We start from the raw sequence: 50,279 nt of genomic DNA, 5'->3' as shown, positions 1-50,279 counted from the left end.
GTAGTCCTATGTGACTGGGGCTAGGAGCGCAGTCAACAAAGCTGCGGCTTCAAGGACGACGTGTATTTACCCTAAGTAATTGGAGTTGCAGCAAGGCGACAAGTGAACTAGACCCCAGGAGCATAGTAGTCCTATGTGACTGGGGCTAGGAGCGCAGTCAACAAAGCTGCGGCTTCAAGGACGACGGGTATTTTAGCTATTCATCCATTGCTGTACCGCCGACACCAACTCATCAGGATGGAACTTGGCAATAAACTGATCAGCACCCACCTTTTTCACCATGGCTTCGTTAAAAACACCACTTAAAGAGGAGTGCAGAATAATATGCACATGACGTAAATGCTCGTTGGCTTTTACTTCAGCTGTTAAGGTATAACCATCCATTTCCGGCATTTCGATATCAGAAATAATGAGTGGTACTCTGCTGGAGATATCGCCGCCCAACTCCTGGGCTTTTGCTTCGAGCCAATTCAGCGCCAGACGGCCATCATTCACAGTTTCAACATTAATACCTATGGTAGATAAAGCACGTTTCACCTGATTACGGGCTACTGCTGAGTCGTCAGCCACTAAGACAGTTAAATCTTTAAAGTCTGCGTTTTTCGCTTTGTCTTTCACCGCTTCACTGACAGTTTCATCTACCGGAGATATTTCGGAAAATACTTTTTCCACATCAATAATTTGCACCAGTTTTTTATCAACTTCAGTCACAGCAGTTAAATAATGTGAACGGCCTGCGCCATGAGGCGGAGGTAAAATTTGCTCCCAGTTGACGTTGACAATACGGTCTACCCCACCGACTAAAAAGCCTTGGGTATTACGGTTGTATTCAGTCACCAGAATAAAAGCATTGGACAAATCGGAAATTGGTTTACCGCCAGTGGCCTGACTTAAATCAATCACTGTCACAGGCACACCACGTAAATGCGCTATACCACGCACATGAGGATTGGCGCCTGGCAATTCGCTAAGTTCAGGGCAACGTATCACTTCACGCACCTTAAATACGTTAATGCCATAAGGCTGAGGCCCATGCAGACGAAACATCAGAAGTTCGAGGCGATTTTGACCGACAATATTGGTGCGTTGGTCAACTGAATTCATCAAACTGGTCATAAGGTACACCTCTTCTTACTAAAATTTTGTCGCCCAGACAGGCTTTATGGCACCAACACAGAGTAGTACTGACTTAGCTAATCGACTAAATATCAGATTTACTTAACTTTTATTTTAACCCAGGCTCGATTTATTATACAGACAGCTTTTGGTCACACTCTTGATCTGTATCATAGCTTATCGCCTCAAAATGAAAAATACGATAAAAACTAAAATTTAGCAACAGTGTACAAACAGAGCTGACACTACAAAACAGAAAAAATGCGAATGAGTTAATAGCATAGCTGGCATACAACAGATAAACAGCGGAAAAAATAAACTTTATATTAATAAAGTGAGGGTCTCAGGCTGTGGCAAGGGGAATGAAACCAGACAAAAACCAATCCACTTAACCAAACTCACATTTCTGTTTTATCGGCAGCTTTAACATCACAGACGTCTCCTTGCTGTCTGACAACCAACTCACCTCTGCACCAATAGCTTTAGCCCGGTGTAATTGACTGGCAAGCCCCCTGCCACCGCTTTGAATGGCATCATTCAATTCAAAGCCACAGCCATTGTCAGTCACAGTAACAAGCACATGCTCAGCATCCAGGCTGGTACTCAGTGTTACTTCCGTGGCTTTGGTGTGTTTGATGATATTGGTAAAGGCTTCCTGCAAAATCCGTAAAACGTGTAGAGAACTTCTGGGATCGAGCCAGTCCAGCGGCGGGATCTGCGCTACCTTCCACTGCAAACGAATGCCGGTATTTTCAAGCCTGGCCCCCAGACGAAACCTCAAAGTGGCCAGCAGCAGCAATAAATCGTCATCGACAGGCTCTATAGAATCAATAGCCAGTTTCAAATCGTCAATACAGTCTTTCAGTACACCAGCCAATTCACCCGACTGCATTTTGCCATTTTCAACCACTCGTAAAGCACTGACCAGAGACGAACCTAAACCGTCATGCATTTCCTGCATCAGCCTTTGTCGTTCCTGCTCCAGTGTCTGAGATTTTTCAATAGCACGCAATTTTGCATTACTGCTGGCCAGTTCAAAGGTCATGGTAATAGCGGACAATGTTGTTTTAGTGCTGTTCAACAGCTGGCCCAGCAAGGCCAAAAAGTACAAAAAACCCGCCATAGCCAAGGAATGGTAAATAATGTCTTCCATAAACCAGAGCTTAGAAATGATACCTGTGACTTGCGGCAAGGCAAAAGCAAGATAAAACAGCGGAACAGGCGACAAGGTTGCCAGACTCCCCCCTAACATGCCGGCAAAAACCCCCATCACTAAAATGCCTTCAACGTCACTGACATTACTAAGCACCAGCCAGCTCAGCAGCCCCCAGATGCAACCGTCAACCAGATGCAGTACGGTATATATCATGGCTTTACGCCGGACTTTCACCTCAAGCCTTGTGCGGTTCAGACAATACCAGCTGTAAAGTTGCAGCAGCAGGTTGGACGAAACAGCCCCAGCCGCCCACCAGTGCAGGTAGGGCGTATTGACTTCATTCCAAAGTGTCCACCATACCAACAAACAAATGGGAATAATCACCAGAGTGCTGCGAAAGTGCCGCATGACCAGAGTGAGTTGTTGCTGTAAGATCTGTGGTTCTGCCAGACGAAACGGGTTATACATATTCAGGCTCAACTCAGTACAGAGTAAGTTTCACTCTTGGGATTAAAAACAACAGCTTATTTGTCCAGTAACCCCTGGATCCTCGCTTCATAAATAGCTTCGGTTTTAGAATTTACTTTCAGTTTGGCGTAAATACGCCTGATGAACGTCAGTACAGTGTGATGAGAGACGGAAATTAAAGCCGCAATTTCATTGGAGGTAAAACCTTTGGTGATTAACTCCAATACCTCTTGTTCTCTGGCTGAAAGAGTAACACAGCTCTCATCCGCCTTCACAGGAGCTTTAGTCAATGCCTGCTCTGGCCGGAACCGCATCAGTATTTTACGGGCGATCAGCGGACTAATAGGGCTGCCCCCCGAATGCAAACTACGGAGTTCACTGATTAAATTCTGTTGGCTGCTGTCTTTTAATAAATAGCCAGTAGCACCGGCCTCAAGCGACTTCATCACATTGGATTCATCGGCAAAGGTGGTACTGACCATAATGTTGCAGGTAGGCCATTGCTGATAAGCCTGTTGCACCAGGTTGATACCTGAACCATCAGGCAAACCCAAATCGACAATTAATATATCCACTGGCGGCGCTTTGAGTAGTTTTAAGCCTGCTGCCAGAGTTCCGCTGACGGAGACTAAAGCCATATCTGGCGCCAACTTCAGCGCTTCTGCAACAGCCCTTTGAAAACCTGTGTCGTCATCCACTAAGGCAACTCGCACAACGGACGGATTAATTTGCTGCGGCATAGGCGAAAACTACCTCAAAAGACGGAAAGGCTATCCTTGTTTATCACTTTATCGGCGTAAAGGAAAAACACTCTGTTTTTCACTGTCGTTGCCAAATGCTGCCAAGCAGTGCTGTTGGGTAGTGCCCCAAACAGATCGTCGAGTATAGCCTAACTAAATTGTTGTTTAGCCTTCAATTTGTCACTAGTTCTAGTGACAGACTGACTCCTGACTGAGCGCCTATGATGAATGCCAGTCCAGATGACAAAACAACAAAAAAACGCCACAAGGTAAAACACAAAGTCACTCAACGACCCAATGTATATATCAGGCAACAGGAGCTGTACCCATGCTAAAACGAGGTCCGTTTCCGCCGAGACAGCTGTATCCCATTGCAGTCTCACTGGCGGTTTGTAGCTTAGTGGCCTGTACAGCCAACACCACTCCTTTTGGTCAATCCGGCCACCTGAGTGCTGGAGCCGTTGCCAGCCAACGTTACCTGCAAAAACCAACAGGCCCGGTCCAACAAAATTTGACTGAAGGTATAGCGGCTCTAACCCAGGGCAATGCAACAAAAGCAAATCAGGCCTTTAATACGGCTATTTCTTTGGATATGCACAATGCAGCTTTACATACAGCCAATGCATTGGCCTATCAAATTCGCAGCCGCCATGGTGAGCGGGATTTATTTGAACTGGCTGAAACAGGTTTCCTGATCGCACTGGAACAACAACACGACTCACAAAACGCCGTGTTACAGCTGGCTCATTTGTACCTTGAAAATAAACAATATAAACAAGCTCAGCTTGCTGCGGCCTACGCCCTGAAGCTGGATGCCGCTGATCCGGAATCCTTGCAGTTGCTGGCCAGCGCTTCTTATTATCTGGGGGAAACTGAGCTGGCGTTATGGGCAATACAACGACTGCAAAACATAGCGCCTCTGGATGCAACCACAAGCCGTATCGCCCCTCTTATTTATAGTTCAGCCGGATTAACGGCTGACGCCATGAAGCTTTATCAGAGCGCACAGCAGAACCTCAATGCACAAGACCAGCAAAAACTCAGTCAACGTCTGACGCAGTGGCAAAACTCGTATCAATTAAATGATACAAACCAGTTGCCCCATGAAAAGAGCAACATAGTGTCTCTCCTTCAGCCTGCAGCCTCAGTAAAAACCGCCGATGCATCAGGCCCGTTGATGTATGCCTGGTCTGACTGCGTACAACGGCTTACACCAGTTGCAGAAACATCAGAAACAGATTCAGGTTCAGACGATTCAACGACTCAAGGTGTGGCTGTGGATGAAACCAAAGTATTGCCGAGCCTGCCCTCACCTTGTTTAGGACGGCCCTTGCCACAAATGGCCGTCATTGATGTGGTGATTTTGCGAAACAACCAGTTGAATACGTCCAGCACAGGGTTAAATTTGCTGGATAATCTGGCTGTCAGCATTCAGAACACCACCAATAAAATAACCACGACCACCTCAGGTGAGCCTGGCGTCACCAACACCACCTTAACCAGAGATATAGGTTTGGGTACTTCAGCAGGCGGGGCTATTGCCTATTCGCTGAATATTGCCAATGTGACAGAACAAACCACCGAAGTGGTGGCCCGCCCCAGCTTATTGGTGCTGGACAGGCAGTCTGCACAGTTTTTCTCGGGTTCAAATATTGCGGTGGGGCTGGCTGGCAGCGATGGTGGCTCAAGTTCATTTAATCAAATCAATGTAGGGGTCAGTCTGTCAGTTACCCCCACTTTTATTGACGATGAACATATGCTGTTGAACGTCAAAGCCGCCCGCACCTTTTTTGAACCTATTACCGGCTCTTCCACCTTCTCGCAATCCGTGCAAACTTCAAGAAATACGGTGTCCGCCGCCAGCAGTGTCAAAGTCAATGAAACCCTGATTTTATCCGGCCTGGTGGAAAGTGAAGTCATTTCCGGCAGCTCAGGTGTGCCTTTGATTAAAGATATTCCGGGTGTAAAAAACCTGTTTTCAAGAAATACCCAACAGTCCTATAAAAAATCTGTACTGATCCTGATCACCCCACGAAGGGTTCCAAGCTACGACAGAACACTTCAAGGCGCCGAAACCGCAGAGATACAAGCTGAAGAGCCCGCAGAGACTATTAAAGAGTTGCGCCAGTTTGCCCACAAAGAACTAGGCGAAAAATGGCCTGATCTGATGGCCCGCACTCAGCCTATGTCGCGCAAAGTTCGTGCTTTTAACGCCAGAACCAACGATATCCAACTGGATGACTGGTTTGCCCTGCCACGGATGCAAAACATTTTACAAGAGGTGACTGAACCTTAAATCAGACTGTTTAACCCATAGATTTTATTGCGCGTTAACTGGACAGGTCGCGCCCATCAGATCACTCAAACCTGATGGTCATCCTGACCCACAACAACCGGAGCTACCTAATGACGAACCTGAAAAAACATTTCACTTTATCTATTGCTGCAACAGCAGTGCTTTTATTAACTGCAGGCCAGGCTCATGCTCAGTCAGGCTCACGCCTCTGTGGTTTTATTTCAACAGATACACCGGGTAAAGTAGGCCTGTTATACGAAGCCAGAACCAAAGATGCGTCATACAAAAAGCAATGTGATGAAGCCATCAGCAAAATGAAGAAAAAAATTGAAACTACTGCTGAGCTCAAAGCCAAAAACTGGCAGGAAGTAAAACGCTGGAAATGTGAAGACGTAGGTAACAAAGGCTTTGTCAATCCAGGTGAAAGTGCTGACATTTGCGAAAAAATGGAAGCCAAAGTAGGTTACAAAGTCGTCAAAAAAGGCCCTGCAGCAGCCGAATACACAAAACAATAATTGTTTTGTCTGAAGCCCTGTAGGGAACAGATTTAACCTTTGATATTCAGCGGGTTGCGTATTTCTCCAGCAACCCGTTTGTTGTTCTATATGCCGCACTCTGTTCAGCCCTTGCCCCTGACTTGCACTATCACCCTGACTTTAATTTTTATATGGCCTGAGCTTAATTTGTTTTAAGCTGTGATCGACAGAACAAAAACCATGGAACTCATATGAAATTCAAAGCATTAAGCCTGCTGACTTTATTGGTTTGCTCCAGCCCGGTTTGGGCGGATGAACAATATTCTTACACTATTCTGGTCGACAACGGCGTAAAAGCCGGCGAGCAGATAGTGAAGATCAGTGACAGCGGAGAAATCAGCGTTCGTTATATTTTCAAAGACAATGGCCGTGGCCCTGAACTGGATGAAAAAATCAGCTTAAACAAAGAAGGCTTTATTCAGCAGTATCAGGCCAAAGGCAATACCACCTTTGGCTCTGTCATTAATGAAAGCTTTAAAGTTGAAGGCAATAACGCCAGTTGGAGCACAGGCCAGCAACAACACCAGGTTTCCTACTCAACCAATGCCCTGTATTTACCTGTCGATGGCTCGCCTTATCTGGCTTCTGTTGCCATAGCTGCTATGGCAAAGAGTGGCAAAAACTCTTTACCTTTATTGCCCAGCGGCACTTTAACCCAGCAAGTGGTCAGCGAATTGATGGTGGATAACGGCGGCGAAAAACAACAGATTCAATTACTGGTGCAAACAGGAGTAGGTTTTGAACCCAATTTTGTCTGGGCCACCAAAGGCGATACACCGCGACTTTTTGCTTATTTAGCTTCTGGTTATCTGACATTGATTGAAGATGGCTGGCAACACAATGCTAAAGCTATGCTGGAGATGCAGCAAAAAGCAGAAATTGTATTGCTGGAAAAACTGGCTGGCTTACCCAAAAAGTTAACCGGCCTGACTGTAGTGCGTAATGCCCGTATTTTTGACAGCCAAAGTCTGAAACTAAGCGCAAGCAGCGACATTTACCTGCTGCGTGGCAAAATCACCAGCATAGTGCCAGCCGGAACCTTACAAAGCCCGGTCGCTCATGAAATTGATGCAGCCAACCGTATTGTGTTACCAGGCTTGTTTGATATGCATGGCCACCTTTCTCGTTGGGAAGGCCCGCTGCATTTAGCAGCCGGAGTCACCACCTTACGGGATATGGGCAATGACAACGCCACTTTGCAGCAGATGATGGATGAAATCAGTGCTGATAAGTTGTTGGCCCCGACTATAGTTCCAACAGGCTTTTTAGAAGGCGAAAGCGCCTATTCTGCCCGCAATGGTTTTGTGATTAAAGACTTAGCAGAAGCCAAAAATGCCATCGACTGGTATGCAGCCCATGGTTATCCGCAGCTGAAAATTTATAACTCGTTTCCAAAAGAAATTCTTAAAGAAACTGTAACTTACGCTCATAGCCGTGGTTTGCGGGTCAGCGGTCATGTACCTGCTTTTCTCAAAGCTGAAGACGCCATAGCAGCTGGTTTTGATGAAATTCAGCATATTAACCAGCTGATGCTGAATTTTTTAGTCAAACCCGACACAGATACCCGCACCTTAGACCGTTTTTACCTGCCTGCCAAACAAGTGGCTAATCTGGATTTGCAGGGCAAAGCAGTGCAGGATTTTATCCGGCTGTTAAAAACCAATAACGTGACAGTGGACCCTACACTGGCTACTTTTGATTTCCTGAAAAAAACCGATGGCACTGTAGGCGAGCCGTGGCGCGCCATAGTTAGCCATCTACCGCCTGATATTCAGCGCTCTTACTCCAGAGCAGAACTGGATATACCTGATCAGGCCTCAGCCGAGCTTTATGCCAAATCCTACGCCAAAATGGTCGAATTTGTTGGTTTGATGTACAAAGCTGGCATTCCGGTGGTGGCAGGCACAGACGAGCTGGCTGGCTTTACTTTACAGGGTGAACTGGAGTTATTAGTGAAAGCCGGACTGACAGCAGCCGAAGCTTTGCAGGTTGCTACGTTAAACGGTGCACGCTACAGCAAAGTGGAGCAGCACAAAGGCCAGATTAAAGTGGGTTTTGACGCCGACTTATTGCTGGTAGATGGCGACCCAACCCAAAATATTGCCGATATCCGCAAACTGGCCCTGGTGATCACCCAGGGCAAAGCTATGGTTCCAACTGACTTATACCGCAAGCTGGGCGTTGAACCTTTTGTCAAAGGACAGGTGAAAATCCGCGACTTTGCGACAGAAACAGCACAAGGTGGCGGCAAAACCCGGCAAGGACACCGGCATTTGCATTAATTTAAATTTTTCAAAGCATAAAGCCTCAGGCCTATACTGAGGCTTAGTTGCTCAGACAGCGCTCAGGTTTCTGTATTTTTAAAATAAGGAACAAGCCGATCAATAAAAGTTCGCAGCGCCAATGACTGATGTTTTCTGGAGCGATAGACCGCATAAATCCCCAGTGAAACGGGTTCGTAGTTTGGTAATACATGTACAAGTTTGTTCTCATTGATAAGTGCCTGTACCGCATGCCGGGGCTGTAAAGAAATACCCCGGTTTTTTAATACAGCATGCAGTAACAACGAAGATTCATTTGCGCTGTAGTTGCCAGACACTGCAGCAACCAGAGGCTGTTCATCCTTAGTGAAATGCCACAGGCTTTTACCAAAATTGGAATACATTAAAAAGTTATGTGCGGCTAAATCATCAGGGTACACCGGATAACCATGCTGTTTCAGATAACTTTGAGTTGCACATAACACAGAGCGGCAAACCCCAAGCGAACGGGCAATCAGATTCGGGTCCAATTCGTTGGTAATACGGATAGCCAAATCGATGCGGTCCTCCACCAAATGCGTCACCTGATTACTGACATGCACGTCAATACGCACTTTGGGGTAGTCATCCAAAAAGGCATCAACGACCCGGGGCAATAAATCCTCAGCAATAAATTGTGAGCAGGAAACACGGATAGTGCCTTCTGGTAAGGCCACTGCATTGTGCTCTAAAGGTGTCGATACTTCTTTGGCTAAATCCAACAAAGCTCGACAATTACTGAAGGCTTTTTCACCTGCTGCTGTCAAAGTCAGTTTGCGGGTGGATCTGTGAACCAACTGAGCACTGGCCCATTGCTCCATTTCAGCCAGGTAGCGGGTCACCATGGAACGTGACATATCCAGCGACTGAGCAGCGCCGACTAAACTGCCCTGCTCTACAATACTTACAAAAACTTCAGCCGCTTTAATTCTGTCCATTCTTTTCACTATATGTTCGATTTATGCAATTAACTATTGCCAGATCTATGGTTTATTGCAAGCCATTTGCAACATACACTTTTCTTCCAGTCGTGAATTGACTAAAACGCAACCGAATAATACGGCTTGCCACTGCTACCCCTTAAAACGGACCACAACTTCAGAGGTGATTATGCAATTTTTATCCAGATTAGTTCAGGCGGGCGCTTTGTTAGGCATGATGTCTATAGCAGCCAACGCATTCAGTGCGCCACTGCAAACCACAGTCTTTAACCCTCAGCAAAAAAGCACTTTTCCTGTCAGCTCAGTTTTAATTACAGGTAAAACTGAAGCTATTTTAGTGGACGCCCAATTTCAACGGAATGATGCCTTGTCTGTCGTCGAACTGATTAAACAATCAGGTAAAAAACTGACGACTATTTATATCAGCCATGGCGATCCGGATTTTTACTTTGGTCTGGATCTGATCACTGCGGCTTATCCGGATGCCAAAGTGCTGGCCTCTGCCCAAACGCAAAATTACATCAAAAAATCTATGGATGCGAAAAATGCCTATTGGGGACCGATACTGAAAGAAAATGCACCACAGAAACTGGTGGTGCCAGAAGTGATGACAAGTGACACTTTATTGGTTGACGGCGAACAGGTCAAAATTGTTGGACTGAAAGGCCATGACCCTAAACACACATTTGTCTGGATCCCTTCCAGTAAAACTGTTTTGGGTGGTGTTGTGGTCTTTGGCAATATGCACGTGTTTTTAGCCGACACACAAAGCGTTGAATCACGCCAGAACTGGTATCAAACCCTGAATGTGATTGAACAATTAAAACCAGAGACTGTGATCCCAGGCCACGTGTTGGGTGACAAGCCTATGACGGTGCAGGCTGTGACTTTTACCCGCAACTACATACAAGACTTTGAAGCCGCAGCCAGCACTTCAGCCAATTCAGCTGAGTTAATAGCAGCAATGAAAAAGAACTACCCTGCTATTGGCGGTGACAGCATTTTAGGTTTAAGCGCTAAAGTCATTAAGGGCGAAATGAAGTGGGGTCAATAGCCTGCCCCTCTGCTGAAGTAACACTTTTTTGGCAAAAGTCAGCTTAAAGAGCAAAGTTCAAAGAGGGTAACAAAATGTGCCAGAACATCCGACTGATGTTCTGGCTTTAGAGGAGCTTTTTAGAAGTAGTAATTCAGGCCAACAGACAGATTGCTGGACTTAGCTTTTATCTCATAAGGCCCTTCAGTGAAGGTTTCATCCGGCAGTTGAATGTATTCCAGATTCACAGCAAAATTGTTGGCAAATTTAACTTCAGCGCCCAGGCCTAAAGCGATACCATTGACCGTATCTGTTTCTGAGAACGAATACGAAGAACCTGTCTCTTTGTAGCCAAAATCAGTTTTGCTGTAGCCTGCAACAGCAAAAACTGAAAAAGCATCAGACAAACTGTAGTTGGCTCTGGCTAACAACATAGTTTGCAGATCGACGCCAAACTTTTCGCTGTAGTCGCCGTCGCGGTCAGATTCATCTTTTACACCAGTTCCTAAACGGGCTTCTACTGCAAAATAGTCATTGAATGAATAACCTGCCAATGCCGTCAGGCTGCCAAAATCCACAGAAGCATCACCACCGCTGGCTTTTAAAGTAGTTTTGTTGTACTGACCACCAAAGTAAAAGTTCTGCATATCAGCCTGAACTGCAAAACTACCTGCTAAAGCACCAACCAACACCATTTTTTTAAACAACATAAAACGTCCTATTTTATTTAGTGAAATAATTGCGGCGGTTTTATATCTGAAATAAGTTTGTTAGTAAATAGTAACGGCTAAATAACATCATCAGTGGGGGTGCGGACGATATAACTAAAGAAGCAATAAAAGAGGGGCAAAGTGTGGGCATAGTCCTGACCATGCCCCACTTCGTTTGATTTATTGCGACAGGCCTGCTGTTATTGGCTGTACATCCAGGCCATAACCTAACCAAACCGCACCAATCAGCACCACAGAAGATGCGATCAGCAGTTTCACCATCAGTGGCCAACAAAAACGAAACCAGTGGCCGTAAGGCACACCGGCTATACCTATAATACCCATCAGCACCGCATTGGTTGGAATAATCATATTGGAAAAACCATCGCCAAATTGGTAGGCCAATACAGCCACTTGCCGTGGGATCTCTAATAAATCACTCAGCGGCACCATCAGCGGCATGGTGACATAAGCCTGACCACTGCCCGAGGGGATAAAAAAGTTCAGGAAGGTTTGGATCAATAACATACCAACAACCGCAATTTCAGCGCCAACGTAAGACAACGGCAACGACAAACCATGCACCAGCGTATGCAAAATCTGACCATCTTCCATCACTAAAGAAATTCCCCGCGCCACACCAATTAACATGGCTGTGGTGGTGAGTTCCATTGCACCTTCGATAAATTTCTGTGCAGCAGTGTCCGCTGAAAGCCGGCCAATCACTGTGGTAAACAAACCCCAGGCAATAAAGCAGGCGCTTAATTCATACAAATACCAACCGTGCGCCCGGATGCCATAAGCCACCACACCAATGGTGCTGACAAAACTCAGCAGGATCAGCCGGTGCCGCCAGTTCAGCTCCGGGTAACCTGGTGTCGCTTTGTCGCCCAGTGGACAAGGCAAACCGGCCACCATCGACTGTGATGGATCCGCCAGAACTTTTTTGGCATAGCTCCAGACATGGTGAAAACCAATCAGCACAAAAGGCAGGAAAATAGCCAACCGCAACGCCATGCCAGACAACACCGGCAGATCAGCAATTTGCTGGGCAATCACTACGGTAAAAGGGTTGATCGCTGACACACCATAACCAATACCATAACCGGCCACCGTCATACCCACTGCGGTCATCGCATCCAGTCGCATCGCTTTACACAGCGCCACCAAAATAAGCACAAAGGGAATATATTCACCGGCAGTACCTATAGCGCTGGACGCCATGGCAAAACAAAACACCACCATCAGGATCAGCATTTGTGGCCGTTCGCCGTAGCGGCGCAATAAGCGGCCGATCAGCGCATCCACTGTGCCGGTGGCGCGGGCAATGGCCAACACACCGCCTAAAATCAGCACAAAGAAAATGACATCCTGGGCACTGGCGAATGCCCTGGGTATAGCTGTTAATAACTGCCAGGGACTCAGATAGTGCCGCTCTTCCACCAGCGCAAAAGTGCCTGGCACCACAGCAGCACGGCCATTGGCAAGCGTTTGAGTTTCAAAAAAACCCTGCGGCACAATCCAGGTGGCGATCATTGCCAGCACCATCATGCCAAAAAGTAGCGTCAGGGTATGAGGAACCTTGATAAATTTCTGCATTATAAATATTTCTTTTTCAGTTCGGAGCTAAGCGCGCCAGTATACAAGAAAAATTCCGCACCAACACCCGCAACCTGAAGTTAACAGGAGACATCACCTAAGCTGCACTTTTGCAACATCAGCTCAAGTGTCAGAGCGGCGACGCCACAGAGGTTGAGGGATGATGACCGAGGACAAGGGCTCGCCAAATAAGGGGATGAAGACTGATAAGTTTTCTGAGTTTTAATGTCTTGATGCCAAAGCTCTGCCTTAGCCACTAGACGGGAGGTACAATTGAGTGATGCCCATGCGTTATATCACTGGGTGTGATTGCAAATGGATCAGTCTGAGGAATGTGGCGCACTGCTGCTTTGCAGCGAGTGCAGCCCTGAACATCGGGATAACTGAATAAAGCTAAATCAACGCGACTTCAATATCATCCTGGTCAAAACCAAAGACGCTACCATCAAAGTCTACCGACAAACGGCAGCTGTTTCCCGGTGAAGATATCCGGACTATATGCCCAACCTGACCATAACATTCGCTGGTTGAGTCAATAACTATTACATCAAGACCCACAGTCCACAGTGGTTTTGTCATCAGTTTCTCCAAAATTGACGCCTGATTAATACAACAGGTATTAATCATTAGCCAGGCAGTGTACGCGAATTGACCTTTTAAAGCGAGATAAGCTTGCAACTGCTTTACCAGCATGCTAGGGAAGCAGCATGTTATCGGTATGTGTAATAAAGCCAGAGCCGTATAAAGATGGTGCTGTCCTATGCAGCTAAAACCACCAGATATGAACGGCCTGGAGTTACAGCTGCATTTTTAATACATTGCATATCAAAGCACACAGATTATTTGTCAGGTTACTTTTTGAGCTTTCACCGAATAAATCAACGGAACCTGCTGACCTTTATGCAGCAACTGATAACCAAAGTTGGGCACATAGTCTAAGCCGTTAAAGCAGTTGTAGGGGCTATATTTATACTCAGAGAACCCTTGAATGATGAGTCCTGCTCCAATCAGCGCTGTAATGACTTCGCTTAGTTAGACAACACACTTGTTAGACCAAGGCCTTTAGCTAAACCACAATAACCAGTGCCAAACCACCAGAGCAAGCTTAATGTCTGGAGCTTGTGTTGCGTTAAATACGGCTGATCGCAGGCCACGACTTTTGATTCCCCCAGGCCCGGAGTATTAGGGTAAATGTTGTGTTTATCCAACAGTTTATTACAAACAACTGGCTTCAGTGGCTGCCGGCCAAATCACAACGACAGCCCCCCGCTTCCTGCCTGTATCGCTATGTCGATGCGCATCTGGCAAGCGGTCTGACGGATAAATCCGCTCTGTCACTGCATGGATCTGTCCCTGAACAGCCAGTTGCAATAAGTGAGTTAAATCTTCACTGCGTTCATCCGATGGGCCACTGATACAAATTTTTCCGTCTTTTTGTCTGGCCATCAGATCCGGTAATCCGCCAGCTACAGCGACGTACCTGCCTTTCGCTTTTAGCAGTGGTAAACATTCACGAAAGCTTCGAGCTGCAACAGCATCAATAATCACGTCAAACTCTGATTGAGTGGGTAAGGACTCAGCACTGTCGTACGCCAGCGCTTCGTCGGCCCCAAGCTCGCGCATCAGTGCCTGATTACGTTGACTGGTTAAGGTGGTGACTCTTATCCCCTGAAGTCGGGCAAGTTGCACCAGGGCGACACCAACAGCACCAGATGCGCCTATAACCAAAAGATGCTCTCCTGCCTTCAATGCTGCTTTTTTTAAAAAATGCATAGCGGTTAAACCACCAAACGGCAGCGCCACGGCTTCGGTAAAGCTCAATGTCGCTGGTTTCAGCACAGTGCAGTGGCTGGCGGAAACTACACAATATTCAGCATGCGCTCCTTGCCTGAACCCAGTCATAGCAACCACATGATCACCAGGCCTGAAATCAGTGACTTTAGTTCCGACTTGCTTTACAACCCCGGCTACATCAACTCCCAGCACCTGCTGACGAGGACGACGTAAACCAAATATCAGCCGGCCAATCAACCCCATACCTGATGGAAATCTGGAGCTGCGGATCCTTACGTCACCCGATGACACAGTACTGGCGCACACCTGCACTAAAATGTCGCCTGCGCCAACTACAGGTAAAGGGCGATACTGCAATTGCAATACATCTGCACCGCCATAGCCTGTACAAATCCAGGCTTGCATCAGAGAGGGTAATAATAGTGACATCCGGGCTCCTTAACTTACACTGTAAGTTGAATAGAGCTAGCCTAGTGCTTACACTGTAAGTACGTCAAGTTAAACTTTGTATTTTTGTAAGAGTGTGATGCTAAAGGAAAAACCTGCACTATCAGTGCAACGTATAGTAGAAAGCGCTATGACCATTGCAGATCAGGCCGGATTGGACGCATTAAGCATGCGGAAAATAGCCAAAAGTCTGAATGTCGAAGCTATGTCGCTTTACAACTATTTGCAAAATAAAGAGCTATTGCTTGATGCAATGGTCGAAGCTGTAGTGGCTAAAATTGATCTGCCGGATCCAGCCTTACCATGGAAGATGGAGATGATGAACAGATGCAGCTCCGCCTATCAGGTGCTGAAAACCCATCCCTGGGCGGCCCATTTACTAATGGCGCGACTAAACGTTGGCCCTGCCATGTTGCGTTACGTCGATGCCAGCCATGGTTGTTTATTGCTGGCAGGATTCAGTCACAAAGATGCCGATCTTGCCCGTAATCTGCTGGACAGTTATATCTATGGCTTTACCCTGCAAGAGCTGACGTTTCCCATCGAGCCTGACGACTATGCCAGTACTGCTGCAGAATTTCAGCCACAGCTGGACAGCAGTGTTTATCCGCATTTAACAGCGCTTGCAACCGAGGTAGCTTCAGGCCGGTATCATGGCAAATTGCAACTGGAGTTTGGGCTGGAGTTATTGCTTGGAGCACTGGAGTCAAAGCTGAAGTCTTGACACCCTGTAATTTGACGATGAAGCTCACTCAGTGTGGTTCAGCGCAAAGTGCCGAAACCGCACTTTTCAGTATCAGCACTCTGTGTTGTAGCTCTTGGTTGTAGTTCCTGCCGCCGGGTTCAGGCCAGGAACTACTAAAGCGCTTTGATTTATTCAGTGCCTTAAAAAACAAAAACGCCACCTGAAAAGGCAGCGTTTGTGTTTTAGAATTTGGTGCGTCCTAGTGGACTCGAACCACCGACCCCTACCATGTCAAGGTAGTGCTCTAACCAACTGAGCTAAGGACGCATATGTTGCAACGTTCGCGTCACAACGGGCGCTATGTTATGCAGCGGATGCTTTGCTTGCAAGCACTTTTTTTAAAAGACGGTGTGTTTGCTGTTATTTTAAACGTATGAGTGCACAGAGCAGCCTGTAACCTCTGTCTCTGCTCTTAGAATGCTGATTTCAGTGATATATTCTGCGTCATTGTCCAAGTCGTGGAGCTGTTATGTTTACCCCTGCCCATACCCTTGAATTTGCCGAACTGGCAAAACAAAAAGTTGCTGAATTTAATGCCTTGCACTGGGATGCGACCAAAAGGCAACAGTTAGGATTAAAGCTGGAAGATAATAAAGGCCACTTAATAGCCGCATTGGCTGGCCGCACTTTTGGGCATTGGTTTTATCTGGAGTCTTTGTGGCTGGACGAAAAAGTTCGGGGAAAAGGCGTAGGATCAAAGCTGCTTATTGAGGCTGAAAATCTAGCTAAAGCAAGAGGTTGCAGCTTTGTTATCCTCGACACTCTGGATTTTCAGGCAAAACCTTTTTACGAGCGCCATGGTTATCAACTGGAGTGGACGCAGAAGAACTACCCTTTCACCGGCTGCAAACACTTTATGACCAAGAGGCTTTAATTTTGCTTTTGGTCAGCCTGATACACAGACTGAACCCAGTCAGCATTGCCATCATTGGGCGCAGGCTGGATACCTAAAATGCGGCACATCAGGTTATACAATTCGATATTGGAAAAAGCCGGTATTTGACTGCCAGCAGCAAAAGCCGGACCATGCCCGACAAAAATAGCCTGCATAGCCGGACTATTATTGTCATAACCATGGCTTCCTGTGACAACACTACGGCCTGGTTTTTCCAGCCATTCTTTTTGTTTATGTTTTTGCATCAAACGCCAGCCTGCTTCCGGCACCACCAAAATGGGGGCTATACGTTTGCTGTTCTGATAAAACCAACGCTCCGGTAAATCTGCTTTTTTATACACTTTGGCCTGAGGTGGCAGTGAGTGTTTTAGCTGATGGTAAATGGCTTCTAACTCGTTTTTTTTCGGAAAAATGGAAACAATCTCCGGGGTCCATAACACCAAAGCCGCTTTTTTCTGATCAAACAGCTGGTCCAGCGCAATCACCTGCTGCTGTGGCACTTTGGCCATGCCATGGTCGGATACCAGCATCAGGTTGATGCTATGCTGCAGTCCTCTTTGTTTCATCCCCTTCACCAACACACCCAGCGCATGATCCACATCAGCAATAGCGTCAGCCACCTGTTTTGATTCAGGACCATAGGCATGGCCAGCGTCATCCACAGAGCTAAAATACAATGTCAGAAATTGTGGGCGCTTTTCCATAGGTAAATCCAACCAGGCCAATACAGAGTTCACTCTGTCGATATTACTGATTGAGCCATCGTAAGCTTGCCACAAGCCAGGCCTTACCCCTTTGATTGCAGCTTCTGTACCAGGGAAAAAATAAGTGCCGGTTTTAACCCCCTGCTTCTCTGCTGTGACCCAAATAGGTTCACCCAGCCACCAGCGGCTATTGGTGACTTCTTCTGGTTTACTCATACGAAATACAGCATCAAAATCAGCATCGTAAATATTGTTTTCGACAATACCGTGGTTCGCCGGGTACAAACCTGTGGCTATGCTGTAGTGATTAGGAAAGGTTTTTGTCGGGAAGACTGGCTGCATACTAAAGGCTCTCACACCACCTTGTGCCAGTTGATGTAAAACAGGCGCTTTATAACGATCCCAATACTGCTGGCCAAAACCATCGATGGAGATCAGCAACAAGCTATTGGTCTGAGGCTGCGACTTTGGCTCTGCACTATGAAGATCCAGACTGAGCACTAAACACAACACAACCAGAAAAAGACTACGCACAAGGCACCTGTTCGTCTCGAAAAAACCGCAGTGTACTGAGCATCGCAGGCAGTCATATGACAAAACGACCAAAAGTAAAAAAAATGCTACCAACTGCGTAAAAGCACAGCCTGGTCATCATAAAGAATGATTCAAGCCACAACTTGCCAGCGACCGCCTTTGGCTGGACCTGTACGAAGCAGTTTGCCTTCAGCCTTTAACTTCGCCAGTTGTTTTTCTATGGCTCTGGAGCTTAGTCCGAGTTCATCCGCTATGGTTTTAGCACTTAATCTGTTGTCTTTTTTCAGTTTCTTTAAAATCTGATCTTCGGTTTTATACCAGGGCCCTGGCGTTTTTGTTTTCACTTTTTGTGTTTGCAACTGCACAAATTGTGTCAAATCGACCAAAGGTTGATCCGGTAAATGTGCCGTCTGGTTGAGGTTATTTAATTCAGATTGTTGTAATTCCAGATGTTCTAATTCGGTGTTCAGCGTTTCGTGAATGCTACGCAACATAAACAAAATAAAAGCCGTTGCATCGTACTTAGGCACGGACTGACGCAAGGTTTTTTGGTAGTCGCGTGTTTTGTCTTTAAGCACTGCTGTAAAAGGCAAATAAGCAAAACAAGGCTGCCACCGGATTAAAACTAAATGTTGCCACAAACGGCAGAGACGGCCGTTGCCATCAGAAAATGGATGAATAAATGCCAGTTGATAATGCATCAGGCAAGATATCAATAAAGGATGCACCTGTTCATGTTGTAGTTTGTCCAGCAGCTCATCAACCAGAACCTTCACTGTAGCCGGTGCAGGTGGCATATGAACCAGCTTGTGGCCCTCATAAACACCAGCCCCCTGCTTTCTGTAGTGTCCGGCATCGGAGGATACTGAACTCATAAAAGCACCATGTGCCTTGCGTAAATCGGCACTTTGATAAGGATTAAACTGCTCCAGTTGTTGATACAACGTCAGGGCATTTTGTGCTTGTTGTATATCCTGCACCAAAGCCACGACACGTTTGCCTGCAGCCAGTTCCTGCAACTGCACCACAGATAAAGAATTATGGTCCAAAGCCAGGCTGGCCTGTAAAGACTTATTCTGCAACACCAGACGTTGCTGCAATGAAAGCGAGGTAACAAAGACGGACCATTGCGCCATTTGCTGTTCGATGCGTTGCACTAAGTCCGGGATCTCCGGATTCGGCTGATAAAAAGTCTGGTACTTATCCATCACAGAATCACCTGTATCTATTCAATATATTTATTTTATTGACCAGCTAAGACTAATAGAGGTTCACTGAAAAAACAAAGTGTTAGCAAGTTTTTAGCGATTTTTCTAAATTTATGGAAATAAAACCGCAAAAACTGAATAGAACAGCTTGCTTTCGTTACCCGCCTCAATAACTATTGAGGCAGAATAAATCAGGATCTTTAACCAGCATGACTGCGGTTGAACAAGGTGAAAAACAGGAGTTTTTGTGCAGGTAAAGCGTTACTCTACGTCTGAGCTTACGCTGCGATTTTGGGCAGCTATTGCGTTGTTATTTACCTTCAGCGCTATTTTTGTTGCTTATGTCTACGCAGAAAAACGTATTGATGCAGCCAATGATCAGCGGGTGTATTCGCTGAAAATCATCGGCGAGTTGCGTCAGTCTTCCGATGATTTAACCCGCATGGTGCGAAGCTACATCGCAACGGGGGAACATCGCTACAAAAACCACTTCAATGAAATTATCGCAATACGAAATGGCCAATCCGCCAGGCCCGTTAATTACCATCAGGTGTACTGGGATTTAGTGGGCGAAGATAATGACAGGCCACGCCCTGCTGGCTCGCGTATTGCTTTGCTGGATTTAATGAAAGCTACTGGGTTTACCGATGCAGAAATGGCGTCCTTGCAAGAAGCCAAAATTCAGTCCGACCTGTTGGCAGTGACAGAGCAAAAAGCCATGCAGTTGCTGGAAAGGCCAGAAATTGATCCTGTGCAGAAAGAGAACAACAAACAACAGGCTTTGCTCGCCGTTTTTGATCAGCACTACCACAATGCAAAAATTGCCATCATGCAGCCCATAGCTGCTGTGTATAGTCTGGTGGACGAGCGCACAGCAGATGAAGTAGAGGATGCAATGTTTTACGCTCTGGTGATGCGTATTCTGTTTATTTTGTCCGGTTTGCTGCTGTTTTATTCACTGTGGGATATTAAAAGAGTTCACAACAGTATTTTGGGCGCTTCTGTCAGTCATTTGTACGACCAGATTAAAGCTATGGGCAGAGGCGAAGTGCTGCAAGGAGCAGAGCTGCGAAAAGCTAAACCCGGCAGCATTATGAGTTGGCTGGGTGCTACCCAGCTTCGGCTGAACAGCTCGATTCAGGAACGTCAGTCGCTGATCCAGGCGCTGCAGCAAAAAGAGCAGTACCAACGCACCCTGATTGACAGCATTCCTTTTGTGGTCTGGTTAAAAGATATTCACGGCCGCTATCTGGAAGTCAACCAGAAGTTTGCGGAGCAGTTTCAGCATCGAAATACCAGCCAGTTGGTGGGGAAAACAGACGCCGACTTATTTGATGCACAACGTGCTTTAAGCCATGTAGTCCATGATAAACAAGTACTGACATCAGGCCAGCCACAGGTGATCCGCTCGCAACATAAAACTGAAACAGAGTTGTACTGGTATGAAACCTACAAAGCCCCTGTTCTGGTCGATGAAGAGTATGTAGGCACTGTGGGTTTATCCCGTGATATTACCCTGGAGCACACGGCAGACAACAAATTACGCTTATCGGCCAGCGTGTTCACCCATGCCCGCGAAGGCATTATGATCACCGACCCGTTAGGTGTGATGATTGATGTAAATCAGGCCTTTACCGAGATCACAGGCTACAGCGCTAAACAAGCTATAGGCTGCACACCACGTTTGTTGCAGTCTGAGCATCAGGATGAACTTGCTTTTAGTTCCATGTGGCAAAGCCTCCAGCAGCAAGGCTTCTGGTCTGGTGAGCTCTGGAGTCGCAAGGCGTCAGGCGAAGATTTTTTTCAAAGCCTGACCTTAAGTGCTGTCCTGGATGATAAAGGTCAGTTACAACATTATGTCGGGCTCTTTTCTGATATTACTAACCAATACCAACAGCAACAACACCTTGAAAAAATTGCACTTTATGACTCCATGACGGGCTTGCCAAACCGCAGTGCTTTAACCCGGCAGTTAGAGCTGCTGATGAAAAAAGCCACTGAAGAGCAGATGCTGGCTATTGCTTATCTTGATTTAGATGGCTTTAAAGAAATTAATGACCGTCACGGCCATGAAACTGGCGATCAGTTTTTAATCGCCTTGTCCGAACGACTGAAATCTCAGCTTGAAGACTCTGAGTTGTTGGCCCGTATAGGTGGGGATGAGTTTGTGGTGTTGTTACCAGCGCTGAGTGATAAAAAAGCCGGGCTTGCCAAAATTCAATTGCTGCTTGATACAGTAGCTAAACCACTGAAAATAGACGAATGGATGTTGTCGGTGTCCGCCAGTATAGGCCTGACGTTTTACCCTCAGACGGATGCCACTGAAGCAGAACAACTGGTACGTCAGGCCGATCATGCTATGTATCAGGCCAAGCAGGATGGTAAAAACCGCTGTCATGTCTTTGATACCGACTATGCCCGCAGTTTACGTGGTCACCAGGAAACCATAGTAGAAATCAGACAAGGCCTGGCGCTTAAACAGTTCAGATTATTTTATCAGCCCAAAGTCAATATGCACACAGGTGAAGTGATAGGTGCAGAAGCCCTGATCCGCTGGATGCATCCACAAAAAGGTATGGTCGCTCCTGCCTTGTTTTTGCCTGCAATAGAGCAACATAGTCTGGGCGTGGAATTAGGCTATTGGGTGATTGAAGAAGCACTGCGTCAGTTGGCCGAATGGCAACGTCAGGGTATGACTATCCCTGTCAGTGTCAATATCTCAGCCTATCACTTACAGCAGCTGGATTTTGTTAATCGCCTGCAGTTGTTACTGCATTTTTATTCAGACGTGCCGGCCTCTTTGTTGCAACTGGAAATTCTGGAAACCAGTGCACTGAATGACTTAACCCATGTACAGGCCGTGATGCAGGCTTGTATTCGCAGTGGTGTCAGTTTTGCACTGGATGATTTTGGAACTGGGTATTCGTCCTTAACCTATTTAAAACGTCTGCCTGCAACAGTGCTGAAAATAGACCAGAGTTTTGTCCGCGATATGCTGGTCGATCCGGACGATTTAGCCATTCTCAAGGGCATTATTGTATTAGCCAATGAATTTAAACGCGAAATTGTTGCTGAAGGGGTGGAAACCACAGAACATGGCGAAATGCTGCTGCAATTGGGTTGTACTCTGGCTCAGGGCTACGGCATAGCCCGTCCTATGCCAGCCGAGCAATTTATGCCGTGGAAAAAGGCCTGGCTGCCGCCTGATGTCTGGGCCGCAGCATCTGTGGGTTCAGGTATTCAGCCTTCAGGCGCCAATAAAACATTGACCACACACTCTCAGCACAGAGCCGTTTAAACCGGCGGCATCTGGCCGTGCCAAAAAGGCGACAGCCAAAGCCACATCCTGAGGTAAACCCGCCTGACTCAGCGAGTTTAAGCGCCGTCCCACTTCACGTGGGATGGCTGGCATAGCTGCTGTCATTTGAGTTTCAATAAAGCCCGGGGCTATGGCATTAAAGGTAATGCCTCTGTGGTCCTGCATCGCCATATACTGGCAATACCCCACCAAAGCGGCTTTTGAACTGGCATAGTTGGTCTGGCCTTTTTGCCCTGCCAGACCATTCATCGACGACAATAACACGACCCTTCCACCGGACTGGATCAATTGCTGTTCCAACAGCAGTGAATTAATACCTTGCACTGCACGCAGGTTCACATCCAGAGTTTGAGTCCACTGGGCTTCTGTCATTCTGTGAAATAGTTTATCGCGGGTGATACCAGCGTTGTGCACCAGAATATCCAGTTTCAGCCCTTGCTCTGTTAACCACTGCTGCAGTTGCTGAGCGCTGTTGCTCTGACTGATATCCAGCACCAGGCTTTTGCCTTGCAGCTGCTGCATCAACCTGCTCAGTGCCTCTTCGGCTTGCGGAATATCCAGCCCAATGACGCTGGCCCCCTGCTCTGTCAACGTTGTGGCTATGGCAGCACCAATACCACGGGCTGCGCCTGTCACCAAAGCTACTTTCCCCTGAAGTGGTTTTTGCCATGGACTGAGTTCAGCTATTGTTACCGCACGCACTGGCAACACCTGACCTGTGATATAAGCCGAAGCTTTGGACAGGAAAAATTCTGCAACAGGCAACAGGCTCTGCTGTACGCCCTGGTGCAAGGACAACAGATTCGCTGTACTGCCAAAACGCCCCAGCTCTTTGGCAACAGAGCGGGTGAAGCCCGATAAAGCCGCTGCTGCGGCTGCGGCATCTGCGCTGCAGGCATCGGCCAGAGCCCGCGTCAGTATCAACACCCTGCCATTTTTCGCCAAAGCCGGTAAAACACTGTGTAAGTGTTGCCAGACTAAATCCAGCTCTTCAGTGCTTTGCAGTTCTGTGCCATCAAAAAGAATGGCCTGAAATGGCCCGGCAGCAGCTTCAACAAAACGAACATCAGGCAGAAGGCTTAAATGCTGACGCAGCAGCACACTGTGCGGGGATGTTTTGCCACACAACAGCACTGCACCACTAAAACACTCAGCCTCGCCTTGTGGTCGTTGCAACGGGGTTGCTTGTGGCACACCACACCAGCGACCTAGGGCAGAATCTGCAAAAGATGTTATCCAGGAAGTCATGACTATGCCTATACCACTAAAAACTCCGGCCATCTTAGCGACATAACCTGGCTTGCACCAGAGCCTTTACAGCGAACTCAGCTCCCACTTTATGCCTTGTACTACTTCGTTGAAAATGTGTTCAGGGTAAGTATTGCCGCTGGCGATATTTTTAATCGCAATTTGGATAGGTGGGTTGCATTCGGAAGCCGGATTGCCGGATAAGACTCTGCTTTGACCGGGTTGCACCAGTACCGCTATATCGCAGCACGGATGATGGATATCAAGCCAGCTGGAATCTATATGAAACCAGGTGTCAAAACCTACCTGACAATGCTCTGCATGGCAATTTTTATAACTGACCCAGACAGCCCCTATCTGCCTGAATGGAATACGGGGGTCCGGCGCCCAACCAAAACCAGTGCCATACCCCAGTTCAGTATTCAGGTTGCCATACTCATCGCACACCACCACCTTGCTTGCTTTGCAGTCGTTAAAGCTTATGCCAAGTCCCCAGGCACTGAAACCTGTGCTTTGCTTATCCTGAGGATTAATGGCTTTGATCTGTTCCACAGTACAGTGGCTCACTGAAACAGCAACGCCGTAAACTTCAAGGCCTGTCGCTTTTGCTCCGGTATGAGCGGCAGTCACACCATCAGTGATATGACGTGCAGTAAAGTGGCTGACCTTGACGCCAACATCCAGAAACACCGACATACCGTGACAATCGTCGCTGCACCCTGTCATGTAACTGGCTGAGCACTGGTCATAGATTAAATCAGCACAAAAAATGGGGATAAAGCCCAGTACTGTATGGCCGCCGGTGCGGATATTTCCGCCAAACAAGGACTGAAAATGCTCGGCGTTACAATTAAAGGTGCTTACATCTGTGCAGCACAAATAGCTATAACCCTGCACTGATCCGTCGTAGTTGATCAGATGACGGACCTGACAGCCGCTGACCACAGCGTCTTTGATATGCAGCAACTGGATACCAGCACTAGAATCTGCAGTGACAAACATATATTGCACAATACAATCCATGATACTGATACCACTGCCTTGATTCAGATGGATACCAGCCGGGGATAAATTACGAATGTTGAGGTTATGACACTGCAGACCGCTGATCAGCAGTTTAGCCAGTGTCAACTGCTGCACCTGATCCGCCCTTACACCATACATGCCCATATTCAGCAAAGTGCCATTTTCGATACTGACGCCGGTGGCATTACTAACCACTATGCCACTGATATGCTGACTGCTATCCTGAACTGTGGCGCTCAGACTAAAACCAGCCAAATCCAGGGTGACATTATCGGCGCAAATACTTATGGCGGCAGCAGGACCTGCAACCGGAGCCCAGAAGATATCCTGGCTAAAGCGGTACAAACCTGGCGTGTTGATGACAATACCCTGAGGCGGGATGCTGCTGATCTCAGTTTCAGTCTGAAGCTGCTGCCCTGTAATCACACCATAGTCAAGATTGACCTGCTGAATAAGACCACTGACATCAAAGCGGTCAACTAACTGCTGTTTGTCGACCTCTTTAAAGACAGCATGCGAAAACATTTTTTCCGCTATCACCAATGCCTGTGTTGAACTCATATCCTTGCTCCTGTTTATCATGTTTTTGCGACAGCACAACTTCAGCTGTGCAGTTGATAAATAGGAGTGTATAAAAATAAAACTGATGCATCCTTCTGGATACCTTCCGATTTAAACTATTGATTTTATGCCAAAAAATTAGAAACTTCAGGTTCAAAAAAGCAGTTCTGATCCAGACGTAAAAAAAGCTGGCAGATATCGCTGCCGGCTTTTTGTCTGACTGTTATATCAGGGGATAACAGTTAAGCTTTTTTCGCCCAGGCCGCACACCAGCCTTCGGCATGAACCAGTTTAGCCGGGAAAATATTACAACCCCGTAACGCTTCGCCGTCTTTGCCTTGAATGTGCATACAATTGGCGCAGTTGGCGCCTTCTACTGTGGATTTTTCAACATATTTCATCGCCACAGCCATAGGATCATCCGCCTTCACCACTTCCTGTGCCACGGCATGTAAGGCTGTGCCGCCTAAAGTGATTCCCACTAAGGTAGAAGCCGATAGTTTTAAAAAATTACGTCTGTCTAAATTTCCCATCTTTTACTCCGTTATTTTAGAAGCTGCACCAGAGTGTTCTGCGCTCTGGCTTACAGGCTACGGAGTATGTGGCAAATAAGACTGCCTGGATTTGATCTAAAGCAGTGTCTTGCCAGATTAATCTGGCAAGTTCAACAGACAGTAGTGAGAGAAACAGCCACAAACTCAGGATTTAGTCACATAAAACTTTAGCCACTGGGCTATGACACCTTGCTGTTGTTGTTCACGCAGATACTGGTTAAAAGCGGCCAGCTGGGGTTTCCAGCGTGGATGAAAAGCCACAGTTAAACCAACAGGGCTGAATCCGCTGGCTGAGCGATACAGTTGTTTGTCAGGAAAGTGGTGATGCAACAACCAGTTGGCGACATGCTCATTCATAAAAGCATAATCACAACGGCCATTGAGTAACATATTCAGTTGAGTCAGTTCACTGGGCGAATCTACTCTGGCCGCCTCATTGCTGTTAAAAAATGGCGTTAAGGCTTCGTAGATATAATACTGGCGGGTGCAAATGGCTTTGCCTTTGACCCACTCTGCTAACTGTCCTTGTGCTGCCATCGGCTGACGGGCAAATAAGTAGTCCTGATGTTCCAGTAAAGGTTCAGAAAACAGCAGTTGTTCAGGATGTTGGGTCCACTCTTTGGCCAGTAAAATGGCATCCACTTCCCCTTGATAGAGCCTGTGTTCGGCGCGGGTTCTGTTATCAGCCACATACTGAACGCGGATATTCTGCTGGTTGAAAAAATCCTGCAACACTTCAGGCACCAGTCCCACCACTTTTTCAGTGTTTTCGTCCTGATACATATAAGGAGGCACTTGCGGGTAATACATTACAAATTTCAGATCTGTGGCTTTAGGTGCGGCCTGCACTGCAGTAAAGGCACCAAGTCCAGAGAGCAGAACCAAAACACATACTTTCCATAGTTTCATTGTTTTACCTGTCAAACCAGAGCAGAACATCGCTGTGTGTAAAACAGATAATACAAGCATTAGCGTTTTTATCAAATAGTAGTTTTTAGCCTGCCCTGCCAAAAAATTAAAGGCCAGCTGTTGTCAGTCAGGCTCTGGTGACATAGAGTGCCGCCACAGTCTGTTTTTTTGAATCTTATCCTCTATGAAACACCGTATTTTGTGGCTTGGCCTCACCAGCCTTATTTTGTCAGCCTGTAGTCAGACCTCCTCTGGCATACATCAGTCTAACCAGTTTGCCAACAATGGTTTGGATAAAAAAGCCCAGGCATTCAATGGCACTTACAAGCTGCAACCAGAAGCCGTCTTAAACACCCAATGGCTGACCCCACAATTTTTAGATGGCCTTGAACGACAACTGAACTACTTAAATAAAAAATCGGTGCCACAGCAGCATAATTTACCCGGCTTGGCTGTCAGTAAAAGCCAGTTGCAGCAAACGATACGTGATTTACAGGCATGGGCAGAACAACCTTCAGCACAAGGCGGTCAGGCTTTTTCCTTGCACCAGCTGGCTGGTGAAGATGGCAAAGGCAATGTGCAATTTACCGGTTATTATGTGCCGGTGTTTAAAGTGCGTTCCACACCGGATGCAGAATACAAATACCCTATTTACCGCAAACCTGCTGGTTTAAGCCAGTATCCAAGCCGTGAACAAATCGACTTTGGGCAGGTGTTGGCGGGTCAAGGTCTGGAGCTGTTTTACAGCAACAGTCTGGTCGACAACTTTTTTATGCAGGTACAAGGCTCTGGTGTGGTTGAAGATGAATACGGCCAGCAGCATTTATTAAGTTATGGCGGCAGCAATGGCCATTCGTATCGCAGTTTAGGCAAAGTACTGATTGAAATGGGTGAATACACGGCAGACACCATTTCGGCCACAGCCATTAAAGAATGGTTAGCAAAAAACCCGGACAAACAACGTGAGCTGATGAGCAAAAACCCCAGTTATACCTTCTTTTCACCTGGCCTGGATAAACCTGTAGGTGCCGCCAATGAACCCTTAACGCCATTGCACTCTGTGGCTGTCGATCCGGCTTTTATTCCTTTAGGTTCCATAGTACTGGCGCACCTACCTCTGCTGGATGACAAAGGTGAATTAACAGGCCATGAGTTCAGATTAATGCTGGCGCAGGATAAAGGGGCAGCCATTAAAACTCCGGGCCGTATTGATGTCTATCAGGGCATAGGGGATGAAGCTCAGCAGCGCAGCGATAGTTTGCGCCATTACGGCAAAATCTGGCTGGTATTGCCAAAAGGTCAGAGTCATTGACTCTGACCTGCTGTTGCTTAGTTTAAGTATTAGTTCAGGTGCTTTTTCAGCGCCTGACCTGCCTGATCCAGCGCTGCTTGAGTACCAGGTACATCAGACAGCACATTCAGCAAACCAAAATCGTGGATCATGCCGTTGTAGCGCACTGAAGTCACAGTCACACCAGCAGCATCCAATTTATTAGCATAAGCTTCGCCTTCATCACGTAATACATCCAAAGCCGCGGTTTGCACCAAAGCTGGTGGTAAATCTTTTAACTGTTCAATGCTGGCGCGCAGTGGCGAGGCATAAATCTCGTTCCGTTGTGCCGGATTGGTGGTGTAATTATCCCAGAACCACAACATCATGTTTTTGGTCAGGAAATAGCCATCCGCAAACTGATTGTACGAGGCATTTTCAAAGTTAGCATCTGTGACAGGCCACATCAGCAACTGGAATTTTAGTTTTGGGGTGCCTGCTTCTTTGGCTTGTAACGCCACCACTGCCGCCATATTGCCACCGACGCTGTTTCCCGCTACCGCTAAACGTGAGCCGTCGATATTGAGCTCTTTGCCATGCTCAGCTACCCATTTCGTTGCAGCATAGGCCTGATTGATTGCCGTTGGATATTGGGCTTCTGGTGATGGGGTGTAATCCACATAGATAGCTGCTGCGCCAGAGCGGCTGACTAAATCACGGATTAAACGCTCGTGGGTTGGAAAATCACCTAATACCCAGCCCCCGCCGTGAAAAAACATAAAGGCTGGTAAAACAGCTTTGTTGCCAGCAGGGCGAACAATAACCAGTTTCAATGGTTTACCATCGATAGTGATGATTTTTTCGCTGACATCAGCAGCTGGTAATGTGGCACCGGCCTGAGCTCCTGTTAATACAGCGCGGGCATCTTTAGGCGACAGTTGCTCTAAAGGTTTACCACCACCCTGAGCCAGAGCATTTAAGAAGCCCTGAGTGTGCTGTTCAACATGCAAATCCGGACCAGAACCACCAGCGGCGAATGCACTATTAATCCCTAAAGCAATCACTGTAAAACCTACAACTTTACGAAATGTGTTCATGAGAATCTCCTCGCCGCAGCGGTTGTTGGGTGGCGATAACAGGATACTTATTCATATAACTGTTATCGCGATACATTAATGATTAAAAAAATCAGTTTCTTTGGTTGAGTATTGCGCTGTTAGCTGACAATCACTAAACGCACATCAACATTGCCGCGAGTTGCGTTGGAGTAAGGACACACCTGATGGGCTTTAGCCACTAAGTCTTCTGCTACTTCGTTGCTCACACCCGGTAAGCTGATGTGCAGTTCGATATCCAGACCAAAACCACCAGGGATTTGACCAATACCCACTTCAGCTGTGATTTTTGCATCGCTGGCAATCAGCACTTTTTGTTGTGAAGCAACATATTTAATGGCACCCAAGAAACACGCTGAGTAACCAGCAGCAAATAACTGCTCAGGGTTAGTCGCTGCGCCACCTGCCCCACCTAATTCTTTAGGGGTACTTAATTTCACATCCAATACGCCGTCTGAAGACAGAGCACGACCATCACGGCCTGAGGTTGAAGTGGCTGTTGCTTTGTAAAGTACTTGCATAATGTATTCCTCTGTTTGTTTAACTATATGCTTAACCAGCTTGCGATATGTGTTATCGCGATAACTGTTTGATTTAAAAAAATGGGTGAACTCACCCTGTTTTACTGCTGTTACTGCCAGTCCTTACGGACCTAATCTTTACTATTTACGAACTCTTTTCTACCTTGTGTATCCGGTCGTTTTATTGCTGCTTCTTCAACTGTTCGACCCGATTGATGATTATATTATTGCGATAACTGTTATTTCGCAAGTTAAATTTAAATTTTCCCACCAAATACAACTTAAACCATTGATAAATATTAATTTAAATATAAAAAAAGGGCCAAAAGGCCCTTATCTATTGCTCTGCTGTTTATAATTTTTTAGTTAACTGTGCTCTGAGCTCTACCAATTCCTGTCGTAACGCATGGATTTCAGTTTCCGCTAAACCACAACTTACCCCTACAGTACGGTTCACCTGTACTGCCTGCTCACGCATAGCCCAACCCGCTTTGGTTAGACGGATTTCCAGGGTGCGTTCGTTTTGTGGATTACGAGTGCGGATCAATAAGCCCATAGCTTCCATACGTTTAATCACCGGAGTTAAAGCCCCTGAGTCGATGTGCAACTGCTCGCCCACGTCTTTAAGCGCCAGACCATCGTTTTGCCACAAAATCAGCATGATTAAATACTGTGGATAGGTTAACCCCAGGGTGTCGAGCAAAGGTTTGTACATTTTGGTCATAGCTAAAGAGGTGGAATACAAAGCAAAACAAAGCTGCTGATCCAAATGTAACGCTTTTTGGCTGTTTGGATTTAAGGCTGTAGTGCTTTGATCGGAAGAATTCGCCATGCTGATAATGCCTTTGCCGGAATAAATAAACCGCAAGGTTAATCAGCATGTTGTTAAAGGTCAACTTCTTCTCTGTGTTTCTGCCAGTGCCATTTTGTTTTCCAGCGCCACACTAAGTCGCCGATAGAGCCGCTCAAACCACCATAACTGCCCCTTCTTGTAAAACAGCTGCACCCACAGAAGCTGCAGTGCCAGAAAACCCGCGGCAATACCGGTTAAAGCTAACCTGTCCAGGCGACCAAACCACTCTGGACAGAACCAGCGAAACAACAGCACCATCGCCACAGACTGCCAAAGGTATATACCCAAGTGACCTCAAGATGCGAGTTTCAGAGCCGCTGGGCGCTTGCAATGCAAGGCGGCCTGGCGAAGCAATGTCGGCTACCTTGTGAGACAGGCTAACACCGCAGTGCAATCGCCCAGCGACTCCCGTAGGGCGGGGCTAAAAGCGCTTTATGCCGCGTTAACTGTTGTCGCTTTAGAACCACTAGAGCTTCCAACAGCTGCCTTGCCTAAAGCGCTTTTTTCTCCCGCTGAATTCTGCATCTTGAAGTTACTTGGGTATAAATACAAAGAACAACGGCCGCAGTGCCTGAGCAGTTCAACCACTTTCGGTAAGGCAGGCACAATCAGCATAAATAATCTGATGTAAATCAAAGCAAAAGATAAGTCGGAGACGATTTGAAATGGCAAAGGAATTTGCCCCTGAACAGAAAGCCCAGTCCAGAATAGTGGCAATAAAGCACACCCAAATGCCACCAGCAACAAAGTATAAAAGTGCTTTTTTAATAAGAGCTGCCAGTCTGACTGCATGCCCCAGATCGCAAGTAACATCATGCCACCACACCACCAGTAGCTCACCAGCAACAAATCCAGCCCAATCAATCCGACGTACTGAATTTGTTGCCATAGCTGCCCCAGGTAAGGCCCGGTATAAAGTGCGATCAGCAGTTCCGAATCTTCTGGATCAACAATAGGTTCAGACGGGCCCTGCCAGATCAACGCTGGAATCACCAATCCGACAACCAGATAAGTTTTAGCCCGACTTAGTTGCTGCGCCGGAGTCCACTGCAGTGCCTGCTGCCATAACAAGCCCAATGCCACCACGGCATACATCAGCAAAATATCACCCGACCAGATAAAAATGGCGTGGCAAAACCTTATCAGCAACAAAGCCAACATTCTGGCTTGAAGCCTGACCTCTGATCCGCCGGATTGACGCCACAACAGATACAAGCTGGCACCAAATAACAAGGTCAGCAAGCTGATAAATTTACCCCGGATAAATAGCAGATACAGCTGATGCTGCAGCTGGGACAGCAACGACATAGCGTCTGAAAGACCGGCTTTTTCTGCCAGTTCAAGTGGATAAGCAAAGGCAAACACATTTGCAAATAAAATCATCAGCACGGCAAAACCACGCAGTGCATCAAATAGATGCACTCGTGCTGACCATGGGGGTACTGCGTCCATGCAAACAACCTCTGTTTATACTTTAAAGCGCGTGACCAACGAATTTAAATCCACAGCTAAACGGGATAGTTCATGAGCAGAGGCGCTGGTCTGATTGGCTCCTGCTGCAGTTTGTGCAGCTAAATCACTGATATTCACTATATTACGGTCAATTTCACGGGCAACTTTCGCTTGTTCTTCTGCTGCGCTTGCAATCACCAGATTACTGTCACTGATTTTATTAATCCGCTGGGTAATAATAGTCAGAGCCTCACCTGCAGCCTGAGCCACAGTTAAGGCATGGCCTGCTTTTTCACTGCTGTGTTTCATCGCATTCACTGCATCACCAGTACCACTGCGAATTTTGGCAATCATTTCTTCTATTTCACGGGTAGAGGTTTGAGTACGGTGAGCCAGAGCCCGCACTTCATCCGCAACCACGGCAAAACCCCGACCTGCATCCCCTGCCCGCGCCGCTTCTATAGCAGCATTCAGCGCCAGTAAGTTGGTTTGTTCTGCAATAGCACGGATCACATCCAGCACTTTGCCTATATCCTGCGATTGCACCGCCAGACCCTGAATAAGTTCGGAAGTTAAAGCCACATCCTGATTCATATCACGGATGGCTGTTACAGTTTCATCCACTTGCTGCTGGCCTTGCACTGCCATTTTGGCCGACTCAGTGGATTGCTCTGAGGTTTGAACTGCAGTTTGCGCTACTTCATCCACAGCAGAGCTCATTTGTGTAATGGCAGTTGCAGCCTGCTGAATTTCGTCATTTTGTTGCTGTAAACCACGGGAAGAATCTTCAGTCACTGAATTCAGTTCTTCTGAGGCTGACGCCAATTGATTCGACGAATTGGAAATATGGCTCATCGCGTCCCGCAGGTTATGCTGCATTTTCAGCAAAGCCGCCATCAGCCGGCTGGCTTCATCTTCACCAGTGACCGTTATTTTTTGGGTTAAATCCCCTGAAGCTACAGTTTCAGCCACAACAACGGCTTCTGTCATAGGCGCTGTGATACTGCGGGTCATCCACAAAGCGATAAAAATGCTCACCACTATGCCAACCAAAATTGCACAGATCATCAGGATCTTACTGGTTTCATAGCTCTGCGCTGACAACTTTGTTTGTTGCCCTGAATACTCACGATTCATTTGCACCAACTTTAGCAAGGTTTGAGTCATTCGGTCCGAATGCACTGTTAATTCTTCGTTGCTGATACGAGTAGCTTCATTTTTGTCAGAGGCTTCCAAGGCTTGTAATAACAGGTTCTGACCAGCAAAGTATTGCTGCTGGGCAGATGAAAAATCCTGATAAACTTCTCGTTCTCCGGTAATCGAAATCAGTTTTTCATAGGCTTGTTGGTACATTGTGACGTCAGATCTGACTTTATCCAGAGTGGCTCTGTAATCTGCTTTTTGTGTGTCCGTTTCCGCAAGGATCAAACGAAAGGTGTTAATCCTGACTCTCATCATACTTAAGTTCAGCCCTGACAGATTATCCAGACTGGGGAGCGTGTTCTCTTCAATTTCTGCCGAAACAGTGCGCATCTGGCCCATAGTAAGAAGCGCGATACTGCCTTGTAACACGACCAATAACCCTAATACAGCAAAACCAGCCAATAAGCGGGCCCCAATTTTATAGTTCCTTAAAAGCATACATATCCATCCTATGTTGTGATATTTACTCTCTAACATTTGTTACAAACACAAAGCATAGGCGAAAAATCACAAAAAAACTCAAAATACTACAAAGCATTAACCCTTATTCCCCGTACTGGTGCGGGCGACCTAACTGCAGCGCATGAAGCGCTGCAAAGCATTTCATTTTGGCTGACAGGCCGGATAAACAACACAGCAGCTATAAACTAGTTTCAAATAACAAGGTCAGGAGGCTGATAAATTAAACTCGGACAAAAATTAGAGACAGCTGATATTGTAGCTATGACAGCAAAGATACAGAATCTGGTAATACAGTAAAACCACGAGTACATCAAACTGATGCACTCGTGCCAAGAGCGGTAATACTGCGTCCATGCAAACAACCTCTGTTTATACTTTAAAGCGCGTGACCAACGAATTTAAATCCACAGCTAAACGGGATAATTCATGAGCAGAAGCGCTGGTCTGGTTGGCTCCTGCTGCAGTTTGTGCTGCTAAATCACTGATATTAACAATATTACGGTCAATTTCACGGGCAACTTTCGCTTGTTCTTCGGCTGCGCTTGCAATCACCAGATTACTGTCGCTGATTTTATTAATCCGCTGGGTAATAATGGTCAAAGCCTCACCTGCAGCCTGAGCCACAGTGAGCGCATAGCCAGCTTTTTCACTGCTGTGTTTCATCGCATTCACTGCATCGCCAGTACCACTGCGAATTTTGGCAATCATTTCTTCTATTTCACGGGTAGAGGTTTGAGTACGGTGAGCCAGAGCCCGCACTTCATCCGCAACCACAGCAAAACCACGGCCTGCATCCCCTGCCCGAGCCGCTTCTATAGCAGCATTCAGCGCCAGTAAGTTGGTTTGTTCAGCAATAGCACGGATCACATCCAGCACTTTGCCTATATCTTGCGACTGCACTGCCAGGCCCTGAATAAGTTCGGAAGTTAAAGCCACATCCTGATTCATATCGCGGATAGCAATCACAGTTTCATCCACTTGCCGCTGGCCTTGCACTGCCATTTTGGCCGACTCAGTGGATTGCTCTGAGGTTTGAACTGCAGTTTGCGCCACTTCATCCACAGCAGAGCTCATTTGTGTAATGGCAGTGGCAGCCTGCTGAATTTCGTCATTTTGTTGCTGTAAACCACGGGAAGAATCTTCAGTCACTGAATTGAGTTCTTCTGAGGCTGACGCCAATTGATTCGAAGAGTTGGAAATATGGCTCATCGCGTCCCGCAGGTTATGCTGCATTTTCAGCAAAGCCGCCATCAGCCGGCTGGCTTCATCTTCACCAGTGACCATTATTTTTTGGGTTAAATCGCCGGAAGCTACAGTTTCAGCCACAACAACGGCTTCTGTCATAGGCGCTGTGATACTGCGGGTCATCCAAAGTGCGATAACAATACTGATTAAAACACCAAAAGCTATGGCCATTATAACCAGTATCTGGCTTATGCCGTATTCCTCGTTTGAAGCTGCAGTCAGCTGTTCACCATATTCACGATTCAGCTGAGCCAGCTTTAATAATGACTGAGTCATTTGATCGGCATAGCCGGACATATCTTCAGTACTGATACGAATGGCGTCCGCTCTATTGCCGTCAGCCAGACTCTGCAGAAGTGACTTCTGCCCGTTGAAATAACCTTGTTGGGCTGCAATTAACTGCTGATAAACACCACGTTCTTCAGCTGTGGACAGAAGTGCTTCATAAGATTTTTCATAGTTTTCCAATTCTGATTTAACCTGAACCAGTGCTTTTTCATAGTCCGATTTTTGCGCTTCTGTTTCTGCCAACAGCAAGCGGTAGGTGTAAATCCGGCCTCTCATCATACTCAGATTCAGTGCTGCCAAGCTCTCCAGGCTTGGGATAGTGTTCTCTTCAATTTCTGTTGAAACCGCCCTCATATGCGACATAGTCACCAGAGATAAACTGCCTTGAAGTAACAGTATCAATCCTAATACGGCAAAACCAGCTAACAATCTGGAACCTATCTTATAGTTTCTTACTGACATATCATTCCCGCCCTTTGATCCAACTAAATGAACTTGCAACAAATCTAATGCATAAACAAGAACGCACAATTAATCCCAAGAACCGATACCGCCCTATGAATCAACCTACACCAAGTTTCAAATATTGCGTTTTTATCATTTATATCAATTGTCGAGCAAAAAAGCGATAATATCGATATAATCAATAATTATATTTATTGATTTTGAACAAACTTTGCGCTTTAAGCCAAAGAGGACCAGGCTTTCCGGCTCCTATAATTAATCCATCCACTTCCACCACAGCTGCAACTTCTTTACTGGAGCTGGTAAGCCATACCTCATCGGCACAAAGTACTTCGTTTTTGCTGACAGACCGCTCTTCCACCTGGATAGTGCTGTGCTGACGCAAAATACTCAGCAGCAACTGACGGGTAATGCCGGGTAAAATCTGAGAACTCAAAGGCGGCGTGATCACGAGCCCCTTTTTGACAATAAACACATTGGTGGAACTGCCTTCAGTTAAAAAGCCTTGCTCATCAAACAAAATACATTCGTTTAACCCCAAAGCCGCAGCTTGCTGGTGATGCATCACATTCCCCAGCAAAGCCGTGGATTTAATATGGCAGCGCTGCCAACGTAAATCTGTGGCGGTCATCACCTTATAGCGCGGCGCTTTGTCTATATCCGCTTCTGGTTCAGCAGCTATATCAAAACAGTAGGCAAAAATAGTGGCCGGAATATCCTGCGGGTAAGCATGGGCTCTTTTGCTGTCTGTACCACGGCTGACATGCAGATATATACCCAGATTACCAGCACCATTTTGTTGGATCAGTTGCTGTACCAATGCTTTCCAGTCTTGTGCTGTTAAAGCACAGCGGATCTCCAGCGCAGCTAAGCCTTGCTGTAAGCGCTGGATATGGGCGGCAAACCCAACACAAAGCCCGGCATAAGATGGGATCACTTCATAAATACCGTCACCAAATAAAAAGCCTCTGTCCATAGGCGAAATTTTAGCTTCGCCCAAAGGCATAAATTGCCCGTTTAAATACACCACACTCATGGTTGTTCCTGTAAGCCTTTAGATTTCAAAACAAAGTTGTTGTAAGTCGCGGATCAGCTGCATCGCATGTTCTGGCGGCAAACTGTCTTCGGTGATACTAGCAAGTCCTGTCACACCATCCACACAACCCCGACTCACTAAATACTGTAAAAGTTGAGCAGGCTGACAATCGAGCAACCAGCCCTCGCCTGTTTCTGCATCTCTGATTGCTGATACCAAAGCCAGCAGTCCATAGGCAGCCCAGTTGGATACATCCGCCAGCAGTAATTCATCACAGCCCGTGACCGCAGGCGTAATAGCCAGCTGCGACAGGGCCTGATAAAGATTTCCCATACCAATTTCATTGCCGCCATCCCCTATGGCTATAGTTGGGCAACTGGCCTGCTGAAAAAACACATCAAAGTTGGCACAACGGGCGCTGATATCCACAGCGCGCATATTGTAATAGCGACCATCTGCGGCCAAACCTGGTCTTTCTATTGAAATAATTAATTCAGGCTCTAGTTGTTGCAACGCCTGCAGGGCAAATGCTGCCGCATCGACGCTGTTGACCGGCAACTCCAGGCAGGCATAATCGTTTTTTAGCGCAGAAAACAAAGGATAACCACAGGCCAGCATAGCCCTGGCTCCCAGCTTTTCGACAAGCTGATACAACACAATGGCCCCTACAGGTCCGTCGGTTTCAAAACTATCGCCGACCGGAAAACCTGTGCCTATCAGTACCAGCCCTTTTGTTTTTGCGATTAAACGGGCAGCTCTTAAGTAAGAACCTGTTTTCAGATAAGGCAATAAGGTCGCCATACCCCTTACATTCTGCCGTACCAGCATATGCTCTATCTGTTGGCTGAGGGGTAGCAAATCTTTCAAACCAGACTCCGGAATTCCATAGCAAGTTCAGCCCAGTAGCGACTTTTCTGCCTCTGTTCTGCTTCAAGCTGCTCTGGTGATACAGGGTAAAAACGGATCGGATGGCCTTGCTGACACTGCGCCAAAGCTGCCGCATCCCGTGCCAGAACGACGCCGGGTTTAGGATACCCCCCTAAGGTTTGTCTGTCGTTTAACAGCACTATAGGTAAACCATCAGGCGGCAATTGCACTGCGCCATAACAAATACCTTCGGACAACAAAGCCCTTGGCTGGTACAACAGCGGCTCACCTTGCAAGCGATACCCCATGCGGTCATACAAAGCAGACACCTGATAATCGGTGCTGTAAAGCTGCTGCCACTGAGACTCGTCAAACCAATGCTGCTGATAACCAGGTAGCAGCCCAAGTTGCAGCGGTGCAGAATAATCAGGCCAGAGCTTTTCAGGCAAAGCCCACAATAAGGGTCGATAGACTGAAACAGCAGGTAAAAACTGGCCTGGCTGTAATGCAGCTCCGCCAATGCCTCCAATTTTTTCCCGCAGCACAGTGCTGTTGCTGCCAAAGTCTTTTGGTAATTTAAAACCTCCGGCTACAGCCAGATAACAACGCAGGCCGGATGTGGCAAAACCAAGTTCAAGTACATCATCTTTTTTTATGCGATGAGTCTGCCATAAGCTTTTAGGCTGACCGTTGACTGTCAGTGGCATAGCGCCACCAGTGACACAAAACACAGTATCTGTTAACGCCAGCAGGCTAAAACCACCCACTGCGACTTCAATCTGACAGCTGGGGTTTGGGTTTTGCAGTAACAAATCGGCGATACGATAGCTGGCATAATCTGCAGGCCCGCCCTGAGTTAATCCCAAATGGGCAACACCAAAACGGCCCTGGTCCTGCAAGGTAGCTTGTACTCCGGCTTTTAATACGACAAAAGCAGACATCAGCACAACTCCTGCGGTAACTGGCCACCTAAAGCGAAGAACTCATCCTTGCTGATGGATTGAAAACGCACTTTATCCCCTACAACAAAAGGCATTAGAGGCTTTGCCGTACCGGCATGTTCTGGTTCAAATAATGGCGTTGGGCATAAGCCCAGAATATTCCAGCCGCCTGGTGACTCAGCCGGATAGACAGCAGTTTGCCGGTCGGCAATAGCAACAGCACCCTTGGGCACTTTAGCGCGTGGGCTTTTTAACCGTGCAGTGGCAAGGCGTGCGTCTAATTCACCCAAATACGCAAAACCCGGTGCAAAACCTATGGCGTACACTCTGTATTCTTCGGCCTGATGCAGTTCAATCACCTGATCTGTGGTTAAGCCTGCTTTGTGAGCAACATGCTCCAGATCCCAGGCATTGTGGTAATACACAGGTAAAATAAGCAGTTGGCCTTGTTGTTCACTATGAGTAGCAGAGAGTACAAGCTGTTGTTCCAGCATAGTTTTAATAGCCCACACCCCTTTATGCTGAGGTTTGAGCACAATCAGCAAGGACGCATAAGAGGGCAACAATTCTTGCAGTTGCTCATCAAGCAGGCTGCGGATTTGGTGTTGCAACTGCTGAAGCTGTGAAAGATTCTGCGCCGAGATTTCTGCCGATAAATACAGGATCAGCGCATTTTCACCTGCCAGTTCCAGTTGGATCATGCTGTACCCAGTAACGTGCGAATGGACTGCACTAAGGCAAGTGCTGCGGGATTGTCGCCATGCACACACAAGGTATCGGCCTCAATAGCCACTAACTCGCCTGTATCACTTTGCACTGTGCCACTTTGCAGTAACTGCTGCACTTGCACTAAAGCGGCCTGATGATCCAATACGCTGCCCGCCTGACTGCGAGGTGTTAACGAACCATCACTCTGATAGCGTCTGTCCGCAAAAGCTTCAAATAGCAATTCAAGCTTGTAACGCTCTGCCAACAGCTTATGTTGTTTTGCAGCGCCCGTGGCTAAAAGCATCAACTTTAAGGGTTTATGGTAACTGGCAACGGCTTCCATCACAGTTTCAAGTAAGGCTGGGCTTGCCATCATATCGTTATACAAAGCACCATGTGGTTTGACATAACTCAGCTCCAGCCCAAGGCTTTTTGCCACCCCATCTACTGCGGCAATCTGGTACCAGAGTAAATGCTTTAACTCATCAGCCGCCATTTTTACCGAGCGGCGACCAAAACCCTGTTTATCGTCGTAACTCGGATGAGCACCAATCTCTACCTGATGTTCTTTAGCCAAAGTTAAGGTGTTCACCAATACACTAGGGTCGCCGGCATGAAAACCACAAGCGATATTGGCCTGATCAATCAGCGGCATCACCTCTGCATCCAGCCCCATTTGATAAGCGGCAAAACTTTCGCCTAAATCACAGTTCAGTTTGATAACAGCTTTCATTAAAAACTCGCTAAAGAAGAATTTAAAAGATCGGTCACCAGCATATGACCAGGGCTGTGGCTAATACAAAAATCTGGTTTGGCTTGTTTAATCACAACCTGAGGCGTGACACCACAAGCCCAGAATACCGGTACTTCATCTGGTTTGATGCTGACAGCTTCACCATAATCCGGTGAACGGATATCAGAAATGCCAATAGCCTGCGGGTTGCCAAAATGCACAGGGGCACCGTGTACTGCAGGAAAACGACTACAAATCTGAATAGCCCGTATTGCATCAGCGGGCTTCATAGGTCTCATACTGACCACCATAGTACCGGAAAATCGTCCTGCACTGGCGCATTGCAGGTTTGTGTTGTACATAGGTACATTTTTGCCTTCGCTGATATGCCGGATTTCTAATCCGGCGGAAAGCAAGGCCTCTTCAAAAGAAAAAGAGCAGCCAATTAAAAAGCTGACCAGATCATGCCGCCATAAAGCACGGATATCCTGCACTTCATCCACCAGTTCGCCTTGTTTAAAGATACGGTAGGAAGGTAAGTCGGTGCGAAGATCAAGATCCTGCCCCAGTTCAGGCAGTAAAAACTGGCCAGGTTCAGACACAGCCACTAAAGGACAAGCTTTGGGGTTACGCTGGCAAAACAGCAAAAACTCAGCAGCCCAGCTTTGTGGCACTATTGCCATATTGCACTGCACATAACCTGAAGCTAAACCGCTGGTCTGCCCCTGAAACTGGCCTGTTTTGATCTGTTGGCGTAATTGATATGGCGTAAGCAGATCCATCTTTGCTGCCTGAAAAATGAAAGATGAGTTCATACTAGCGGATTTAGTGTCCCATCCCAAGTCTGCACTGCTTAAGGCTGAGTAAAGCAGAGCCAGCTTAGGCCGATAAAAACTCAGAATAGCCCGGTTCGGCAAAAACAAAAGAGCACCTAAGTGCTCCGCAGGCAACAACCAAAAATCCGGATCTGGCAGAAGGAACCGGCTGAGACTGCTGTAAACAACAAAAAACTCAGCTACAGCACGTAAATATGGTCTGTGACGTGGGACACGCCCGGCGTGCTCCAGACCGACACTAATGCTTTATCATGTTCGGACCAGCTATTAACTGTGCCCGTCAGCACCACATCGGACTCTATCACTTCGACTACTATGGCTGACTCCATTTTTCGGCTCTGTCGTGCCAAAGCGGTTTCGATATCTTTTTTTACCGTGCCAGCCAGATTTCTGGGCGTTAAACGGATCTGATTGGTTACACCACGCACTCCAGCCAGAGAACGCAAAGCTTCAGTCGCAGCGCGGCGCTGATAATCAAAAGCAACTTCACCCGTTAAGTGGATCCAGCCCATAGATACAGTCAGTTCAATACCATGAGGCGGAATATGACTGGACCATTGCAGCACAGCTTCAGCCACCCTGGTTAAATCAACATCCTGATACACATGCTGGTGAGGTAATGAGACCACCAGTTGATTGTCCAGCGACTGCACACCATAAACTCTGTGTACAGCGCATTGCACATGCCACAACTCAGCCAAAGAAGATACTCTGCCCGATAGGGTCACAATGCCTCCGTGCACCAAAACACTTATTGGATCAGCCTGCACAGCACTGTCCCATTTCAGTTCTGCTTTAATATCCGAGGTCAATTGTTGATCTGATTTCATCGATTCCATTCCTGGTGCTTTGTCTAATTGTGCTGCTCCGGCAGCCCCCATAATAAGCTGGCCAGTTCATTGGCATGCTCTTCTTCGGTTTGTAAAATCTTCTGAATAAGCGCAGTACTGGTGGGATCATCGTCACCAATAAACCCCAGCACTTCTTTGTAATGATCAATAGCCACCCGCTCTTCAATCAGGTTTTCTTTGATCATTTCATATAAATTCTGACCTGTGCCAAATATGGACTGGCCTCGTTCAATGACGCCTTGTGGAGAAAAATCAGGCTCACCACCCAATTGCACTATGCGCGCAGCCAGCCAGTCCACATGTTGCAGTTCTTCGTTGGAATGTTCTAAAAACTCTGCCGCCACTGTGTTGGCATGAATACCTTTGGCTAAAAAATAATGACTGCGATAGCGCAGTACACAAATCAGCTCAGAAGCTAAAGCAGCATTTAATAAATGCACCAGTTCACTGCGCCCCGCCTGATAACCATGAGTGACAGCACCTGTTTCCAGATGTTGTCTGGCATGCTGGCGTAATAGTTGATGTTCGGTAATTTCAATACTCATAAGCAGCTCCTGTTGGACCATGGGAGTTAACTTACTGTACAAAAATCAAACCGAATGTGCGTTAACGCACTCAATTGACAAAAAAGACAAATCAGACGGACTTTTAAACCATCTGATTGATTTAATGCATCATTTATGATGTTCAGGCTGGTCTGGCGAGAGCTGACAGCTTTGTTTAAAGCTGCTGATTTGATGATCCGCCTGTTCTCTGGAGAGCGCATAGTGCTCCTGTAACAAGCGGCTTAGTCTATGGGGCATACCTTCTGATTGCAGCAAATCAGCTTTGGATAACTTATTCCAGCATTGATGCGCTGCATCGAGATTCAGCAACCAGACTTGGTGCTGATCAGGCAAAGACCCGGCAGCGGATATCGCTGCCTGATCCTGTGGTTTACTACGGGTTTTCATCAACAAAGCTCCTGTAGTCTTTTTCAGACTAAAGTGGTGCTGCAGCTGTATTGGCAATAATGACTTCTACTCTGCGGTTTTGCTGACGGCTGGCGGCAGAATCGTTGCCGCTGACCGGTGCATGCTCACCTAAACCTCTGGCCGTTAAGCGATTAGAGGCAATGCCCTGAGCTTCCAGATAACGGCGCACCGAATTGGCCCGGCGTTCTGACAAACCCTGATTAGAATCTGAACTGCCAATACTGTCGGTATGACCTTCAATCTGCACAGTGCGATCCTGATAACGATTTAAAAAGGCGGACAGTTTCGATAAGTTGTTCAGCGAACCTTCTTTGAGCTCAGCACGGCCTGTATCAAAGAGCACATCACCCAAAGTCACCACCCAGCCTCTTTCGGTTTCTTTTGCGTTCAGCTCCGTGATCTGTTGCTGTAATTCCAGAGCTTGTTGTCTGGCCAATTCTGATTCAGCCTGAGCTGTGGTTGCATCCTGCCTGGCCAATTTAGCGTCGTACCGGGCTGCATCCGCTTCCTGAGTTCGGGAATCCAGCCTCGCACCTGCTTGTTGTGCACCTAAGGTTTTGTATTGTTCGTCCAGATAACTGGTTTGGGCTACAGCTTTGGCTATTTCCACTTTTTTATCCGCCAGCTTGACTCTGTACATGGCCAGGGCTTTGTCTTTGGTCGGTTGCTCAGCAGTTAATACAGCAGTTGCGGCTTGCTGTACTGGCAATACAGCTCTGTTGGCCAGATTAGGATCGGCCTGCAATGCAGTCAGTTTTTGCCTGACAGCAAAAGAGCCTTCAGGTTTCTCGACTTTAGAGCTACAGGCAGATAAGGTCATCACACCAGCAACCAACACAAGGATTGGGGTTGTACCTGTTAGAATTTTCATTGCATTTGTCCTGTTTTACGTTGCATTTCCTGCTTTAACACATCGATATTTTTTTGCATATCGTCAATCACAGCGCGGACTTTCCCTTCACCGGCACGGGCTGACGCCAGTTCAGCACCAGCTTTGGATAACTCGGCATAGCGGCTGGCTGCCAGCATGTCTTCATTCTGAACTGCAGTACGGGCTGACACTAAATCGGCCCTGGCTTCCAGCAATTCAGGCAAGGCGTAATCACTTGCTGTAATACGCTCAGCCGCTGCTATAGCTTGTTCTGCCGCCTGAATTTGGCCTACAGGGGCTTCCGGTGCTGATGCACAAGAGGCAAGTACGGCCGTCAGGCTTAACATCAATACAGTGTTGCGTACAGATGGATAGCGGCTTGAGAAATACGAAGATAAATTCGTGGATAGATACATGGTAACTCCCTGATTCAATAATCAAAAAACAACAACAAACAGCAAAGCTCTTCCTGAAACTCAACCGATACGAGCCTGCCTGTTTTTGCATACTGAACCTTAAAATCAAAGTCATCGGTGCGCTGGCGCTCATATAACACTGTTACTTTCAATGTAAAAATGACAACAATAAAAATTTAAAACAAAGTTAATTAGCTACTTTGTGCTCTGACCCACATACAGCAGTATTTAGGTGTTATAGTCTGGCCCTTCACTCTGAGCAAAAGGATTTGAAATTAAGATTTTTCAGGGACCAGATTGCCACCTCATAAAAGGATGTATTTATGCCAACTCGTACCGATGGCGCAGCTCCAAACTCAAGCCAGAGCGGCCCGGCGTTAACCGATGAATTCCACAATTTTATTGCTGACATCGAAGATTTACTCAAAACCACCACTTCATTAACCGGAGCGGAATTTGAGCAAGCCAAGAAGAAGCTAACTGAACGTGTGGCGACAGCCAAAGCCTCAGTGGAAGATATAGGTCATAACTTTGCCGCCAAAGCACGTCACTCTGCTGAAGTAACAGACCGTTATGTACACCAGCAGCCATGGCAGTCTATTGCTGTCTGTGCAGCCGCCAGCTTCATATTAGGCGCCTTTGTCGCCCGTTGTAGCGGTTCAGGTTCTAAATGATTTGAGATACGCCGACCCTTTGAGGTCGGTTTTTCTAAATGGAGTTTGCATGTCGACACCTGAAATGGAAAATGCTTCGGTTGGTTTTGATCCTGCCCGCTGGCTCTGGTTGCTCGATAAAGCCAGTCCGCAACTGATCACACAACTGGGTTTACATGGTCAGTTGATGCATTTGGAATGGCAGCAGGAAAAGCGCCGTTTGCAATGGATCATGCTCTACAGTGTGCTGAGCATCAGTTTTGTGTTTTTAGCCTTTCTCTTTGCTGGTTTTGCTTTGCTTTACCTGAACAGAAATAACGAAAGTTTTAGGTTATTTATCTGGGCTTTGCCTGTGTTTTTTACCTTATTAGCCACAGCCTGTTTTTTTATAATCCAGCACTTGGGCAAAAAAGGTCAGAATGCATTTAGCACAAGTTATCAGGAGCTAAAAACCGACCTTCAGCTGTTAAGGCGTCAGGTATGAATGAAGACAAGGAATTACCCCTGCAGGTACAGATCCTGTTGCTACGCCAGAAAATGGCACAACAACGTCTGTTGATCCGGCAATATATAGGGCCACAGCAGCAACAAGAGGTAGAACAATTTCCCCGCAGTTTGGGCATGAAGTTGTTACAACAACAGCTGTCAGGTGCAGCCCCCTGGCTGATGGGACTGAAAAATAAACTTCATGGCAAAGAATCGGCCTTACTTTGGTCTGTTGCCCTGACGTTGGGCCAGCACTGGTTGAAAAAAAAACGAAACGCTCAGGAATAACCGCTGTTTAAAGCTGTGGATCACAGACTAACTATTTTTGCTAAGACCTCTATGTACGACGACGTACAGACTTCAGGGCCAGAAACGCTGAAGCTGGGGTCGATCGGTCTCTACCTTAAATTTATACATGGAGTTTTAAATGCCTCATTTAAAAGGCCCGAAGCAAAACCATCTGCTGGCCGTCCTGCCTACAGAGGTTCAGGAACGATTATTTCCCCATATGGAGTTGGTTGAATTACCTCTGGGCAAAGTCTTGTATGAATCCGGCGATACATTGCGTTATGTCTACTTCCCCACCAATTCCATCGTCTCCTTGTTGTATGTGATGGAAAGTGGCGCTTCTGCCGAAATTTCGGTGGTGGGGAATGAAGGCTTAATTGGTGTCGCTCTATTTATGGGCGGCGAAAGCACCACCAGCAGGGCCATAGTACAAAGTGCTGGCCAGGCTTATCGTTTATTGAGCCAACGCCTAAAAGATGAATTTAATCGTCATGGCGCTTTGCTGCATACCTTGCTGCGTTACACTCAGTCCCTGATCACACAAATGGCTCAAACCGCCGTGTGTAACCGCCATCACTCTATTGACCAGCAATTGTGTCGCTGGTTGTTGTTGTCACTTGACCGGCTGGAAGGGAATGAACTGGTGATGACCCAGGAACTGATCGCCAATATGCTCGGGGTGCGCCGTGAAGGAGTCACAGACGCGGCAGGACGCTTACAGCGTTTAGGGGTGATTGAATACCACAGGGGCCGTATTCAAGTGCTTGATCGCGCTAAACTTGAAAGCTTAAGTTGTGAATGTTATGCCGTAGTGCGTAAAGAGTCAGACCGTTTATTACCCTGGGCCAAAAACACGGCCAAAGTTTAACCTTCCCTGCGCTTTCACTCTCTCAGCCTATAATTTGCGCTGAACTGTACATTTACATATATACAAACAGCAAAAACGCAAGTCCCGCTAGGGTATGGTTTAAATTGTTCTGTGGTTGCTCAATGCGGTTCATTTGGAGTACCAGTGTTGTATGGCTACTGCTCCAAACGCCCAAACCGCATTGAGTTTTTCCTTGTCACAGTTTTATTAACTGAAAGCACCAGGTTGCACTGCAATGACAAGCTTGCGTTGCATCTCAGAAGAACTATCAAAGAAGAACATAGTTCTAAGCATCGCCTTCTGACACTCTGTTCTGAGATTTAATCTGACGGCCCACTTTTTCAGCGGCTTTTTTGCCAGCAAGAAATGCATGGTCCGAATTATAGTATTCCCATTCACTATAACGACCGGCCAGCGTGATATCCTGCGTTTCCATCCAGACTTTCACTAAAGCGACATTTTCAGCTCGTGAATGATCATAGATCACATAGGCATAAGGCATATCCACCAGATTCGCGGTGATCACTTGATCCTCACTAGTCATCAACCCAACTTTGATACAGTCTTCGATGCAGCGGGCTATCAATTCGTCACCATCCACTGGCAGTGGTTTCCACGGCGAGTAAGATATTTCGCAGGTAAAGCCAAAACCACCAGGCGCATTACATTCAGGGCTGGCATTGCCCTGCAAAAAAATGCGGTGGAAAATAGTGTCTTCCGGGTAATAAATCCAATGCTTATCGGTAACTTTTTCGCGATTGATGCCGATGTTGACGCAGCGCACCGATATATGGCGTAAACCCTGGGCAGCGTCCTGCACTTCTTTGGGGGCCTCATTTCCCATCAGGCGTACTAATTCAGGCAGCGGCATAGTGCTGATTAAATTGTCATAACGAAATCGTCGGCCGTCAGCCAGCACCATCAGGTGTTCGACAGGCAATAATTGAACTACGTCTGTATTGAGCTCGATTTGACCTTTGATATGAGGCACAAAACCAGACACCAGGGCCTGAAATCCGCCTTTTTTCGGATAACCAAAACGTGCATTAGGCCCCATAGATTTTGCTACGGGCTGCAAAGCACCATCAATAATTTCCGCCAGATCAGGCAAAGGCACACGACCTCCTAACCAGGAGGTTTCCATTTCCGTTAAGGGGATGGTCCATAATTTTTTGTTGTAAGGGATGGCAAAATGTTTGGCGATACCAGCCCCCCAGACGCCATAAATAAAGTCTTCAAAATTGGGGGGGCTATTGATACTGGAAACGCTGCTCTGCTTTGCACTGACGCTGGTGCCATCTGCACAACAATCTTCTGTCCTTGATGTCAGGCCAGAGGCGGAGTTAGGATTTTGGCTGACTGCCGGCTCGTTGCAGGAGGCTGGTTTGTAGCGCGCATCAATAGCGCCAACAATACACTCTTTAATAATCTCGGGAGGTAAACCAAACAACGCACCTTGAAACGGGTAACGCGTATGAATAGTTTTGCTGTAAACCCAGGCTTCACGATTTTGCCAGTGTTGGTTATCCCCTAACAAAATATCGTACAGCTCTAACACATAAGGGTCATTGGAAAACATAATATGACCGGCGTAATCAAAGGTGAATCCACTGTCTTTGATGGATCGGCACCAGCCACCGACTGTCGCATTACGTTCCAGCAACAAGGTGTCTTCCCCCAAATGATAGGCCGCACTTAAGCCTGTCGGGCCTGCGCCTATAATGGCACAACTGACCGACTGCATAGCCTGCTGAGGCCGGAGTGAGTTGATATTCAGAGCTCTGTGCGCCACATTGGCGGAGTTCGCACTTGCCGACTCTTCACACTGTGATCGGCTGGTTTTGCCCTTCTGTGCCAATGCTCGGATCAGTTGAAACATCGAATTGCCAGTGCGCTCCCAAGAGGTGGTCGCTACTAAGGCCCGCATTTTTTCAGCCATTCTTTTTGTTTGTGACTCTGAGGCCGCTAAGGCTGTTTCACAGGCAGCGATAAAGTGTGGAATGTCATAGCCTATAGCCACAATATCACCATAAGGAGTGACCACATCCTCGATAGCTGTGCTGACCACAGGCAATTGTGCCGCCATGTATTCCAATACTTTGGTAGGGCTGATAAAACGTGTGGACTCGTTCAGCGCAAATGGCAGCAGGCATAAATCCCATTCCGCCAGAAACTGTGGCAAGGCCTGATAAGGTTGTTGGCCAAAATAATGAATATTCGCCCTTCTGGGTAAGGTATCGGGATTAATTTTAACCACAGGCCCAACAATAATGATGTGCCAGTCTGAGTGTGCATCCGCAAGTGCAGCTATTAAATTCAGATCCAGCCGCTCATCAATCACGCCATAAAACCCCAATTTGGGGCCGTGAAGAGCAGCTTGCAATGGATGGCTATTACTGCGATCCAACGCCTGCTCAAAATGTACGGCATCGACGCTGCTTGGAAAACAATGTACGTTGGGATGTAAGTTGCGTTTGGCCTGATACAAACTTGGGCCGCCGGTAAATACAATATCTGCACTATTCAGCAAAGCTTTTTCGCGTTGTAACAGCTGTTTGGGCGCATTCTGAAAGGCAGACAGTTCGTCCATGCAGTCATAAACCACCATCTTTGCATGTAGTTGTTTTAACAAAGGCAATGCCATAGGCGTATAAAACCAGACGATTGGATTTTCGCCATCCCGAACCAATGTTGCAATTAAAGGCTCAAGTTCTGCTAACTGATCATCGTGAAAGCCTGTGGCATGAACAGGTGTATGGGGTTGGCATACAGTAATGTTAGGTGCTGGTGTATAGGTTTTAAGAAAACTTTTTCCTGCGTGATAAAAGGGTTCTTCCACTACAATAATTTCAAAATGTTGTGCCAGTTGGCTCAACAGGTGCTGAGGTCTTTGATACACGAAATCCCAGCGCAGATGGCAAAATACAATAATGGTTGGCATATAAACTCCTGATCTAATGTGGATAGAGGTATTCATTTGAAAGTTTTCAATAAATCGTTGTGCTTGCCGAAGCCCGGCGGCATAAGAGAAAGGCAATGTTCGTTGCATATTTTGAGGAGCATTGGCGATATCCCACAGCCCGCTGTGATGCCAATAGCTGTCGTTTTCCCAGTCATGCCGGTCGATCAGCGGGTACAAACACACACCAAGGCAGGTCACGCCTTTTTGTAAAGCGAGCGCCATTTCGGCAGCAACTTGTTTGATCCAGATCCCACGGCCACTGCCAACATGACTGGTTTCTGCCAGCAGTATCGGGCGCTGATAACGCTGGTGCAGTTCGGCTAATATGTCGTGCAGTGGCCGGCGGCGCGAGTCAGCTAAATGCCACCACAATTTGTTGTAAGTGCCACATTCCCATTGATTGTCGTGATAGTAATTAGCACCGATGATATCGAGATAACGTGGATGCCCACCTAACTCTGGTTCACGTCTGCCACATAACATGTCCCACGAATCGTACTGAGCTGAATTCCAGTCGGTTGCCCACTGCTGCCACTCTGGGTGTTCCGGCGGAGCAACCACATGAATAACTGGATCACAATGCATAAAACGCGCGTCCGGACTGACTTGCCAAATCGCATCACAGCCAGCCAAAGTAGCTCGTACCAACTGACGTTTTGCCTCTGTATGAGCACGTTCATCAAACATGTTTTTACAATGGAACAAATGAACGGAAAGCCCCCAACTGGTAAAAGAAATTTCATTGAGCGGAGAATAAATGGGTGGACGATCTGAAAAAGGCGCTAAAAACTCTGCGGCGGCGCGGCAAAAACGGGCGAAACGTGTAATAAATTCAGCTGAATAAACATCGATATCTTCGGGCCAGCCATAATGACAAAAGGTCCAGCAAATTTGGAGCCCTAATTGCTGAGCAGCACGGGCTCTTGGCTCAACGGAAGAAAAATCAAATTCATTGTTGATCTCTGTCAGACGCCAGCCAATGGATTCTCTGACCGTTCGGATGCCAAACTTTTGCAGCAGTACATAATCGTCAAAGGCGTTGCCTGAATGCCCGGTAGACTGATTCATCGATAAGG

At 47.0% G+C, this 50,279-nt stretch carries 45 protein-coding genes and 1 tRNA gene (1 of these 46 running past the window's edge); 12 read left to right on the top strand and 34 right to left on the bottom strand.

Features of this window, described 5'->3' with window-relative positions:
* Positions 1-192: 192 nt before the first annotated feature.
* The 3 genes from RHEIN_RS13515 to RHEIN_RS13505 form a co-directional block, all read right to left on the bottom strand.
* Positions 193-1,116: a chemotaxis protein CheV gene (locus tag RHEIN_RS13515; RefSeq protein WP_008899536.1), complete on the bottom strand. Its 924-nt coding sequence runs from the start codon at positions 1,114-1,116 to the stop codon at positions 193-195.
* A gap of 388 nt (positions 1,117-1,504) precedes the next feature.
* Positions 1,505-2,740, bottom strand: a complete 1,236-nt coding sequence (locus RHEIN_RS20475) for a sensor histidine kinase (protein WP_008899535.1) — start codon at positions 2,738-2,740, stop codon at positions 1,505-1,507.
* Between the two features lie 56 nt (positions 2,741-2,796).
* Positions 2,797-3,480: a response regulator gene (locus tag RHEIN_RS13505; RefSeq protein WP_008899534.1), complete on the bottom strand. Its 684-nt coding sequence runs from the start codon at positions 3,478-3,480 to the stop codon at positions 2,797-2,799.
* Positions 3,481-3,808: 328 nt separating this feature from the next.
* Here RHEIN_RS13505 and RHEIN_RS13500 point away from each other — a divergent pair, with 328 nt between their 5' ends.
* From RHEIN_RS13500 to RHEIN_RS13490, 3 genes are all read left to right on the top strand, one after another.
* Positions 3,809-5,776 (top strand): type II secretory pathway, component PulD, encoded by a 1,968-nt coding sequence (locus RHEIN_RS13500; protein ID WP_008899533.1) that lies wholly within the window; start codon positions 3,809-3,811, stop codon positions 5,774-5,776.
* 110 nt (positions 5,777-5,886) lie between these two features.
* Entirely contained in the window at positions 5,887-6,291 is a 405-nt protein-coding gene (locus RHEIN_RS13495; RefSeq protein ID WP_008899532.1) for a hypothetical protein, read from the top strand.
* Positions 6,292-6,503: 212 nt separating this feature from the next.
* Positions 6,504-8,594 (top strand): amidohydrolase family protein, encoded by a 2,091-nt coding sequence (locus RHEIN_RS13490; RefSeq protein ID WP_008899531.1) that lies wholly within the window; start codon positions 6,504-6,506, stop codon positions 8,592-8,594.
* A gap of 62 nt (positions 8,595-8,656) precedes the next feature.
* On the opposite strand, the gene RHEIN_RS13485 is transcribed toward RHEIN_RS13490, so the two are convergent.
* On the bottom strand, positions 8,657-9,550 hold the full coding sequence (locus RHEIN_RS13485; protein WP_008899530.1) for a LysR family transcriptional regulator: 894 nt from the start codon (positions 9,548-9,550) through the stop codon (positions 8,657-8,659).
* Positions 9,551-9,722: 172 nt separating this feature from the next.
* Here RHEIN_RS13485 and RHEIN_RS13480 point away from each other — a divergent pair, with 172 nt between their 5' ends.
* A complete protein-coding gene (locus tag RHEIN_RS13480) occupies positions 9,723-10,607 on the top strand; it encodes an MBL fold metallo-hydrolase (protein WP_008899529.1) in 885 nt (294 codons plus the stop codon).
* A 119-nt stretch (positions 10,608-10,726) separates the two neighbouring features.
* Here RHEIN_RS13480 and RHEIN_RS13475 read toward each other — a convergent pair whose 3' ends face one another.
* The 4 genes from RHEIN_RS13475 to RHEIN_RS13460 all read right to left on the bottom strand — a co-directional run bounded on the left by RHEIN_RS13475 (position 10,727) and on the right by RHEIN_RS13460 (position 15,118).
* Positions 10,727-11,296 carry an outer membrane protein gene (locus tag RHEIN_RS13475; protein ID WP_008899528.1) on the bottom strand — a complete coding sequence of 190 codons (570 nt, stop codon included), beginning with the start codon at positions 11,294-11,296 and terminating at the stop codon, positions 10,727-10,729.
* Positions 11,297-11,476: 180 nt separating this feature from the next.
* A complete protein-coding gene (locus RHEIN_RS13470) occupies positions 11,477-12,895 on the bottom strand; it encodes a YfcC family protein (protein ID WP_008899527.1) in 1,419 nt (472 codons plus the stop codon).
* Positions 12,896-13,288: 393 nt separating this feature from the next.
* A complete protein-coding gene (locus RHEIN_RS20940) occupies positions 13,289-13,474 on the bottom strand; it encodes a hypothetical protein (protein WP_008899526.1) in 186 nt (61 codons plus the stop codon).
* 636 nt (positions 13,475-14,110) lie between these two features.
* The gene (locus tag RHEIN_RS13460) at positions 14,111-15,118 is read right to left on the bottom strand and encodes an NAD(P)-dependent alcohol dehydrogenase (RefSeq protein WP_008899525.1); all 1,008 of its coding nucleotides are present in this window, start codon (positions 15,116-15,118) and stop codon (positions 14,111-14,113) included.
* Positions 15,119-15,215: 97 nt separating this feature from the next.
* Between RHEIN_RS13460 and RHEIN_RS13455 the strand changes: the two genes are divergently transcribed.
* Positions 15,216-15,860 (top strand): TetR/AcrR family transcriptional regulator C-terminal domain-containing protein, encoded by a 645-nt coding sequence (locus tag RHEIN_RS13455; protein WP_008899524.1) that lies wholly within the window; start codon positions 15,216-15,218, stop codon positions 15,858-15,860.
* 211 nt (positions 15,861-16,071) lie between these two features.
* Here RHEIN_RS13455 and RHEIN_RS13450 read toward each other — a convergent pair.
* Positions 16,072-16,148, bottom strand: a tRNA-Val gene (locus RHEIN_RS13450).
* A 202-nt stretch (positions 16,149-16,350) separates the two neighbouring features.
* Here RHEIN_RS13450 and RHEIN_RS13445 point away from each other — a divergent pair.
* The gene (locus RHEIN_RS13445) at positions 16,351-16,755 is read left to right on the top strand and encodes a GNAT family N-acetyltransferase (protein WP_008899523.1); all 405 of its coding nucleotides are present in this window, start codon (positions 16,351-16,353) and stop codon (positions 16,753-16,755) included.
* Here RHEIN_RS13445 and RHEIN_RS13440 read toward each other — a convergent pair.
* On the bottom strand, positions 16,752-18,014 hold the full coding sequence (locus RHEIN_RS13440; RefSeq protein ID WP_008899522.1) for an alkaline phosphatase family protein: 1,263 nt from the start codon (positions 18,012-18,014) through the stop codon (positions 16,752-16,754). The two genes, RHEIN_RS13445 and RHEIN_RS13440, sit on opposite strands and share 4 nt — an antisense overlap.
* A gap of 131 nt (positions 18,015-18,145) precedes the next feature.
* Positions 18,146-19,222: a Fic family protein gene (locus RHEIN_RS13435; protein ID WP_008899521.1), complete on the bottom strand. Its 1,077-nt coding sequence runs from the start codon at positions 19,220-19,222 to the stop codon at positions 18,146-18,148.
* Positions 19,223-19,469: 247 nt separating this feature from the next.
* Between RHEIN_RS13435 and RHEIN_RS20470 the strand changes: the two genes are divergently transcribed.
* On the top strand, positions 19,470-22,520 hold the full coding sequence (locus tag RHEIN_RS20470) for a GGDEF and EAL domain-containing protein (protein ID WP_008899520.1): 3,051 nt from the start codon (positions 19,470-19,472) through the stop codon (positions 22,518-22,520).
* Here RHEIN_RS20470 and RHEIN_RS13425 read toward each other — a convergent pair.
* From RHEIN_RS13425 to RHEIN_RS13410, 4 genes are all read right to left on the bottom strand, one after another.
* Positions 22,470-23,789 carry a 3-oxoacyl-ACP reductase gene (locus tag RHEIN_RS13425; RefSeq protein ID WP_008899519.1) on the bottom strand — a complete coding sequence of 440 codons (1,320 nt, stop codon included), beginning with the start codon at positions 23,787-23,789 and terminating at the stop codon, positions 22,470-22,472. The two genes, RHEIN_RS20470 and RHEIN_RS13425, sit on opposite strands and share 51 nt — an antisense overlap.
* Before the next feature lie 66 nt (positions 23,790-23,855).
* Positions 23,856-25,376 carry a hypothetical protein gene (locus tag RHEIN_RS13420; RefSeq protein ID WP_008899518.1) on the bottom strand — a complete coding sequence of 507 codons (1,521 nt, stop codon included), beginning with the start codon at positions 25,374-25,376 and terminating at the stop codon, positions 23,856-23,858.
* Between the two features lie 242 nt (positions 25,377-25,618).
* The gene (locus tag RHEIN_RS13415) at positions 25,619-25,909 is read right to left on the bottom strand and encodes a high-potential iron-sulfur protein (RefSeq protein ID WP_008899517.1); all 291 of its coding nucleotides are present in this window, start codon (positions 25,907-25,909) and stop codon (positions 25,619-25,621) included.
* A 165-nt stretch (positions 25,910-26,074) separates the two neighbouring features.
* Entirely contained in the window at positions 26,075-26,839 is a 765-nt protein-coding gene (locus RHEIN_RS13410) for a substrate-binding periplasmic protein (RefSeq protein WP_008899516.1), read from the bottom strand.
* A 184-nt stretch (positions 26,840-27,023) separates the two neighbouring features.
* On the opposite strand from RHEIN_RS13410, the gene mltA reads away from it, so the two are divergent.
* Positions 27,024-28,151, top strand: coding sequence for a murein transglycosylase A (gene mltA / locus RHEIN_RS13405; RefSeq protein WP_008899515.1), 1,128 nt, complete (start codon positions 27,024-27,026; stop codon positions 28,149-28,151).
* A 29-nt stretch (positions 28,152-28,180) separates the two neighbouring features.
* Here the strand turns inward: mltA and RHEIN_RS13400 are convergent, their stop codons facing one another.
* From RHEIN_RS13400 to RHEIN_RS13315, 18 genes are all read right to left on the bottom strand, one after another.
* The gene (locus RHEIN_RS13400; protein ID WP_008899514.1) at positions 28,181-29,206 is read right to left on the bottom strand and encodes an alpha/beta hydrolase; all 1,026 of its coding nucleotides are present in this window, start codon (positions 29,204-29,206) and stop codon (positions 28,181-28,183) included.
* A gap of 119 nt (positions 29,207-29,325) precedes the next feature.
* Positions 29,326-29,745 (bottom strand): organic hydroperoxide resistance protein, encoded by a 420-nt coding sequence (locus tag RHEIN_RS13395; RefSeq protein ID WP_008899513.1) that lies wholly within the window; start codon positions 29,743-29,745, stop codon positions 29,326-29,328.
* A gap of 352 nt (positions 29,746-30,097) precedes the next feature.
* Positions 30,098-30,577, bottom strand: a complete 480-nt coding sequence (locus RHEIN_RS13390) for a MarR family winged helix-turn-helix transcriptional regulator (RefSeq protein ID WP_008899512.1) — start codon at positions 30,575-30,577, stop codon at positions 30,098-30,100.
* A gap of 60 nt (positions 30,578-30,637) precedes the next feature.
* The gene (locus RHEIN_RS13385; RefSeq protein WP_237704366.1) at positions 30,638-30,886 is read right to left on the bottom strand and encodes a DUF418 domain-containing protein; all 249 of its coding nucleotides are present in this window, start codon (positions 30,884-30,886) and stop codon (positions 30,638-30,640) included.
* Positions 30,887-31,030: 144 nt separating this feature from the next.
* Positions 31,031-32,050, bottom strand: coding sequence for a DUF418 domain-containing protein (locus RHEIN_RS21065; RefSeq protein ID WP_008899511.1), 1,020 nt, complete (start codon positions 32,048-32,050; stop codon positions 31,031-31,033).
* A 15-nt stretch (positions 32,051-32,065) separates the two neighbouring features.
* On the bottom strand, positions 32,066-33,691 hold the full coding sequence (locus tag RHEIN_RS13375; RefSeq protein WP_008899510.1) for a methyl-accepting chemotaxis protein: 1,626 nt from the start codon (positions 33,689-33,691) through the stop codon (positions 32,066-32,068).
* 393 nt (positions 33,692-34,084) lie between these two features.
* Entirely contained in the window at positions 34,085-35,710 is a 1,626-nt protein-coding gene (locus tag RHEIN_RS13370) for a methyl-accepting chemotaxis protein (RefSeq protein WP_008899508.1), read from the bottom strand.
* A gap of 181 nt (positions 35,711-35,891) precedes the next feature.
* Positions 35,892-36,749, bottom strand: coding sequence for an aminotransferase class IV (locus RHEIN_RS13365; protein WP_008899507.1), 858 nt, complete (start codon positions 36,747-36,749; stop codon positions 35,892-35,894).
* Between the two features lie 18 nt (positions 36,750-36,767).
* Positions 36,768-37,616 carry a glutamate cyclase domain-containing protein gene (locus RHEIN_RS13360; protein ID WP_008899506.1) on the bottom strand — a complete coding sequence of 283 codons (849 nt, stop codon included), beginning with the start codon at positions 37,614-37,616 and terminating at the stop codon, positions 36,768-36,770.
* A complete protein-coding gene (locus tag RHEIN_RS13355) occupies positions 37,613-38,557 on the bottom strand; it encodes a biotin-dependent carboxyltransferase family protein (RefSeq protein ID WP_008899505.1) in 945 nt (314 codons plus the stop codon). The genes RHEIN_RS13360 and RHEIN_RS13355 overlap by 4 nt, the downstream gene beginning before the upstream one ends.
* The gene (locus RHEIN_RS13350; protein WP_008899504.1) at positions 38,557-39,258 is read right to left on the bottom strand and encodes a 5-oxoprolinase subunit B family protein; all 702 of its coding nucleotides are present in this window, start codon (positions 39,256-39,258) and stop codon (positions 38,557-38,559) included. Before RHEIN_RS13350 ends, RHEIN_RS13355 begins: the two co-directional genes overlap by 1 nt.
* The gene (locus tag RHEIN_RS13345; protein WP_008899503.1) at positions 39,255-39,998 is read right to left on the bottom strand and encodes a 5-oxoprolinase subunit PxpA; all 744 of its coding nucleotides are present in this window, start codon (positions 39,996-39,998) and stop codon (positions 39,255-39,257) included. Before RHEIN_RS13345 ends, RHEIN_RS13350 begins: the two co-directional genes overlap by 4 nt.
* A complete protein-coding gene (locus tag RHEIN_RS13340; protein WP_008899502.1) occupies positions 39,998-40,780 on the bottom strand; it encodes a putative hydro-lyase in 783 nt (260 codons plus the stop codon). Before RHEIN_RS13340 ends, RHEIN_RS13345 begins: the two co-directional genes overlap by 1 nt.
* Before the next feature lie 233 nt (positions 40,781-41,013).
* Positions 41,014-41,664, bottom strand: a complete 651-nt coding sequence (locus RHEIN_RS13335; RefSeq protein WP_008899501.1) for a BON domain-containing protein — start codon at positions 41,662-41,664, stop codon at positions 41,014-41,016.
* 23 nt (positions 41,665-41,687) lie between these two features.
* Positions 41,688-42,230, bottom strand: a complete 543-nt coding sequence (locus RHEIN_RS13330) for a ferritin-like domain-containing protein (protein WP_008899500.1) — start codon at positions 42,228-42,230, stop codon at positions 41,688-41,690.
* A 129-nt stretch (positions 42,231-42,359) separates the two neighbouring features.
* Complete coding sequence (locus tag RHEIN_RS13325) at positions 42,360-42,638, bottom strand: hypothetical protein (RefSeq protein WP_008899499.1); 279 nt, start codon at positions 42,636-42,638, stop codon at positions 42,360-42,362.
* Positions 42,639-42,666: 28 nt separating this feature from the next.
* Positions 42,667-43,530, bottom strand: coding sequence for an OmpA family protein (locus RHEIN_RS13320; RefSeq protein WP_008899498.1), 864 nt, complete (start codon positions 43,528-43,530; stop codon positions 42,667-42,669).
* Complete coding sequence (locus RHEIN_RS13315) at positions 43,527-43,946, bottom strand: DUF4398 domain-containing protein (protein WP_008899497.1); 420 nt, start codon at positions 43,944-43,946, stop codon at positions 43,527-43,529. Before RHEIN_RS13315 ends, RHEIN_RS13320 begins: the two co-directional genes overlap by 4 nt.
* Positions 43,947-44,269: 323 nt before the next feature.
* Between RHEIN_RS13315 and RHEIN_RS13310 the strand changes: the two genes are divergently transcribed.
* The 4 genes from RHEIN_RS13310 to RHEIN_RS13295 all read left to right on the top strand — a co-directional run bounded on the left by RHEIN_RS13310 (position 44,270) and on the right by RHEIN_RS13295 (position 46,241).
* On the top strand, positions 44,270-44,620 hold the full coding sequence (locus RHEIN_RS13310) for a DUF883 family protein (RefSeq protein WP_008899496.1): 351 nt from the start codon (positions 44,270-44,272) through the stop codon (positions 44,618-44,620).
* 49 nt (positions 44,621-44,669) lie between these two features.
* Entirely contained in the window at positions 44,670-45,083 is a 414-nt protein-coding gene (locus RHEIN_RS13305) for a phage holin family protein (protein ID WP_008899495.1), read from the top strand.
* Positions 45,080-45,373, top strand: coding sequence for a hypothetical protein (locus tag RHEIN_RS13300; protein ID WP_008899494.1), 294 nt, complete (start codon positions 45,080-45,082; stop codon positions 45,371-45,373). Before RHEIN_RS13305 ends, RHEIN_RS13300 begins: the two co-directional genes overlap by 4 nt.
* A gap of 139 nt (positions 45,374-45,512) precedes the next feature.
* On the top strand, positions 45,513-46,241 hold the full coding sequence (locus RHEIN_RS13295) for a Crp/Fnr family transcriptional regulator (RefSeq protein ID WP_008899493.1): 729 nt from the start codon (positions 45,513-45,515) through the stop codon (positions 46,239-46,241).
* A 286-nt stretch (positions 46,242-46,527) separates the two neighbouring features.
* On the opposite strand, the gene RHEIN_RS13290 is transcribed toward RHEIN_RS13295, so the two are convergent.
* Positions 46,528-50,279, bottom strand: the 3' portion of a protein-coding gene (locus tag RHEIN_RS13290) for an NAD(P)-binding protein (protein WP_008899492.1). 85 nt of this gene lie beyond the right edge of the window; only the last 3,752 of its 3,837 coding nucleotides appear in the window; its start codon lies beyond the right edge, outside the window; its stop codon occupies positions 46,528-46,530.

This window comes from Rheinheimera sp. A13L (genome assembly GCF_000217935.1).
Taxonomy (GTDB): Bacteria; Pseudomonadota; Gammaproteobacteria; order Enterobacterales; family Alteromonadaceae; genus Pararheinheimera.
Note: the sequence above shows the minus strand (reverse complement) of the source record. Positions and strands in the feature narration are given on the sequence as shown.

Coding starts and splice junctions, on each gene's coding strand:
- RHEIN_RS13515 (WP_008899536.1), bottom strand. CDS start 1,116: ATGACCAGTTTGATGAATTCAGTTGACCAACGCACCAATATTGTCGGT.
- RHEIN_RS20475 (WP_008899535.1), bottom strand. CDS start 2,740: ATGTATAACCCGTTTCGTCTGGCAGAACCACAGATCTTACAGCAACAA.
- RHEIN_RS13505 (WP_008899534.1), bottom strand. CDS start 3,480: ATGCCGCAGCAAATTAATCCGTCCGTTGTGCGAGTTGCCTTAGTGGAT.
- RHEIN_RS13500 (WP_008899533.1), top strand. CDS start 3,809: ATGCTAAAACGAGGTCCGTTTCCGCCGAGACAGCTGTATCCCATTGCA.
- RHEIN_RS13495 (WP_008899532.1), top strand. CDS start 5,887: ATGACGAACCTGAAAAAACATTTCACTTTATCTATTGCTGCAACAGCA.
- RHEIN_RS13490 (WP_008899531.1), top strand. CDS start 6,504: ATGAAATTCAAAGCATTAAGCCTGCTGACTTTATTGGTTTGCTCCAGC.
- RHEIN_RS13485 (WP_008899530.1), bottom strand. CDS start 9,550: ATGGACAGAATTAAAGCGGCTGAAGTTTTTGTAAGTATTGTAGAGCAG.
- RHEIN_RS13480 (WP_008899529.1), top strand. CDS start 9,723: ATGCAATTTTTATCCAGATTAGTTCAGGCGGGCGCTTTGTTAGGCATG.
- RHEIN_RS13475 (WP_008899528.1), bottom strand. CDS start 11,296: ATGTTGTTTAAAAAAATGGTGTTGGTTGGTGCTTTAGCAGGTAGTTTT.
- RHEIN_RS13470 (WP_008899527.1), bottom strand. CDS start 12,895: ATGCAGAAATTTATCAAGGTTCCTCATACCCTGACGCTACTTTTTGGC.
- RHEIN_RS20940 (WP_008899526.1), bottom strand. CDS start 13,474: ATGACAAAACCACTGTGGACTGTGGGTCTTGATGTAATAGTTATTGAC.
- RHEIN_RS13460 (WP_008899525.1), bottom strand. CDS start 15,118: ATGTCACTATTATTACCCTCTCTGATGCAAGCCTGGATTTGTACAGGC.
- RHEIN_RS13455 (WP_008899524.1), top strand. CDS start 15,216: ATGCTAAAGGAAAAACCTGCACTATCAGTGCAACGTATAGTAGAAAGC.
- RHEIN_RS13445 (WP_008899523.1), top strand. CDS start 16,351: ATGTTTACCCCTGCCCATACCCTTGAATTTGCCGAACTGGCAAAACAA.
- RHEIN_RS13435 (WP_008899521.1), bottom strand. CDS start 19,222: ATGGATAAGTACCAGACTTTTTATCAGCCGAATCCGGAGATCCCGGAC.
- RHEIN_RS13425 (WP_008899519.1), bottom strand. CDS start 23,789: ATGACTTCCTGGATAACATCTTTTGCAGATTCTGCCCTAGGTCGCTGG.
- RHEIN_RS13420 (WP_008899518.1), bottom strand. CDS start 25,376: ATGAGTTCAACACAGGCATTGGTGATAGCGGAAAAAATGTTTTCGCAT.
- RHEIN_RS13415 (WP_008899517.1), bottom strand. CDS start 25,909: ATGGGAAATTTAGACAGACGTAATTTTTTAAAACTATCGGCTTCTACC.
- RHEIN_RS13410 (WP_008899516.1), bottom strand. CDS start 26,839: ATGAAACTATGGAAAGTATGTGTTTTGGTTCTGCTCTCTGGACTTGGT.
- mltA (WP_008899515.1), top strand. CDS start 27,024: ATGAAACACCGTATTTTGTGGCTTGGCCTCACCAGCCTTATTTTGTCA.
- RHEIN_RS13400 (WP_008899514.1), bottom strand. CDS start 29,206: ATGAACACATTTCGTAAAGTTGTAGGTTTTACAGTGATTGCTTTAGGG.
- RHEIN_RS13395 (WP_008899513.1), bottom strand. CDS start 29,745: ATGCAAGTACTTTACAAAGCAACAGCCACTTCAACCTCAGGCCGTGAT.
- RHEIN_RS13390 (WP_008899512.1), bottom strand. CDS start 30,577: ATGGCGAATTCTTCCGATCAAAGCACTACAGCCTTAAATCCAAACAGC.
- RHEIN_RS21065 (WP_008899511.1), bottom strand. CDS start 32,050: ATGGACGCAGTACCCCCATGGTCAGCACGAGTGCATCTATTTGATGCA.
- RHEIN_RS13375 (WP_008899510.1), bottom strand. CDS start 33,691: ATGCTTTTAAGGAACTATAAAATTGGGGCCCGCTTATTGGCTGGTTTT.
- RHEIN_RS13370 (WP_008899508.1), bottom strand. CDS start 35,710: ATGTCAGTAAGAAACTATAAGATAGGTTCCAGATTGTTAGCTGGTTTT.
- RHEIN_RS13365 (WP_008899507.1), bottom strand. CDS start 36,749: ATGAGTGTGGTGTATTTAAACGGGCAATTTATGCCTTTGGGCGAAGCT.
- RHEIN_RS13355 (WP_008899505.1), bottom strand. CDS start 38,557: ATGTCTGCTTTTGTCGTATTAAAAGCCGGAGTACAAGCTACCTTGCAG.
- RHEIN_RS13350 (WP_008899504.1), bottom strand. CDS start 39,258: ATGATCCAACTGGAACTGGCAGGTGAAAATGCGCTGATCCTGTATTTA.
- RHEIN_RS13345 (WP_008899503.1), bottom strand. CDS start 39,998: ATGAAAGCTGTTATCAAACTGAACTGTGATTTAGGCGAAAGTTTTGCC.
- RHEIN_RS13340 (WP_008899502.1), bottom strand. CDS start 40,780: ATGGATCTGCTTACGCCATATCAATTACGCCAACAGATCAAAACAGGC.
- RHEIN_RS13335 (WP_008899501.1), bottom strand. CDS start 41,664: ATGAAATCAGATCAACAATTGACCTCGGATATTAAAGCAGAACTGAAA.
- RHEIN_RS13330 (WP_008899500.1), bottom strand. CDS start 42,230: ATGAGTATTGAAATTACCGAACATCAACTATTACGCCAGCATGCCAGA.
- RHEIN_RS13325 (WP_008899499.1), bottom strand. CDS start 42,638: ATGAAAACCCGTAGTAAACCACAGGATCAGGCAGCGATATCCGCTGCC.
- RHEIN_RS13320 (WP_008899498.1), bottom strand. CDS start 43,530: ATGAAAATTCTAACAGGTACAACCCCAATCCTTGTGTTGGTTGCTGGT.
- RHEIN_RS13315 (WP_008899497.1), bottom strand. CDS start 43,946: ATGTATCTATCCACGAATTTATCTTCGTATTTCTCAAGCCGCTATCCA.
- RHEIN_RS13310 (WP_008899496.1), top strand. CDS start 44,270: ATGCCAACTCGTACCGATGGCGCAGCTCCAAACTCAAGCCAGAGCGGC.
- RHEIN_RS13305 (WP_008899495.1), top strand. CDS start 44,670: ATGTCGACACCTGAAATGGAAAATGCTTCGGTTGGTTTTGATCCTGCC.
- RHEIN_RS13300 (WP_008899494.1), top strand. CDS start 45,080: ATGAATGAAGACAAGGAATTACCCCTGCAGGTACAGATCCTGTTGCTA.
- RHEIN_RS13295 (WP_008899493.1), top strand. CDS start 45,513: ATGCCTCATTTAAAAGGCCCGAAGCAAAACCATCTGCTGGCCGTCCTG.